Here is a 56,908-nt window from a genome sequence, read left to right on the forward strand (position 1 = left end):
GAGCACGGCGGGCTCGGCGGCGACGGCGGCGCGCACGGCGGCGGTGACGGCCGGGTCGGTGAGCGCGTCGGAGCTGCGGCGGCCCTCGGCGAGTGCGATCAGGGCGGGCCGGTTCAGCTCGTAGGGGACGGGTCCCGCGAGGTCGAGGACGACCGTGTCGGCCCGCTCGTGGGCGGCGGCCTGGAGCACCTGGTGCAGCGGTACGGCGACGGGGCGGGCCTCGGGGTCCCACAGGGCGAGGGCCGCGGTGGAGGTGAAGGCGGGCAGGGCCGTGCGGTCGCCCGCCTTGAGGGTGGGCACGGCCATGTCGCTGGTCTTCTCGCGGCGCAGCCCGTTCTCGTCCTCCTCGACCTCCCCAAGGATGGCGACGACGGGTACGAGGAGCCGCGCTCCGGCGAGGGCCTCCAGGACCGGGCCTCGGGCGGTCCGGTCCTCGGCCCAGGCGGCGAGTGCCGCGCTCAGGGCGGGGTCGGCCGACCCGTCGTCGTCGGAGAAACCGGGGTCGGGGATGTTCTTGTTCGCCACGGCTCCGACCCTAACGTCAGCGCGCGGACACGCGACGACGGGTCGGCCGCCCCCGCCACAGCACGATGCCCGCCGCGAGCAGGGCCACCCCGAGCCCTCCGGCCACGGGGCTGATCCAGCCCGCGGGCTCCTCGTCGGCGGACTGCTCGTCCGGGCCGGCGCCGAAGTACTTCTTGGCGTGGGCCGTCGTCCGCAGCGACTCCGGCTTGATCCTCCCGGCGCGGGCGAGTGCCGCGACCGGGTCGATCTGGCCGAAGCCGCGGGAGTCGTCGCGGCCGCCGGCCGGGCTGTCCCGCGCGGTGTCCCGCAGCAGTTCCTTGATCTCGGCGGGGCCGAGCCCGGGGTGGGCGGCGCGGATGAGGGCCACCGCCCCGGAGACGAACGCGGAGGCCGCGCTGGTGCCCCAGCCCTCGTAGTACTTGCGGTTGGGGTCGGCGATCACGATGTCGTCGCCGGGCGCGCTGACGGTGGCGTACCAGCGGCGGGTGGAGAAGGAGGCCCGCGTGCCGTTGTTGTCGACGGCCGTCGCGGCGATCACTCCGGGGTACGCGGCGGGGTACGAGATGTGGTCGCCGCGTTCGCCGCCGTTGCCCGCGGAGGCGACGACGACGGCGCCCTTCTTCAGGGCGTACTGGACGGCCGCGTCCTCCGTCGGCTCGGGGTGCGCGGACTTGGAGTCGTCGCCGAGGGAGAGGTTGATGACGTCCGCGCCGTGGTCGGCGGCCCAGCGGATGCCTTCGGCGAGGGCGTTGCCGCGGGTGGAGCGGGCCTTCTTGCGGGCCGGGTCGCCGTCTTCGAGGATCACCCGGACGGGCAGGATCCGTGCCTCGGGGGCGATGCCGAGGACGCCGTCGCGGCGGCCGTCGCCGTGCCCGTGTCCCGCGACGATCCCGGCCATGGCGGTGCCGTGCCGGGCCCAGGACTTCTCGCCCTTGCGGGCGCCGAAGCCGACCATGTCCTGGCCGGGCAGGACGTTGCCCGCCAGGTCGGGGTGCGAGGCGTCGACGCCGGTGTCGAGTACGGCGACGGTGACGCCCTCGCCCTTGGTGGTGCGCCATGCCTGGTCGGTGCCCATGACGTCGAGGGCCCACTGCTGGGCGCGGATGCCGTCGTCGGCGTACGCGGGGGCGGCGGCGGGCAGCAGCGCGAGCGCCGCGGCGAGCGTGCCGGCCGCGGCGGTACGGATCCTCATGAAGCCTTCTCCGTGGCCGCGCTGACGGTCTTGCGCAGGCCGCGCTCGACACGGTCGGCGATGCCCTTCGCGTCGTTGCCGAGGCCGGCCTGGGCGGGGGCGGAGGTGGCGCCCGCCTTCATGGCCTCGGCGGCGGGCTCCGGGTCGGTGACGGCGCGGCCGTCGGCGAACCCGGACACGGCGTACGCGACGACCGGCGCGTCGGGCAGTACTGACAAGGTCCAGGTGGCGCGCTGGAGGTTGCCGAAGTCCGCGGCCGGGGTGCCCTCGGCGGCGTACGGACGGGGCATCAGGTCCGGGCGGGTGTCGAGGCCCTCCTCCGTGAACCTGGTGCGCAGGGAGCGCATCGCCTCGGCGTCGGCCTTCGTGAACAGCAGGCCCACGGTGGTGACATGACTGCGGGTCGCGTCGGCGTACGTGGCGCGCAGCAGGCGCAGGCAGCCCGCGGGGGCGAGGGCCTTGCGCAGCAGCGGGTCGAAGGCGTCCTTACAGGTGCTGTCGGGGGCGACGGCGACGCGGTTCCAGGTGCGGTCGGCGCCGCCGGGGCCCGCGCCCTCGCCCTTGATGGAGGGCGGGAACAGCTCGTCGACGGGCACGCTGTGCCAGAGCTCGCCGGCCTCGACGTACGCGTTCCGGGAGCCGCCGGCCGCGTCGGACTCACCGGTCAGCCAACTCCCGGTCACCGCGCCGCCGATGAGCCCGAGGCCGAGGACGACACAGGCCACGGCGGCGGCCGCGCGGGGCCGCACCCAGGCGCCGACGGGGCGCAGCCGGGTGGTGGTGTCGTCGTACAGCGCGGGCCTCGCCAGAAAAACGAACGGACGCCCCGTGTCGGGCCCCGGTGTCAGATCCACCGCGCCAACTGCCCGCCGCGCGGCGGCAGTCCGCCGCTCGGCGAAGCCCCGCACGCCCCCCTTCGCCTCCGGCCCGGCACCGCCGCGCGGCACACCGACCGGCCGCGGCGGAACGCCGGGCCGGGGCGGCGGCGCGGCACTGTCAGCCCGCGCCCGCGGAGCGGACGGAGGCGCGGTGGGCGGCACTTCAGCTATGGCGCCCCGGGCCTGCGCTTGCGCCTTCGCCGCTCGCGTCCGCGAAGTCGCCGTAGCCGCAGGCGAGTTGGGGTCATTCGAGGCAGGTGTCGCGCCCTCCGCGGGTGCGCCCGTGGAAGGTGCGCGCTTCGGCCTGACGGGCACCGGGGCATCGGGTCCGCCCGACTCCGCGGGCCGGGGTGTTCCTGACGGTGCGACCGATGGCGGCGCGTCCGGCAGGCGTGCCGAGGCAGGTGGGGGCGGCGGTGTGTCCGGCACCCGCTCGGTGGCGGCGTCGTCCGTCGCGGGCCGGGGCAGCCGCACCCGGTCGAACGGCGCCAGCAAGTCCTCGACCATGGAGCCCACGTCGTCGCCCTGGTCGGCGCCCTCGGCCGCGTCGGCACCGTCGGCCGTCCCCCGCAGTGACGTATCGCCGCCTGCCGCGTCCGCCGCGCCGTCGGCCTGCCGCCGCGCCTCGGCCCGCGCCATCGGCGGACGGACGTCGGGGAAACGGGCGGTCGCGGGCGGAGGCGGCGGATCCGACGGGGCAGGGGGGAAGGGCACACCCGGCGCGTCCGCCGCTTCCCGCGAAGGCGGCGTGAGGGGTGTGTCAGTGCGGCCCTCGGAGGGCTTTCGGGGCGGCGTCTCGGTCGTGTTCCGCGAGGGGGGCGGCACCCGTGGCGGGGTGCCGGGCCGTGGGGGGACGGGGGGCCGTCGCGCCTCCGTGCTCATGCACCCCCCGTTCCGTCGCGTCGCGCGCTCCCTGCGTGCGCGTCACTCTACGGGCTGACATGAGGCCCACGGGAACCCAGTCCGCAGGCCGGGGTGATCTGCCCGGATCATCCCCCTACCCTCGGGTAGCCACGTCTGGCAGGCTGCCGCCATGAGAGGCCGAGCCGCAGACCGGGCCCGCTACGACCGGGCCACCGCGCACCTCGACGCCCCGCTCGCGATCGTGGACGTGGAGGCGTTCGACGCCAACGCCGACGACCTCGTGCGCCGGGCCGGCGGGAAGCCGATCCGGGTGGCGAGCAAGTCCGTGCGGTGCCGCGCGCTCCTGGAGCGGGTGCTCGCGCGGGACGGTTTCGCCGGGCTCATGTCGTTCACGCTCGCGGAGTCGCTGTGGCTCGCCCGCTCCGGCTTCGGCGACGTCCTCCTCGCGTACCCCTCGGCGGACCGCGCCGCCTTCGCCGAGCTCACCGCCGACCCCAAGCTCGCCGCCGCCGTCACCGTCATGGTCGACGACCCGGCGCAGCTCCGCCTCATCGACGACGCCCGGGACGGCGGCCGCGAAGAGGTGCGCGTCTGCCTGGAGTTGGACACCTCGCTGAAGCTGCTCGGCGGCCGGGTCCGGGTCGGCGCGCGCCGCTCACCGCTGCACGATCCCGCCCAGGTGGCGGCCCTCGCCCGCGCCATCGGCCGGCGGCCGGGGTTCCGGCTCGTGGGAGTGATGGCGTACGAGGGCCATGTGGCCGGGGTCGGGGACGCCGTGGCGGGGCATCCGGCCAAGTCGCGGGCCGTGCGCATGATGCAGGCCACCGCCCGCAAGGAACTCGCGGCCCGCCGCGCCGCCACCATCCGCGCGGTGCGCGCCGCCGCGCCGGACCTGGAGTTCGTGAACGGCGGCGGCACGGGCAGCGTCCAGCACACCGCCGCCGAGGCCGCGGTGACCGAGATCGCCGCCGGTTCGGGCCTCTACGTACCGCGCCTCTTCGACAACTACACGTCGTTCAGCGGCCGTCCGGCCGCCCTGTTCGCCCAGCCGGTCGTGCGCAGGCCGGGGCCCGGGGTGGTGACGGTGCTCGGCGGCGGCTATCCGGCGTCGGGCGTCGCGGGCGCCGACCGCTCCCCCGTCCCGTATCTGCCGGACGGGCTGCGCTACGACCCGCAGGAGGGGGCGGGCGAGGTGCAGACCCCGCTGATCGGGGCGCCCGCGGACGATCTGCGCATCGGCGACAAGGTGTGGTTCCGGCACGCCAAGGCCGGTGAGCTGTGCGAGCGGTTCGAGGAGCTGTACCTGGTCGAGGGCGACCGGGTGACGGGCAGCGCCCCGACGTACCGCGGCGAAGGCCACACGTTCCTCTAGTGGGCCCAGGGCCGGCGGGCCCACGACGGGCTACGACGGCCCGACGCTGCTCCCCACTCCCCCGCCCGTCTGGCTGTCCCCGACCGGCCTGATCCCCTCGATCACCTCGTCGATGTCGGACAGCGGCGGCGCCCCCTTCCCGGCGTCGACGGTGAAGCGCACGATGACCATCGCCTCGGAGCCCGTGCTGGAGGGGAAGGCGAGGGACTGGACGTACCCGCCGGAGCCCTTGTTGGTGTGGACGCGCCAGCGCACGAAGTAGCCGCTGCGGCCGCCCACCGCCACCGTGCCCGACTTGACCCGCTCGTGCCGGGTCATCCCGCCGAACGGCTTGCGGTTGATGCTGTCCTCGTCGTACGCGGCGTCGGCGGCGTCCTTGATGTCCGCCTCGGCGAGCTTCTTGGGCGAGCGCTCGTCGGTGCCCGTCGCCGTGCTCGACGTGATCTTGCCCTGGCGGCAGAGTCCGGGGTCGCCCGGGCAGTCGTAGGTGTCCGGGGTCTGGAGGGCGAGTTCGTTGCCGACGGTGTTGTCGGCCTTCTCCCAGCCGTCCGGTACCGGCAGGGTGATGCCGTTGAGCTGGTCGACGAGCGTGTCGGGGTCCTCGTCGGGCGTGGCGGTCCCCGGCGCGGACGTCGTCGGGGTGGGGCTCGGTTCGTCGACCGTGGAGGCCGTGGGCGCGGGGCCGCCCTGCGGATCGTCCCCGTCGTCGCCCTGGAGCACGACGACACCGGTGACGATCGAGGCGACCAGGACGGCACCGGCGACGGAGATCGCGACGATCTTCGCGCGGCCGCCGCCGCCCGCGGCAGCCGGGACCGGCCCCGGCTGCTGGATGACCGTGGTGCCGAACCCCGGCTGCTGGTACGGGGGTTGGTACGCCGCGGTCGCGGCGGCGGACGTGCGCCGGTGGTCGGTCCACGCGGCCCCGTCCCACCAGCGCTCGGTGCCGGGCGTCGACGGGTCCGGGTACCAGCCGGCGGGAGGCGTCATGCTCATTCCGGCACTCTAGGACGTGGCCCGAGCTTCCGCGCAATCAGCTCGGGCCCGCCCCGCCCTCGATACCTAGTGCACCGAGTCCCGCTGGTCGGGCACGACCGAGCCGTCCGCGCGCAGCACCGGCCCCCTGCTCCCGTCCGGCGCGTTGTACGCGGACGTCGAGCACGGGTACGTACCGGACTTCTGCGGCAGCGGCTCGATGAACATCGGGTTCACGACCCACCGCCCGTCGGCGTTGTCGTACGCCCGGCACATGAACTCGCTCTTGTTGCGGTTGAGCACGAGGTGCGCGCCCGTCGCGTCGCCGACGAAGGTCACGTCGGTGTCGGCGTCACCGCCGCCGAGCGCGATCCGCCGGTCCCAGCGCTGCTTGTGCCAGGCCGCCTTGCCCTTGACGCCGAAGATCTCCTGGTTGATCCAGCAGCGCTTGCCGTCGATGTACGGGATGGCCTCGCCCTTGCTGACGGGGACGCCGCCGCAGCCCTGGTTCCAGGGGGTGATGCGGCCCTTGCCGTCGAGCACCGAGCGGATGGCGATGGTGTGCTTCCGGTCGATGCCCACGCCGCTCTTCCCGCCCGCCCAGACCTCGGCGACCGGCTCGGAGCCCGCGGAGACGATGTAGACGTCGAACCCGGCCTTCTTCAGCGTGCGGATCAGGTCGCGCTGCTGCTCGTAGTAGCGCGCGTAGCCGGGGATCGTGTGCGTGCCGACGGTCTGCGTGGCGCCGACGGGGGCCGCGAGGGCCTCCTTGCGGGCCTTGCGGGCGTAGCTCTCGACCTCGTGCACGGTGTGCCCGGTGAAGATCTGCGGTACCCAGGCGTACTGGGGCACGGTGCGGCGGTGGTTCCAGGTGCCGGCGAAGGCGGCCTCGCCGCTCATCGTCTTCCCGTCCTCGCGGATCTCGAAGATCTCGTCCGCGCAGGCGGTGTCGGTGGACGTCGGCAGCGGACGGCCGACGGGCACGGAGGTGCCGCACGCCTTGGTGAGGGCCTGGTGGGCGGCGTCCGTCATCCACTTGCTGGTGGACTTCCAGCTCTTGGGCCGCAGGATCTTGTCGTGCCGCAGCGCCCAGGCGATGGTCAGGTCGGTGACGTCGTTCTTGACGACGGTGTTGTCCCAGTCGAAGGCGGCGACGGGCCGCTTGTCGCCATGCCGGAGACCGGGGTTCGAGCAGGTGCCCCGCTCGTCGATCATCCGCTGGAGGCGGGCGCGGTTGTCGCCGTACCAGGTCAGCTTGTGCGAGAGCTGCGGACAGCGCTCGGTCGCCTTCCTGGCGGTGGTGCCGGGGGGCGCGGCCGTGGCGGCGGCCGCGGGGAACGACGTGGCCACGGCCGCCAGAGTGGTGGCGGCCGTGGCCAGCGTCAGCGCCAGTACATGTCGGTTACGCATGTGAGTGGACCGTACAGCAATGTGCGGGGCACCAGGTCACGGGCCTGTGGGGGAAGTTGGGCGCGACCTACAGGGGCGTGACGTACGCGCCCGAGATGCCGCCGTCGACCAGGAAGTCCGTGGCGTTCACGAACGACGAGTCGTCGCTGGCGAGGAACGCGACCGCGGCGGCCAGTTCGTCGGCCTCGGCGAAGCGGCCCACCGGGATGTGCACGAGCCGGCGGGCGGCGCGCTCGGGGTCCTTGGCGAACAGTTCCTGGAGCAGCGGGGTGTTCACCGGGCCCGGGCACAGCGCGTTCACGCGGATGCCCTCGCGCGCGAACTGCACGCCCAGTTCCCGCGACATCGCGAGGACGCCGCCCTTGGACGCGGTGTACGAGATCTGCGAGGTCGCCGCGCCCATGCGGGCCACGAACGAGGCCGTGTTGATGATGGAGCCCTTGCCCTGGCGGCGCATGTAGGGGATGGCGGCCTTGCAGCACAGGTACACGGAGGTGAGGTTGACCTCCTGGACGCGCTTCCACGCCTCCAGGCCGGTGTCCAGGATGGAGTCGTCGTCGGGCGGCGAGATGCCCGCGTTGTTGAAGGCGACGTCGACGGAGCCGTAGGTGTCGTACGCGGTCTTGAAGAGCGCCTCGACCTGCTCGGCGTCGGTGACGTCGACCTTCACGAAGGTCCCGCCGACCTCCTCGGCGGCGGCCTTGCCCGCGGTCTCGTCGATGTCGCCGCAGACGACGTGCGCGCCCTCGGAGGCGAGGCGGCGGGCGGTGGCGAGGCCGATGCCGCTGCCGGCGCCGGTGATGACGGCCGTCCGGCCGACGAGGCGGCGGCAAATGTTCTGGTCGGTCATGGGCTCAGGCCTCCGTGCTCTCTGTGCTGATGAAGACGTTCTTGGTTTCGGTGAAGGCGGTGAGGGCGTCAGGACCCAGTTCACGGCCGAGGCCCGACTGCTTGTAACCCCCGAAGGGGGTCCAGTAGCGGACGCTGGAGTGCGAGTTGACCGACAGATTGCCTGCCTCGACGGCCCCGGACACGCGCAGGGCGCGGCCCAGGTCCCGGGTCCAGATGGAGCCGGACAGGCCGTACGGGGTGGCGTTGGCCAGGCGTACGGCGTCCTGTTCGTCGGTGAAGGGCAGCAGGACGGCGACGGGCCCGAAGATCTCCTCCACGGCCGCCCGCGAGTCCGGCCGCTCGCCGGTGAGGACGGTCGGCGGGAACCAGAAGCCGGGCCCGGCGGGCGCGCTCCCCCGGATCGCGTCGGCGCCGTCGGGAACGAAGTCCCGTACACGGTCGAGTTGTTGACGGGAGATCAGCGGACCCATCTGCGTCTTCTCGTCCAGCGGGTCGCCGACCACGACAGCCCGCACGGCCTCCGTGAGGCGGGCCGTGTACTCCTCGTACACCGACTCCTGTACGAGGATGCGGGTGCGGGCGCAGCAGTCCTGCCCCGAGTTGTCGAGGAACGCGAAGGGGTCGGCCGCCGCTTCGAGGTCGGCGTCGGCGAAGACGACGTTGGGGCTCTTGCCGCCGAGTTCGAGGGTGACACGCTTCATCTGCGCGGCGCAGCGCTCCATCACGTCGCGGCCCGTGCGACTCGAACCGGTGAAGACGATCTTCGCGACGCCCTCGTGCTCGACGAGGGCACGGCCCGCGACCTGGCCGTGGCCGGGCAGCACCTGGAAGATGCCTTCGGGCAGGCCTGCCTCCAGGGCGAGTTCGGCGAGGCGCAGCGCGGTGAGCGGCGTCGTCTCGGCGGGCTTGAGCACCACGGCGTTCCCGGCCGCGAGGGCGGGCGCGAAGCCCCAGGCAGCGATGGGCATCGGGAAGTTCCAGGGCGCGATCACGCCGACGACGCCGAGGGGTTCGTGAAAGGTGACGTTCCAGCCGCCCGGAGCGGGAATCTGCGCGCCGTTGAGGCGCTCGGCGCCCCCGGCCGCGTACAGCAGGAGATCCCGTACGTTGCCTGCCTCCCAGCGGGCGTTGCCGATCAGGTGGCCCGCCTCGCGCACCTCCAACCGGGCGAGTTCTTCGAGGTGTTGGTCGACCGTGTCGGCGAAGCGGCGCAGGAGGCGGGCGCGGTCGGCGGGCGTGGTGGTCGCCCAGGCATCCTGGGCGGTGCGGGCCCGCGTGACCGCCCGGTCGACGTCGGCCGCGTCGGCGGCGGGAACCGTCGCGACGACCTCCTCGGTCGCCGGGTTCAGTACCTTCAGTGGCTCAAGCAAGAAACTGCCTCACATGCGTTCGAAGGAGCGGCGGAGCTCCCAGTCGGTCACCGCGGAGTCGAAGGCGTCCAGCTCGACCCGCGCCATGTTGCGGTAGTGCGCGACGACCTCGTCACCGAAGGCGGCCTTGGCGACGGGGCTGTTCTCCCACAGCTCGGCGGCCTCGCGCAGCGTCGTCGGGACGTGCGCGTAGTCGCCGGTGTAGGCGTTGCCGGTGCAGGCGTCGGGGAGTTCGAGCTGCTGCTCTATGCCGTACAGACCCGCGGCGACCAGACCGGCCACGGCCAGGTACGGGTTCACGTCACCGCCGGGCAGCCGGTTCTCGAAGCGCATCGAGCGGCCGTGGCCGACCACGCGCAGCGCGCAGGTCCGGTTGTCGTGGCCCCAGGCGGCGGCCGTCGGCGCGAAGGAGCCGGGCTGGAAGCGCTTGTAGGAGTTGATGTTGGGCGCGTACAGGAGCGAGAAGTCGCGCAGCGCGGCGAGCTGGCCCGCGAGGAAGTGCCGCATGACGGGCGACATGCCACCCGGGTCGTCCGAGGAACCCGCCATGACGTTGTTGCCGTCGGCGTCCTGGAGCGAGAGGTGGATGTGACAGGAGTTGCCCTCGCGCTCGTTGTACTTCGCCATGAAGGTGAGCGAGACGCCTTCCTGCGCGGCGATCTCCTTGGCGCCCGTCTTGTAGATGGCGTGCTGGTCGCAGGTGACCAGGGCCTCGTCGTAGCGGAACACGATCTCGTGCTGGCCCGGGTTGCACTCGCCCTTGGCGGACTCCACGGTCAGGCCCGCGGCGGCCATGTCGTTGCGGATGCGGCGCAGGAGCGGCTCGATGCGTCCGGTGCCGAGGATCGAATAGTCGATGTTGTACTGGTTGGCGGGCGTCAGGGCCTTGTAGCCCGCGTCCCATGCCTGTTCGTACGTGTCCTTGAAGACGATGAATTCCAGCTCGGTGCCGACATGGGCGGTGTAGCCGAGTTCGGCGAGCCGGTCCAGCTGGCGGCGCAGGATCTGGCGCGGGGCGGCCACGACGGGGGCGCCGTCGGTCCGGGCGAGGTCGGCCATCAGCAGGGCCGTGCCCTCGTTCCAGGGGACGCGGCGCAGCGTGTCGAGGTCGGCGTGCATGGCGAAGTCGCCGTAGCCGCGGTCCCAGGAGGACATCGCGTAGCCGTCGACGGTGTTCATCTCCGTGTCGACGGCGAGGAGGTAGTTGCAGCCCTCCGTGCCGTGCTCCAGGACCTCGTCGAGGAAGAACCGGGCGGCGAACCGCTTGCCCTGGAGCCGCCCTTGCATGTCGGGGAAGGCCAGGACGACAGTGTCGATCTCGCCGCTCGCCACCAGAGCACGCAGCTCCTCGATGCCGAGCGGGGGTGTGCGGTCTGCCACGGGAAAAGCCTCCTTGGGTCAGCCGAGTGGCCATAAGGTATTGCGGAGAACCATTGCTTGGGAAGGGGGTACGGGCAGATGTCGCACACCGAGGCGGACGGCTCGCACACGCCGGGTGCCGCGCACGGGCCGGATGCCGCACACCTGCGAGGTGACGACCGGCTGACGCACGTCCTGCGTCCGGTCCGGGCGGGCAACGGCTTCGAGGAGGCCCTGGAGCAGATCCTCCAGGTGGTCCGCCTCGGCCTGGTGCCGGGCGGCGAGCGGCTGCCCGCCGAGCGGGAGCTCGCCGACCTGCTCGGCATCAGCCGGGTCACGCTGCGCGAGGTGCTGAAGGTGCTCCAGGACCAGGGGCTCGTGGAGTCACGGCGGGGGCGCTACGGCGGTACGTTCGTGCGCCCGCGCCCCGCGGCGGCGGGCGAGGACGAGCTGCGCCGCCGCGTCGCGGACGTGGACGTGGAGGACGCGCTGCGCTTCCGCGAGGTCCTGGAGGTGGGGGCCGCGGGGCTGTGCGCGGCGCACGGGCTCGACGACGCGCAGGCCGAGCGGCTGCGCGCCGCGCTCGCCCGCACCCACGACGCGCCGCTCGCCGAGTACCGCCGCCTGGACACCCTGCTGCACCTCACGCTGGCCGAGCTGTCCGGCTCGGCCTCGCTCACCACCCAGTACGCGGCGGTCCGCGCCACGGTCAACGAACTCCTGGACTGCATCCCGCTCCTGGTGCGCAACCTGGAGCACTCGCAGCGCCAGCACACCGCGCTCGTGGAGGCCGTGCTCGACGGCGACGCGGACGGCGCGCGCGAGATGATGCGCGAACACTGCGCGGGGACGGCGGCGCTGCTGCGGGGCTTCCTCACGTGAGGGTCCGGTGGCGTACGTGAGGTGATTAACCACGGCGTAACGCACGGGTCTTGCTTTCTCGCCCCCACCCCCGCAAAGGTATGGCTCCATTCCATTGAACGCCCGAACGCCTGACTGCCGCCGCAGGGGAGCCATGTCATGACCCAGGAGTCCACAGAGCCACCGAAGGCCGGCGCCGCCGGGGAGCCGGACGACTATCTGGAGCGGCGCGCGCTGCGCCGCGGCAACGCGGGCTGGGTGCTGCTCACCGGCCTCGGCGTCGCCTATGTCGTCTCCGGCGACTTCTCCGGCTGGAACTCCGGCCTCAAGGAGGGCGGCTTCGGCGGCCTCGGCATCGCGATGGCGCTCATGGGCGTCATGTACGCGTGCATGGTGTTCTCGCTCGCCGAGCTGTCGTCCGTGCTGCCGACGGCGGGCGGCGGCTACGGCTTCGCGCGCCGCGCGCTCGGCCCCTGGGGCGGCTTCCTCACCGGCACGGCGATCCTCATCGAGTACATCCTGGCGCCCGCCGCGATCGTCATCTTCATCGGCGACTACGTCGAGTCGCTCGAACTCTTCGGCCTGGAGTCCGGCTGGCCGGTGTACCTGGCCTGCTTCGTGATCTTCCTCGGCATCCACCTGTGGGGCGTGGGCGAGGCGCTGCGCTTCAGCTTCGTGGTCACGGGCATAGCGGTCGCCGCGCTCCTCGTGTTCGCGGTGGGCGCCTTCATGGACTTCGACGCCTCGCACCTGAACGACATCACGGTCGACCACGACGCGTTCGGCTCCAACTCCTGGCTGCCGCTCGGCCTGCTCGGGATCTGGGCGGCCTTCCCCTTCGGCATGTGGTTCTTCCTGGGCGTGGAGGGCGTGCCGCTCGCCGCCGAGGAGACGAAGGACCCCGCCAGGACGCTGCCGCGCGCCATCCGCTGGTCCCTGTGCATCCTGGTCGTCCTCGCGCTGCTCACCTTCTTCGCCTCGGCCGGGGCGCGCGGCTCGGCGGCCATCCAGGACACCGGCAACCCGCTGGTGGACGCGCTGCAGCCGGACGGCAAGCAGACCGGCCTGAGCCGCGTCATCAACTACGCGGGCCTCGCGGGCCTGGTGGCGTCGTTCTTCTCCCTGATCTACGCGGGCTCGCGCCAGCTCTTCGCGCTCTCCCGCGCGGGCTACCTGCCGCGCTTCCTCTCCCTCACCAGCAGCCGCAAGGCCCCCTACCTCGGCCTGCTCGTCCCGGGCGCGATCGGCTTCGCGCTCGCGGCGGCGACGGGCGACGGGGCGCGGATGCTGAACGTGGCGGTGTTCGGCGCCACCATCTCGTACGCCCTGATGTCCCTGTCCCACATCGTCCTGCGCCGCCGCGAGCCGAACCTGCCCCGCCCCTACCGCACCCCCGGCGGCGTCCTGACCTCGTCCGTCGCCCTCGTCCTGTCCTGCGCCGCCCTGGTCGCGACGTTCCTCGTGGACGTCACGGCGGCGTTCATCGCGCTCGGCGTGTACGTCGTGGCGCTCGCGTACTTCGGCCTCTACAGCCGCAAGCATCTGGTGGCACGGGCCCCGGAGGAGGAGTTCGCCGCGCTGGCGGAGGCGGAGGCGGAGTTGGAACGGGACTGACAGTCACATGGAGAACACGGTGAACAAACCCCTGATCGGCATCAGCACCTACCTGGTGGAGAAGGCGAGCTGGGGCGTGTGGGAGCTCCCTGCCGCCCTGCTCCCCGCGGGTTACCCGCGCCTGGTCCAGGCGGCGGGCGGCCTGGCGTCGATGCTGCCCCCTGACGAGCCTTCGTACGCCGCCGAAGTCGTCGCCCGCCTCGACGGGGTCGTCGTCGCGGGCGGCCCCGACGTGGACCCGTCCCACTACGGCGCCCCGCGCGACGACCGCACGGGCCCGCCCGCGCCGGAGCGGGACGCGTGGGAACTCGCCCTGATCCGGGCGGCGTTGGACTCCGGTACGCCGCTGCTCGGCATCTGCCGGGGCATGCAGCTCCTGAACGTCGCCCTCGGCGGCACGCTGATCCAGCACCTGGACGGCCACGTGGCGGCGCCCGGCGTCTTCAGCACGCACCCGGTGCGACCGGTCCCCGGCACGCTGTACGCCGCCATCGCCCCCGCCCCCGCCGACGTCCCCACCTACCACCACCAGGCCGTGGACCGCCTGGCCCCCGCACTGGTCCCCTCCGCCCACGCGGAGGACGGCACGATCGAGGCGATCGAACTCCCGTCACCCGCCTGGGCGTTGGGCGTGCAGTGGCATCCCGAGATGGGGGAGGACGTGCGGGTGATGGGGGCGTTGGTGAGGGAGGCGAGGGGGCGGGGGTGAATCCCGCGTACGACGGGGGGTGGGTTCCGGAGGGCGCGGGGCCCACCCTGCGTCCGAGAGCAACGGGTGGGCGGGTGGGAGAAAGCCCAGGCCGCAGGCTGAGGGCGCGTCGCGGACTACAGGGGACCGCAGGCCCGGCCAGGGCGCCCAGGCCCACGGCACCCAGAACGACTAGGGCACCCCACGCGTAAGGCTCAAAAGCTCCCGCACAGGCCCCACGGGAACGTGCCCCACCGGCCAAACGGCCCGCAGCGCCCGCTGCAACCGCACCCCGGCCACGGGAACCCCGACAAGCCGCCGCGCGGCCACCTCCTCGCCCACGGCGAGCTCACTGAGAACGGCGGGCCCAGCCCCACTCACCGCGGCGGACTTCACCGCGGTGGTCGACGACAGTTCAAGGAGCGGCCGAGCGAGCGCCCCGAGCGCGGCCTCGAGGACGGCCCGCGTCCCGGACCCCTCCTCCCGAAGGATCAGCGGCGTGGCCGCGAGCTCCGCGGCCCCGAGCGGCACCCGCCGCCGCGCCCACGCGTGCCCCGGTGCCACCACCACGACCAGCCGGTCCTGCGCGACGACCACCCCGTCGAGCCCGGCGGGCACCCCGACCCCCTCCACGAAGCCGACGTCGGCCCGACCGTCGAGCAACTGCCCCGCGACCACCGCCGAGTTGCCCGCGCTCAGCGACACCGCCGTGTCCGGCAGCCGCGCGCGCAGCGCGATGAGCCACCCGGGCAGCAGATACTCGGCGATGGTCATGCTCGCCGCGACCCGCAGCCGCGAGTCCCGCCGGTCCCGCAGCGCCTGCGCCCCCGCGTCGAACGCCTCGGCCGCCTCCACGATCCGCCGCGCCCAGTCGGTGACGAGGGCACCCGCCTCCGTGAGCCGCGACCCGCGCGGGGACCGGTCCACCAGGGCGACGCCGAGCTGCCGCTCCATGGACCTGATCCGCCCGCTGGCCGCGGGCTGGGTGATGCCCAGCTCACGCGCGGCCCGGCCGAGACTCCCGAGCCGCGCCACGGCCAGCAACAGCTCAAGGGCACCCAGATCCGGCACCCGATGCGCGAGCGGCGCCCCCGTCGACGTACCCGAAGACGGCGAAGACAGCGACGTACCCGAAGACAGCGACGCACCAGAAGACGGCGACGTACCGGAATCACCGCCACCGAAGCCCCCGCCCTCCCCACCACCCGACGCACCACCAGAAGCACTCATAAGCCCAGGTTATGCCCTCATAGGCAAGAGGGCTCTGGCGGCCGGGGCCGCGCGGCCGCACCGTTGAGTCATGGTCACAGTCGCCCACTCCCCCGCCCCGGCCCGCCCGGCCACACGGCCCCGTTCGGACGCCGTCCGCCACCTCGGCCCGAACTGGTACGCCTCCGTCATGGGCACCGCCATCATCGCCAACGCCGGGGCCGCGCTGCCCGCGGACGTACCGGGCCTGCGCACGGGCGCGACCGTGATGTGGGCACTGTCCCTGCTGATGCTGGTCACCCTGCTCGGCGCCCGCGCCGTCCACCACGCGCACCACCGCGACCAGGCGCGCGCCCACCTCGCCGACCCGGCCATGGCGCCGTTCTACGGCTGCCTGGCCATGGCGCTGCTCGCCGTCGGCGGCGGCACGATGCTCGTCGGCGCCGACTGGATAGGCACCACGGCGGCGGTCGCCGTCGACACGGTCCTCTTCACCGCCGGTACGGCCATCGGCCTCGCCGCGGCCGTCGCCATCCCCTACCTGATGGTGGTCCGGCACCGCGTGCGGCCGGGCACCGCGTCGCCGGTGTGGCTGCTGCCCGTCGTGGCGCCCATGGTCTCGGCCGCCCTCGGCCCGCTGCTCGTCCCGCACCTGCCCGCGGGGCAGGCCCAGCAGACCCTGCTCTACGGCTGTTTCGCGATGTTCGGCCTGAGCCTGCTCGCCACCCTGGTGATGCTGCCGCTGATCTTCGCGCGGCTGGTCCACGAGGGCCCGCTGCCGCTCGCGCTCACCCCCACCCTGTTCCTGGTCCTCGGCCCGCTCGGCCAGTCGACGACGGCCGCCAACAAGTTCGCCGACGTCGCCCCCGGCGTGCTCCCCGCCCCCTTCGACCAGGGTTTCACCGTCTTCGCCGTCCTGTTCGGCGTGCCCGTGATGGGCTTCGCGCTGATGTGGCTGGCGCTCGCGGGCGCGATGGTGCTGCGGGCGCGGCGGCGCGGCATGGGCTTCGCGATGACCTGGTGGGCGTTCACCTTCCCCGTCGGTACGTGCGTGACGGGCGCCGAGGGCCTCGGCAAGCACACCGGCCTGGCGGCGTACGACTGGCTGGCCGTGGCGCTGTACGCACTGCTGGTGTCGGCCTGGCTGGTGGCGATCGTCCGGACCGCGCACGGCGTGGCCAACGGCAAGCTGCTCGCGGCCCCGCGCTGAGCACCGCCCCGCGCGAACGTCAGCGGCGAGCCGCCCGCAGTGCCGCACCGAGCACCGCGGGCGCCTCGCCCAACGACGGCCCGTACCAGGTCAGATGGCGTCCGCTGACGAGCGCGACCGGGACGTTCGTGGGAAACGCCTCCGGACCGTCCTCCCGCGTGAAGCGGTACGGCTCGTCCGGCAGGATCACCAAGTCCAGGTCCGCGGCGCGCAGTTCGTCGATGGGGATCCGCGGATAGCGCTCGGCGTGCGCCGCGTACGCGTTGTCGACGCCCAGGTGCGCGAGCAGGTCCCCCGCGAAGGTGTCCCGGCCGAGGACCATCCAGGGCCTGCGCCAGATCGGGACGGCGGCCCGCAGCCGACCCGACGGAAACGACGGGCACGGCGGGTCCAGCCAGGCCGCCTCGGCCGCGTCCAGCCACTCCGGCCGCCCCGCGGCCCCGCACGCGGCAAGGACCCGCGCCAGCTCCCGGAACGCCTGGTCGAGGCCCCGCACCTCGGTGACGAGCACCTCGATCCCGGCCGCGCGCAGCGCCGCGATGTCCGGCGCGCGGTTCTCCTCCTCGTTGGCGATCACCAGGTCGGGGGCGAGTGCCACGATCGCCGGCACGTCGGGGTTCTTGGTGCCGCCGACGCGTACGACATCGAGGTCCGCCGGATGCGTGCACCAGTCGGTCGCGCCGATCAGCGCGCCCGGCACAGTCGTGGCGACCGCCTCCGTCAGCGAGGGCACCAGCGAGACCACCCGGATGTCGGCCACGCTCCGTCACCACCCTCCATCATTTCTGAAGCGCTCCTCAAGCACCCCGCGGCGACTTCTCGACTGTGCCTCAGGGACTTCTCGGCCACTTCTCAAGGAGTTCCGGGTCAGCCCTCGGCCGCCCCTCGGCGGCTTCTTCAGTGCCGCCCGCCGTCGACCGCCTCGATGTGCTCCCCGACCGCGACGACGAGCACGCGCGCGTCGACGGCCGTGGCCCGCCAGCGGTGCCGCACCCCACCGGTCAGATAGAGGCTGTCGCCGCGCCCGAGGCGGTAGGCGCGGCCCTCGGCCTCCACCTCGACGGAGCCGCCGATGACGTACATCAGCTCGTCGTTGCGGTGCTGGAACTCGCGGCCCTCGTCGTGGTCGCCGACGTACTCGAAGACGTGCAGTTGGTGGTGGCCGCGCACCAGGTCGCGTACGTGCGTCTCGGGGGTGCCGCCGGCCAGGCTGACCTGGTCGTCCGCCCGCACCACGTCGACCGTGCAGGCCGGGTCGGCGGCCGCGAGGAGCTCCACGGCGGTGGTGCCGAGCGCGTCGGCCACCCGCTCCAGGGAGCGCATGCTGGGCCTGGCCCGCTCGTTCTCGACCTGGCTGAGGAAGGGCACGGACAGGCCGCTGCGCCCGGCGACGACGGCGAGGGTGAGTTCGAGCTGGCGGCGGCGGCGCCGCACGGCCGAGCCCACCCGGAGGGTCTCCTTGTGCTCGTCCATGGCCCCGGCTCCCTTCTTCCGCTCCGAGTCATCACCCTGAAGGGTTTTCTGCACCCTACGCATGTTCGCCAAACGGTTTTACCCAGTTGGGCGCTCCGGGCGCCGGTTCCGGCCGCCGCAAGCCCCCGCGCACCCCGTACGGACCGTACGCGGACGACTACAGCTCACGCCAGTAGATCAGTTGTCCGGATTCCCCGGGGGCCGCCCCCTCGCGCGGCAGGAAGAGGCTGACGAGCAGAGCGGGTCTGCCGCGCGGGTCGGTCAGGAGGGTGGCCGAGGGGTTGGCGAAGGCGCGGCTGCCGCCGTGGGTGCGCGGGGCGAGGCGGTCGGCGCGGCCGCCGGCCGGGTCGTAGGCGTAGACGCGCCAGCTCCCGAAGTCCTCGCGCCGCCCCTGTCCCTCGACGAGCAGCACCCGCCGCCCCGCGAGTTCCACCGGCGCCCGGTCGCCGAGGTTGCCGCCGTTGCCCCACGCCGTCAGCGCCCAGTCGAGGCGGCGGTCGGGCTCGGCATGCCAGGTGCGGAAGCCGGTGAGGGTCGCGCGCAGTTGCCGGTCGGTGTCGCAGCCCGCCCGGTAGTGCCCGGTCAGCTCGATCGTGTCGCCCCGCACCGCGGTGACGGCGGGCGTGCCCTCCGCACAGCGGGAGAGGGTGCGCGGCGCGTCGTACGCCCGGTGCGCGCGCCCGTGGAGCAGCGCGCGCAGACCCGCGTACGCCCGTACGGCGATGTGGTTGCGGGGGTCCTTCTCGTACGCGAGGACATAGCCGCCGCGGCCGTCGTGCGCGAGGGACGCCTGGTGGGTGCCGGGGCCGAAGTCGTGGCGGCGCTGCCAGTGCAGCAGGTCCGTGGAGGTGGCGACGGCCGCGTGGAAGCGGCCGTCGTCCAGAAGCGTGTGGTACACGGCCAGGTACGTGCCGTCACCGGCCTGCGCGAGCTGGGCCGCGTCCATGGTGCGGCCGGTGTGGTCGCGGGCGTCGTAGCGGTGGCCGTCGGCGGCCGTGACGTCCTCGGCGAGCGCGGCGAGCCGGGCGGTTCCGGCGGACGCGGGCACGGCGTCCGCCCGCGTCCGCCCGGAGACGAGCAGGGCGGCGGCCAGAACCAGCACGGCGGCGACGAGCAGCGCCGTCCTCGGCTGCCTTGCGGTCACGGGTGAGGTCTCACGTTCAGCTGTTCGAGAGGGCGGGGGACCCGGTCGAGGTTAGGGACCGGGGAGGCCCGCCGGAACACCCCGAGGGGTGGGCTTCGCCACAAGGCGAGGCCCACCCCTCGGGAGTGCTGACCGCGTGGACTACTGCACGGCCGTCATCTTCTGCTCGAAGCCCGGGTTCTTCTTCAGCCAGGCGTCGACGGCCTTGGGCTCGTTGTTCTTGCCCGCCTTGTTGATCTCGTTCTCCAGTCCCGCCAGCTGCTCCTCGCTCATCTTGAAGTTCTTGAGCCACTTCGTGAGCTGCGGGTACTGGTCCGGGAAGTCCTTGCTGGAGAGCGTGCGGATCGTGTTGCCCTTGCCGAAGCCGCCCTTGGGGTCCTTCAGCTTGGTGAGGTCGTACTCGCTGTACGCCCAGTGCGGCGTCCAGAGCAGGACCGCGACGGGCTCCTTCTTGGCGTACGCGGCCTTCAGCTCGGAGAGCATCGCGGGCGTCGAGCCCGCGGCGATCTCGTACTCGTCCTCAAGGCCGTACCCGGGCAGGACCTTGTCCTTGAGCGCCTGCATCACACCGGTGCCCGGCTCGATGCCGATGATCTTGCCCTTGAACCTGTCGCCCTTGCCCTTGAGGTCCTCGAGCGACTTCACGTCCTTGACGTAGGACGGGACGGCGACCTCGAGGGACGTCGGGCTGTACCAGGAGCCGAGGTCCTTGAGGTTGGCCTTGTTCTTCTCCCAGTACGTCTTCTGGGCGGTGGGCAGCCAGGCGTCGAGGTTGAGGTCGATGTCGCCCTGCGCGAGACCGGTGTAGGCCGGGCCGACGTCGGCCGGGGACAGCTCCATCTTGTAGCCGCGCTTCTCCAGGACGCGCTTCCACAGGTTGGTGACGGCGATGTTCTCGTCCCACGCGAAGTACGCGGCCTTCAGCGGGCGCTTGTTCTCGTCGCCGCCGGAGTTCTTCGGCAGGGGCGCCATCTTGTCGAGCACGCCCGGGTTCTTCTTCAGCCAGCCACGCACGGCCTCCTGCTGCTTGCCCTTGCCCGCCTTGTTGATCTCCGACTCGAGATCGGTGAGCTGCTTCTCGGTCATCTTGAAGTTCTTGAGCCACTTGCCGACCTCGGGGTTCTCCCCGGAGAAGCCCTTGCGTGCCAGGGTGTGCACGCCGTCGCCCTTGCCCCAGGCGCCCTTCGGGTCCTTGAGCTTCTTCAGCTTGAAGTCGCTGTACGCCCAGTGCGGCGACCACAGGGTGGTGACGATCGGCTCCTTCTTGGAGTACGCCGCCTTCAGCTCGGAGAGCATCGCGGGCGTCGAGCCGTCGACGACCTTGTACTCCTTGTCGAGGCCGTACTCGCCGAGGACCTTGTCCTTGAGCAGGCCCATCATTCCGGCGCTCGTCTCGATGCCGGTGATCTTGCCCTTGAACGTGTCGCTCTTGCCCTTGAGGTCCTCGAGGGAGTTGATGTCCTTCATGTACGCGGGGACGGTCAGCTCCAGCGACGTGGGGCCGAACCAGGAGCCGAGGTCCTCGAGGTCCTTGCCGTACTTCTTCCAGTACGAGGCGTGGGTCGTCGGCAGCCAGGCGTCGGTCTGGAAGTCGATGTCGCCCTGCGCCAGGGAGGTGTACAGCGGACCGGCCTCCAGCTGGCTGGTGGTCACCTTGAAGCCGCGCTGCTCCAGGACCTCTTTCCAGAGGAAGGTGGAGGCGACGCCCTCGTCCCAGGGGATGTAGCCGATCTTGATTTCCTTGCCCTGGCCGACGTTCTTCGTGTCGGCCACGGACTCGGAGTCGCTGCTGCCGAAGATGCCCATGCCGCCCGCGACGAGCGCGAGGACGACGACGCCGACCATCGCGACGACGGGCCGGGGGCGGTAGTTCCAGACGTTCAGACCTTGCGCGGCCCGCAGCTTGGCGAGCGCGCGGCGGCCGAGCGGGGAGACCTGGCCGCCCAGGCCGCTGGTGACGCGGTCCAGGTAGATGGCGAGGATCACGATGGAGATGCCCGCCTCCGCGCCGAGACCGACGTCGAGCTGGCCGATGGCGGCGTTGACGTCCGCGCCGAGACCCGGGGTGCCGACCATGCCGGTCAGGGCCGCCATGGAGAGGCCGAGCATGATGACCTGGTTGACACCGGCCATGATCGTCGGCAGCGCGAGCGGCAGCTGGACCCGGAAGAGGATGTTGCGCGGCGTGGTGCCGAACGCGTCGGCCGCCTCGACCAGTTCCTTGTCGACCTGGCGGATGCCGAGCTCCGTCATGCGCACACCGGGGGCGAGCGCGAAGACGATCGTGGCGACGATGCCCGCGGGGGCGCCCATCCGGAAGAACAGCAGCGCCGGGATGAGGTAGATCATCGCGGGCAGCGTCTGCATCAGGTCCAGGACGGGCCTGACGATGCCGCTGACCGTCTTGGAGCGGGCCGCCCAGATGCCCACGGGCACGGCTATGACCAGCGCCACGAAGGTCGAGACGAGCACCAGGGACAGCGTCATCATCGCGTTGTCCCACAGCTCCAGGGACACGATGAAGGCGAAGCCCGCGAAGGCGAGGGCACCGCCGAGCAGGCCGCGCAGCCAGAACGCGACGACGGCGAAGATGCCCGCCATCAGCAGCGGCTCGGGCGCGGAGAGGAGGTCGTAGACGCCGTCCCACATGTTCTGGAACAGCGTCTTGATGAAGTCGAACAGCCAGTCCATATGGGTTCTGAGCCATTCGACCGAGTCATTGACCCAGTCGCCGAAGGGAATCCTAGGCACCGCTGCTCACCTTGCCCACGCTCTTGCCGCCGTTGTCCTCGGCCTGCTCGTCCTTGGCCTGCTGTACGGGAACGACCGCGTCCTGTGGCTCCGAGGGCGCCGGCTCACCGAGCACGGCGAGCAGCCGCGCCCGCGGTACGACGCCCACGAGCTCGCCCTTGCCGTCGGTCACGGCGACCGCCACACCGCTGGTGGAGCAGGGCGTGAACAGCTCGATGATGGGGGTGTCCTCGGTGACCGTCGCGGGGGCGTCGGCCCGCACGAACCCCTCGTCCGGGTCGGCCATGATCGCGCCCGCGGTGAGTACCCGGGAGCGGTCGACGTCCTGCGTGAACGCGGCGACGTAGTCGTTGGCCGGGGTGACGAGGATGTCCTCGGAGGTGCCGATCTGGACGATGCGGCCGTCGCGCATGACGGCGATCCGGTCGCCCAGGCGCATGGCCTCGTTCAGGTCGTGGGTGATGAAGACGATGGTCTTCTTCAGCCGCTTCTGCAGCTCCAGGAGCTGGTCCTGCATGTCGCGGCGGATCAGCGGGTCGAGCGCGCTGAACGACTCGTCCATGAGCAGCAGGTCGGCGTCCGTGGCGAGCGCGCGGGCCAGGCCCACGCGCTGCTGCATGCCGCCGGACAGCTCATCGGGCCAGGACTTCTCCCAGCCCTTGAGCCCGGCCAGCTCCAGTGCCTCCAGGGCCCGCTTCTCGCGCTCGGCGCGCGGCAGCCCCTGCACCTCAAGGCCGTACGCGGCGTTCTCGAGGACGCTGCGGTGCGGGAACAGCGCGAAGTGCTGGAAGACCATGCTGATCTTCTTGGAGCGCACCTCGCGCAGTTCGCGCGCGCTCAGCTTCGTCAGGTCCTGCCCGTCGAAGAGCACCTGCCCGGCCGTCGGGTCCGAAAGCCCGTTGAGCATGCGCAGCAACGTGGACTTGCCGGAACCGGAGAGACCCATGACAACGAAGATCTGGCCCGGCTCGACGGTGAAGGACGCGTCGATCACCGCGGCGGTGGTTCCCTCGGCACGCAGTTCTTCACGGTCGGCTCCCTGGCGGAGTTTCTCCACCGCGCCGTCGGGTCGTCTGCCGAACACCTTGTACAGGTGTTCAGCTTGCAGCCTGGACACATACACCTCTCGGGTTGAACCAAGACGGCCCGCCTCCCCCGCCGGCGGGCCGTGGAGCGGCGCGGCGTCTATCCGCTTTCCGTCAAGAAGTTGAAAACTCGACCGAGTGCGCTCCGCGTGCGCGCCTGCCCTCGCTTGCACAAGCCAAACCAAAGAGTGATCCAGGTCACCGCCGGACCCTCGGGCGGCGGTCCCCTGTCAGTGCCGTGCGGCATGATGCGAACGTGACTCAAGCAACGCGGCGGCTGATGCTGCTCGACACGGCGTCCCTGTACTTCCGGGCCTATTTCGGGGTCCCCGAATCCGTGCGGGCCCCGGACGGCACCCCGGTGAACGCGGTGCGCGGCCTGCTCGAATTCATCACACGCCTGGTCCAGGACCACCGCCCCGACGACCTGGTCGCCTGCATGGACGCGGACTGGCGCCCGCACTGGCGCGTGGAGCTCATCCCGTCGTACAAGGCGCACCGCGTCGCCGAAGAGGCCCCCGAAGGCGCCGTCACCCCGGACACCGAAGAGGTCCCCGACACCCTCTCCCCCCAGGTCCCGGTGATCGAGGAGGTCCTGGACGCCCTGGGCATCGCCCGCGTGGGCGTCGCTCCGTACGAGGCGGACGACGTGATCGGCACCTTCGCCGCGCGGGCCGCGGGCCCGGTCGACGTCATCACGGGCGACCGCGATCTGTACCAGTTGGTGGACGACGCCCGCGGCATCCGCATCCTCTACCCCTTGAAGGGAGTCGGCAGCCTCCAGGTGACCGACGAGGCGTGGCTGCGCGAGAAGTACGGCGTGGACGGCCCCGGCTATGTGGACCTCGCCCTGCTGCGCGGCGACCCGAGCGACGGGCTGCCCGGCGTGCCCGGCATCGGCGAGAAGACCGCGGCCAAGCTGCTCGACGCCTTCGGTGACCTGGCCGGGATCATGGCGGCCGTCGACGACCCGCGCTCGAAACTCACCCCGTCGCAGCGCAAGCGCCTCGACGAGTCCCGCGCCTATGTGGCCGTGGCCCCGAAGGTGGTCCGGGTCGCGGACGACGTGCCCCTGCCGGACGTCGACGTCGCACTCCCGCGTGCGCCGCGCGATCCGGCCGCCCTGGAGGAGCTCGCCGCGCGCTGGGGACTCGGCGGCTCATTGCACCGGCTGTTGACCGTACTTCAGGACTGAGGTGTTAGGTTAGGTAAACCTAACCAATTGTGGATGAGTGGACTCAGGGGAAGGCCGACCGCCATGGCAGAGCGACCCGCACGCAAGACTCCCAAGCCCCACATCGCGCAGGTCGTGCGCACCGAACGGCTGACGCCCCATATGCAGCGCGTGGTCGTCGGCGGCGAGGGCCTGGCGGAGTTCACGGCCGGGGACTGCACGGACCACTATGTGAAGCTGCTCTTCGCGCCGGAGGGCGTGAGCTATCCGGAGCCCTTCGACATCCAGCGCATCCGCGAGGAGCTGCCGCGCGAGCAGTGGCCCGTGACGCGTACGTACACGGTGCGCTGGTGGGACCCCAAGACCCGGGAGCTCGCCCTCGACTTCGTGATCCACGGCGACGAGGGCCTCGCCGGACCGTGGGCGCAGCGGGTGCGGCCGGGTGAGACGGTCCGCATGCTCGGCCCCGGCGGCGCGTACACCCCGGACCCGGCCGCCGACTGGCACCTGATCGCCGGCGACGAGAGCGCCCTGCCCGCGATCGCCGCCGCCCTGGAGGCCCTGCCCGAAGGCGCCGACGTGCGCGCCTTCGTGGAGGTCGAGGGTCCCGAGGAGGAGCAGCCGATCGACACGCACGCCGAGGTCGTCTGGCTGCACCGCGCCGGCCGCCCCGTCGGCCAGGCCCTGGTCGAGGCCGTGCGCGCGCTGGACTTCCCCGCGGGCGACATGCAGGCGTTCGTGCACGGCGAGGCGGGCTTCGTGAAGGAGCTGCGCCGCCTGCTGCGCGTGGAGCACCAGGTCCCGCGCGAGCGCCTCTCCGTGTCCGGCTACTGGCGCCTCGGCCACAACGAGGACGGCTGGCAGGCGTCGAAGCGGGAGTGGAACGCGCAGGTGGAGGCCGAGCAGGAAGTGGCGGCATAGCGCTTCGGCGGTGAGGGTGGGCGCCGCCTGCGTGGGCCGGCGGCGGCGCCGGGCGGTCGCGCGGGAAAACCGCTGTCCCCGCGCGGCGGCCGCGCTGCACGATGACGGCATGCCTTACAAGATCCCCAACGTGGTGGAGCCCGGCACCCTCGCCGGCCAGGAGCAACCGACCCTCGCCGCCTCCGGTGGCCTGATCCTGCGTGCCTGGTCGCCCAAGGACGCGCCCGCCGTGTACGAGGCGTTCCAGGACCCGGCGTTGCAGCGGTGGCACGCGCGGGTGGCCGACTCCGAGGACGAGGCCCGGGAGTGGATCGAGGACTGGCGCGCGGCGTGGGCGAAGGAGCGGGCCGCGACCTGGGCGGTCGCGGACGCGGACACCGGCGAGGTGGCGGGCCGGGTCGCGCTGCGCGAGATCAACCTCGGTGACGGCCAGGCGGAGATGGCGTACTGGACGATGCCGCGCGCCCGCGGCCGGGGCGTCGCGCCGCGCGCGGTCACCGCGCTCGCGGGCTGGGCGCTCGACGTGGTGGGCCTGCACCGGCTGGAGCTCTACCACGCCACGGCCAACGAGGCGTCGTGCCGGGTGGCCCTGAAGACCGGCTTCGTGGCGGAGGGCGTCAAACGGAGCGCGGTGCTGCACGAGGACGGCTGGCACGACATGCACCTGCACGCCCGGATCAGGGGGGACGCGACCTGAGGGAGGACGGGGCCAGGGGAGCCGCGCCCCGAAGGGGCGCGGGGAACTGCGCGCCAAGCCACATCGAACCCCGCGGCCTGCAAGGAACCACAAGAGGCACCCCCTGCCCAGCCACAGGCGAAGGGCCCCGCGCAGAGGGAGGCGCCTCGCGCAGAGGAACGGCACCCCACGCAGAGCGAGGGCACCCCACGCGGAGGGGCCCCGCCCCGGCAGACCCCACGCCCCGTACTCTTGCCCGCTGTGACCCGAAGACGCCGCGTTCCGCCCGCTCCCCTGCCGCAGCGCGACGGCGTCGACCCGGTGCGGGTCCGGCTGCCGGACGGCGGGGCGTGGGCCTGCGTACGGGACCATCTCGTCGAGCGGCTCGCGGCACCGCCCGGCCTCGTCGACGCGATGCTGCGCGAAGGGCGGATCGTCGGCGCGGACGGGACGCCGGTGGCACCCGACGCCCCGTACACGCCGGGCGCGTACCTGTGGTTCCACCGGGACCTGCCGGACGAGCCCCCGGTCCCCGGCGCCATCGACGTCGTCCACCGCGACGAGCACATCGTCGTCGCCGACAAACCGCATTTCCTCGCCACCATGCCGCGCGGCAGCCACGTGGCCCAGACGGCTCTCGCCCGGCTGCGCTCCCGCCTCGGCATCCCGGCGCTCGGCGCCGCGCACCGCCTGGACCGGCTCACCGCGGGGCTGCTCCTGTTCACGGTGCGGCCCGAGGAACGCGGCGCGTACCAGTCGCTGTTCCGCGACCGCCGGGTGCACAAGGAGTACGAGGCCGTGGCCGCTTACGACCCTGGGCTCGACCTGCCGCGCACCGTACGCAGCCACATCGTCAAAGAACGCGGCGTCCTCGCCGCCTACGAGGTGCCCGGCGCCGAGCCGAACAGCGAGAGCCGCGTCGAACTGATCGAGCACGACGGCCGGCTCGGCCGCTACCGGCTCCTCCCGCACACCGGCCGCACGCACCAGCTCCGCGTCCATATGAACGCCCTCGGCCTGCCCATCCTGGGCGACCCGCTCTACCCGGAGGTACGCGCGGCGGCGGCGCCGGACGACTTCCGGCGCCCCCTCCAACTCCTGGCCCGTGTCCTGGAGTTCACCGACCCCGTCACCGGGACCGCACACCGCTTCGTGAGCGGACGCACCCTGGAATCATGGTCCGCGTACGAGGACTGGGCCCACTAGCCCGGCCCGGGAGCCGGCGAAGCGCTCAGTAGCCCCGCCACCACTCCAGGAAGCGCCGCCACGCACCCTTGCGCCGGACCGGCGCGGCCGCCGGGTCCTGCGGTGCCGGGGCCGCGGGGGCCGCCGGCTGCGCGGCCGGGGCGGCCGGCTGCGGGAACGGCTGCGGCATCGGGGACGACACCTCCCAGTTCTTGCGCGGCGTCGGCACATGCGACATCGGCCGGGCCGTGACGTCCTGCGGCGGCCGCTTGCCGAACTGCACCGGCAGCTCCACCAGATGCCGCGACAGGATCGACGACCGCCAGCGCAACTCCCGCTCGTCCACGGCGAGTTCCACGTCGGGCAGCCGCATGAGCAGCGCGTCCACACCGGTGTCGGCGATGGCGCGGCCGATGTCCTGGCCGGGGCACTCGTGCGGCCCGCCGCTGAACGCGAGGTGGGACCGGTTGCCCTGCATGTTCGCGGACAGGTCGGGGCGGACAATGGGGTCGACGTTGCCCGGCTGGATGCCGAGGAGCAGGCCGTCGCCCGCCTTGATCTGCTGGCCGCCGAGCTGGGTGTCCTGCTTCGCGAAGTAGCCGACCATCGCGCTGAACGGCGGCTCGTCCCACAGCGACTGCTCGACCGCCTCGGGGACGGTCATCTGGCCGCCGCTGAGCTGGGCGCGGAAGCGCGGGTCGGTCAGCACCATGCGCAGCACGTTCGCGATGAGGTTCGCCGTGGCCTCGTACGCCGCGATCAGCACAAGCCGCAGATGGGCGGCGACCTCGTCGTCGGTGAGCTGCGCGGGCTGGGCGATGAGGGCGCTGGTGAAGTCCTCCTCGGGCTGGGCCCGGCGGCGCACGACGTGCCGGGTGAGCGCCTCCATCACGTACGCGTTGCTGGCGATGGCCGTTTCGGTGCCCTTGATCATGTCCCGGGCCGCCTGCACCATGCGCTCGCTGTACTCCTCGGGCATGCCGAGGACGTGCAGCATCACCATCATCGGCAGATGCTCGGCGAACTGGCCCACCAGGTCGGCCCGGCCGATCTCGCAGATGTCGTTGAGCAGCCTGTTGCTGTAGCGGTTGATGTGGCGGCGGATGCCGCGGTGGTCGAGGCCCGCCATGGCGCCGGTGACGGCCCCGCGCAGACGCTGGTGCTCGGCGCCCTCGGCGAAGGAGCACATCGGCTGCCAGGTGAACACCGGCGCAGAGCGGGTGGTCCAGGCCCGCGGTGCCGTCCTTGACGGCGCTCCACTGCCGGGAGTCGCGGCAGTACTGCGACGGCGTGCGGACCATGTGCAGGTTCTCGCTGTGGCCGAGCACCGCCCAGACGCGTACGTCGTTGTGGATCAGCGCCGGGGCCACCGGGCCGTGTTCGGCGCGCAGTTTCTCGTACACGCCCGCGAGGTCGTGGTCGGCCTCGGGGCCGAACAGGCGGCGCAGGCCGCCGGCGCCGAAGCCGGAGGGCTCGTGGGCGGGGCAGCCGGGGGGCGGCGCGGTGGCCGCGTCGGTGCCGGGCCGGGAGGGTGAGGGAGTCGTCACGGTGGTTCGCTCCGGGGTCGCGAAAGGTCCGGGTGTGGGGTCGTGGGGCGGGCTGCGGGTGGAACGGGGGTGGGGCGTGCCGGACAGGTCCGGCTGCGCGAGCCGGTGCGGTCAGGCCCTGGCCGCGGCCAGGGCGTGCAGATAGCGCATGAGTGTCATCAGCGTGTCCTTGCTGGAGATCCGCCGGCGGGCGTCGCAGTGCACTATCGGTACGTGGCTGTCCAGGTCGAGAGCCGTACGCAGAGCGTCGACCGGGTGGCGGGGCGCGTCCGGGAAGTCGTTGACGGCGATGATGAACGGGACGCCGCGCTCCTCCAGGCGTCCGATCACGTCGAAGCTGACCTCCAGGCGGCGGGTGTCGATGAGGACGACGGCGCCGAGGGCACCCTCGAAGAGGCCGTTCCACAGGAACCAGAACCTCTCCTGGCCCGGGGTGCCGAACAGATACAGCACCAGTTCCTCGGAGATGCTGATCCGGCCGAAGTCCATCGCGACGGTCGTGGCCGTCTTCGTCTCGGAGCCGTAGTTGTCGTCGACGCCGATGCCGGCCTGCGTCATGGTCTCTTCGGTGGTCAGCGGACGGATCTCACTGACCGAGCCCACCATCGTCGTCTTGCCGACTCCGAACCCGCCCACGATGACGACCTTCACGGCGGCCGCGGCCGTGTCGGGCAGGACGTCCCGCTCGCTGGGCCCGGTGATCGCGCCGTTGGTGAGCGTGTCAGAGCTTTTGAAGTCCATGCATCACCGCTTCGAGAAGGGAACGGTCGGGGAGCGCGGAGCGCACGACGGGTGCGCGCGCCTGCACTAAGTCGGCCGCGAGCAGGTCCGTGAGGACCACGGTCACCACGCTGACCGGCAACGCCATGTAGGCCGAGAGCTCCGCGACGGACAGCGGTGTCCGGCACAGCCGCAGCACGGCGGTCTGCTCGGGCTGCGCCGTCGGGGCCGGGTCGTCCTTGGCGACGATCAGCGTGACCAGGTCGAGCGGTGCCCGCTCCGAGTCGTCGCCGGTGAGGATGTAGAGCCTCTCCGGGTTCTCGGGAGTGCGGCGTTCACGCCGGACGGGCACCTCCGCCTGGAAGCGGTCATCGGGGCCGTCGAGGCCGGGGAAACCGTCCGGTCCTTCGGGGATGGCGTCTTGCGGGGGGTCTTGCGGATGAGTCATACGGCCTGCCCGTCTCGCCGGGGCGGGCTCGTGAGGTGGGCGCCGATCCGGACGACCAGGTCCCGCATGCGGTTGCCGATCAGTCCCGCGTCGACGGTCTCCTCGGCAAGCACGGCGAGATACGCGCCGGCGCCCGCGGCCATCATGTAGAAGTAGCCGCCGTTGACCTCGATGATGACCATGCGCATCTTGCCGTTGCCGTCGCTCTCCGGGATCTCGGTGGCGACGGCGGCGGCGAGGCTCTGCAGCCCGGCGCAGGCGGCGGCGAGGCGGTCGGCTCCGTCGGGGTCGCCGCCGTGGCGCGCGATGCGCAGTCCGTCGGCGGAGAGCACCACGATCTGCCGGACCCCGTGCACGCCGTCGGCGAGCTCCTTGAGCATCCAGTCGAAGTTGGCCCGCTGCTGGATCACTTCCAGCCCCCCTCGTCGGCGTTGTCGGTGCTGCCGTGGTCGTTCTGGTTGCGGACCTGCTGCGGGGCCGCCGGGTCGTGCGGGCGGTCGCCCCCGGCGGGGTCCTCGCCGTTCACGCCCTTCATGAATGCCTCGATCCAGAGACCGGGCTCCTTCTCCTCCTGCTGCGCCGGCTGCGGCGGTGGAGGGGGCCCGGCGGCCATGGCCGCCTCGGCGCGGCGCTGGGCCTCGGCCTCCTGCGCGTAGCGCTCGCTGAGCGACATCTTGACCCGACTCCTGCGCTGCGGAAGGCCGTTGGCCGTCCACTCGGTGACTTCGGGGATGTCGTCCTCCATGGACGCCCTGAGCGGCATGGAGGGGCGCGGCACCGTGGTGACCTTGCGCGGCTTCTTGCGGCGGATGTCGCGGGCCTCTTCGATGATGGTGCCGTCGGCGTTCACGCGCGGCACGGCGGCGGCACCGATGCCGTGCGCGAGGCCGGGCGCCGGCTCGGAGGTGAGCATGTCGCGCGGCACGATGAGGACGGCGCGGACGCCGCCGTACGCCGACTGCCTGAGCGACACCTGGAGGTTGTACATCTGCGAGAGCCGGCCCACGACGGCCATGCCGAGGCGCGGTGTCTCACCGAGGTCGTTCAGGTCCATGCCCTGCTGGGCCCGTTCCAGCATCCGCTCGGCCCGGGCGCGGGCCTCCTCGCTGAGGCTGACGCCGCCGTCCTCGATCTCGACGGCGATGCCCGTCTGCACCTCGACCGCGGTGACGTGCACCCGGGTCTGCGGCGGCGAGTAGCGCGTGGCGTTGTCGAGCAGTTCGGCGCAGGCGTGGATGAGCGGCTCCACCTTGGTGCCGTGAATGTTGACCTTGGCGATGGAGTGCAGGTCGACGCGCTGGTACTCCAGGATCCGGGACATGGCGCCGCGCAACACGCTGAACAGCGGTACGGGCTTGGGCCACTGGCGTCCCGGCCTGGCGCCGCCGAGCACCGTGATCGAGTCGGCGAGGCGGCCGATGAGGGCCGTGCCGTGGTCGATGCGGAGCAGGTCGTCGAAGACCTCGGGGTTGCGGCCGTGGAACTCCTCCATGTCGCGCAGTTCCGCGGCCTGTTGGTGGACGATGGACTGCACGCGCCGCGCGATGTTGACGAAGGCGCGCTGCGAGTTCTCGCGCATCGCCTCCTCGCGGTCCAGGGTGTCCAGGATGGCGCGCAGCAGGATGCGCTGGGACTGCGGCAGCCGGCGGTTGGTCTCGTCGCCGTCGATGACGTGGCGGATGACCTCCGAGGGGGCCTCGCCCTGCCGGACCCGGTGCAGGGTCTCGGGCAGCAGCTCACTGCCCAGGCGGACGGTGTCCTCGTCGAGGGCCGCGATGCGGTGCTCCAGGTGGGCGGTCTGCGCCGCGTGGCTCCTGCGCAGGTTCCGGAGGACGCGGCCGCGGCGCGCCGCCTCGGAGCCGACGGCGATGACCACGAGCGTGGCGATGGCGCCGCACCAGCCGACCGCGATCCGGGCCGGCTCCGTCACCGCGGCGACGGCGGCTCCCGTCGCCGCGGCCATCAGCATGGCGGGCAGCAACAGCACGCGTGCGTAAGGGACTTCTCGGCCACCGGGAGGCGATTGAACACTCACCATGTATGCCCTCTGAACACTCGTCTTGGGGAGGAAGTTGGGGACGTCGGAAACGTGGGGGATGTGAGGGTTCGCCGGGGATTCGCCCCGCGCGAAGAAAACGAACTATCGAATATCTGGGAACAAGCGCGCGAATCTGTCGCAACTCGTTCAACTCGCCGCGCTCCGGGCGAGCTTAGTCCGCTCGCATCACGCTGGAGTCATATTCGGCAACCCTCTGCGAGCGCCTCCCGAGGGGCCTACACTCTGCCCCATTTGCACGCGCGGCAACCACATAATCGCATGGAGTCACGGAGGGGGACGTTTCAGCCACGGCGCGCCCCCGGTGGGCGCACCGGACGCGGGGACGGCAGCGGCCCCCGCCGGTTCACCCGACGGGGGCCACTTGAACGCCGTTGTACGTCAGCCGACGGAGCTGTACGCCACGACTCCGTGCAGGAGTTGGTCCACGGCCTTGCGCGCGTTCTTCCCGACCGTGCTGCCCTCGCGCGGCGCCGCCGCCGAGATCTGCCCGAGCACATCGATGACCTGCTTGCACCAGCGCACGAAGTCCCCGGCCGGCATCTCCGCCTCGCGCAGGACCTCGTCGAGGCCGCTGCCGCCCGCCCACATGTACGCCGCCCAGGCGAAGTTCAGGTCGGGCTCACGCTGCCCGACGCCCTCCGTCTGGCTGATCCGGAACTCCTCCTCCAAGGCGTCCAGGCGCCCCCAGATGCGCACCATCTCACCGAGCGCCGCCTTGGCCTTGCCGGAGGGCAGCTTGGGTGCGAGCGCGTCGTCGGCGACCCGGGCCTCGTACACCAACGCCGAGACGCACGCGGCCAGTTCGGCGGGCGACAGGCCCTCCCACACGCCCGCGCGCAGGCATTCGCTCGCCAGCAGGTCCAATTCGCCGTAGAGCCGGGCGAGGCGCCTGCCGTGCTCGGTGACCTCGTCGCCGCGCAGATAGTCGAGCTCGGTGAGCAGCGCGACGATGCGGTCGAAGGTGCGGGCGATGGTGTTCGTGCGGCCCTCGATGCGGCGCTCCAGCTGCGCGGTGTCGCGCAGCAGGCGATGATAGCGCTCGGCCCAGCGGGCGTGGTCCTCGCGCTCGTCGCAGCCGTGGCACGGGTGGGCCCGCAACTCGGCGCGCAGACGGGCGATCTCGCGGTCGTCGGCGGCCGCCGAACGGCCCTTGCGGTGCCGCTCGGGCACGATGTGCCCGGCCTTGGTGCGCAGCGCCGAGGCGAGGTCGCGGCGGGACTGCGGGGAGCGCGCGTTGAACGACTTGGGGATGCGCATCCGCTCCACGGCCTCGACGGGCACCGGGAAGTCCATCGACGCGAGCCGCTTGACCTGCCGCTCGGCGGTGAGCACCAGCGGGCGCGGGCCGTCCTGGTGCTCGAAGCCGCGGTGGCCGTTGGCCCGGCCCGCGGGCAGCCCGGGGTCGAGCACCAGGGCGAGGCCCGCGTACTTGCCCGTGGGCACATGGATCACGTCGCCCGGCTTGAGCTTCTCCAGGGCGGCCGCGGCGGCGGCCCTGCGCTGGACGGCGCCCTGCTTGGCGATCTCGTTCTCGCGGTCCTTGAGCTCGCGGCGCAGCCGCGCGTACTCCTCGAAGTCCCCCAGGTGGCAGGTCATCGACTCCTTGTAGCCGTCGAGGCCCTCCTCGTTCTTCTGCACCTGGCGGGAGATCCCGACGACCGACTTGTCGGCCTGGAACTGCGCGAAGGACGTCTCAAGGAGCTCGCGCGAGCGGTGCCGGCCGAACTGCTCGACCAGGTTCACCGCCATGTTGTACGACGGCTTGAAGCTGGAGCGGAGGGGGTAGGTGCGGGTGCCCGCGAGGCCCGCCAGGTGCTCGGGGTTCATGGCGCGCTGCCACAGCACGACCGCGTGGCCCTCCACGTCGATGCCGCGGCGGCCGGCGCGGCCGGTGAGCTGCGTGTACTCACCCGGGGTGATGTCGGCGTGCTGTTCGCCGTTCCACTTCACGAGCTTTTCGAGGACCACGCTGCGCGCGGGCATGTTGATGCCGAGTGCCAGCGTCTCGGTGGCGAACACGGCCTTCACCAGGCCGCGCACGAACAGCTCCTCCACGACCTCCTTGAAGGTCGGCAGCATGCCGGCGTGGTGGGCGGCGATGCCGCGCTCCAGGCCCTCCAGCCATTCGTAGTAGCCGAGGACGTGGAGGTCCTCGTTCGGGATGGAGGCGGTGCGCTCCTCGACGAGTTCGCGCACCCGCAGGCGCGCCTCGTCGTCGTTCAGGCGCAGGCCCGCGTACAGACACTGCTGGACGGCGGCCTCGCAGCCGGCGCGGCTGAAGATGAACGTGATGGCGGGCAGGAGCCCTTCGGCGTCCAGGCGCTCGATGACTTCGGGCCGGCCCGGCGTCCAGATCCGCGACCGCGACCTGCGCTCCCGCTCGCGGTCGGCCTCGCGGACCATCTTGCCCTTGCGGCGGTCCCGCGGGTTGTAGGACCGGCTGGCCTCCAGGCGGGCCATCCGCGTCAGGTCGGGGTTGACCGTCTTGCGCCGGCCCTCCCCCTCCTCGAAGAGGTCGTACATCCGGCGGCCCGCCAGCACGTGCTGGAACAGCGGCACCGGGCGGTGCTCGGACACGATCACTTCGGTGTCGCCGCGGACCGTGTCGAGCCAGTCCCCGAACTCCTCCGCGTTCGACACCGTGGCCGAGAGCGACACGAGAGTGACCGACTCCGGGAGGTGAATGATCACTTCCTCCCAGACGGCGCCGCGGAAGCGGTCCGAGAGGTAGTGCACCTCGTCCATCACCACATAGCCGAGGCCGAGCAGGGACTGGGAGCCCGCGTACAGCATGTTCCGCAGGACCTCGGTGGTCATCACGACCACCGGTGCCTCGGAGTTGACGCTGTTGTCGCCGGTGAGCAGGCCGACCTGGTCCGCGCCGTACCGTTTGGCGAGGTCGGCGTACTTCTGGTTGGAGAGCGCCTTGATCGGGGTGGTGTAGAAACACTTCTTGCCCCGCTGGAGGGCGAGGTGCACGGCGAACTCGCCGACGATCGTCTTGCCGGAGCCCGTGGGGGCGGCCACGAGCACGCCCTTGCCGCCTTCGAGCGCCTGGCACGCCTCGATCTGGAAGGGGTCGAGGCCGAATTCGTACATCTCGCGGAAGTCCGCGAGCGCGGTGGCCTGCTCGGCAGCACGCTGACGCGCTGCCGCATACCGCTCGGCCGGTGAGAGGTCCTCTGTCATCGTGCTTTCGAGCCTACCGGCCACCACTGACAACGGACGATCTTTATCGGGACCGGAGAGAAACCGCAGGTCACGGACGTACGGGCCGGTGACACGCGCGACCCGGCGCAGCGGCGGAAGCCACCTCCGGGTCCGCTTCAGGGTCCGACTCAGGCCCGGCTCAGGGCCGCCTCAGGCCCGTCTCAGGGCCCGAGGACCCGCACCGCCCCCGGCACGCACAGCGCCGTCAGCGGCAGCTCCCCCAGCCGCTCGCCGTCCGCGTACCCGGTGGTCCCCGGCGCCGCGACCTCCACTTTCGCGGCCCGGTGCACGGTGACCTTCGGGTGGTCCAGGTGCGTGCCCCGGTAGACCCGCGGAAAGACCTTGAGCAGCATGGTCCGGCTGCAGTCGCCGACCACGGTGACGTCGAAGAGCCCGTCGCTCATGTCGGCCCCGGCACAGATCCTCATGCCGCCGCCGTACGACGATCCGTTGCCGATGGCGACCAGCGTCGCCTCGACCTCGCGCACGTCGCCGTCGTCCAGGGTGATGCGGTACGGGACCGGCTTGAACGCGGCCAGTTCCGCGATCATCGCGAGGTCGTACTTGAACCGCCCGCTGGGCCACCGCATGCGGTTGCCGCGGTCGTTGACCCGCGAGTCGAAGCCGGAGGCGAGCACCGTCCCGAACCAGGTGGCACCGACCCGCCCCAGATCGACATCCCGTATCCGCGTCTCCTTCAGCGCGGCGGCGACGACGGTACCCGCGGCGGCGGGCTCCCGCACGGGCAGGCCGAGGGCCCGCGCGAAGTCGTTGCCGGTGCCCACGGCGATCACCCCGAGCGGGGTGCGCGTCCCCGCGACGGCCTGCAGGGCGAGGCTCGCCATGCCGTCGCCGCCGACGGCTATCAGCGCCCCGGTGCCGCCGTCGACCGCGGCGCGGGCCCGGTGCAGCGCGTCCCCGGCGTCCTCGCCGATGACGGTACGTACGGAGAATCCGGCCGCGCGCAGGGCGGCCGCGGCCGGCTGCGCGGCATGCGCGCCGCGGCCACGGCCCGCCGTGGGATTGACGAAGAGGGTGATCTCGCTGGTCACGGGCGGACCCTACAAGGCGGTACGCCGCGGCAACCAGTCGCGGGCCCCTCAGGTGACGTCGTCGTACCCGTTGTACCGGGAGGTGCGGGGCTCGGAGCCGCTGCCGTTGGTCTGTTCCGGCAGGGCGCTGGACGCGGGGACCGGCTCGATCTCGTCGACCGGGGCCGGGGTGAGGTCCAGGTCGGCGGCCTCGTCGTCGTCGAGTTCCGCGTCCGGGTCCGCGCGGCGGCGGCGCTTGTCGTTCAGGATCGAGAAGCCGACGGCGAGGAAGTAGAGGACGACGATGGGACCGGCGAGCGCCAGCATGCCGACGGGGTCCGTCGTGGGCGTGGCGACCGCGCCGAAGACGAAGACGCCCATCACGACGCCGCGCCACCAGCCGAGCATGCGGCGCCCGGTGACCATGCCCGTCATGTTGAGCATCACGAGCAGCAGGGGCAGTTCGAAGGAGGCGCCGAAGACGAGGACCATCCGGACGCTGAAGTCGAGGATGTCGTCCATCTCGAGGATATTGGACGCGCCGTCTGGCGTGATGCCGAGGAGCACGCGCATGCTGATCGGCATGATCACGTACGCGAGCCAGGCACCGGCGAAGAAGAGCGGCACGGCCGCGGCGACGAACGCGTAGGTGTACTTGCGCTCGCTCTTGTGCAGCCCCGGCGCGACGAAGGCCCAGAGCTGGTACAGCCAGACCGGGCTGGAGAGGACGATGCCCGCCATGAGGCTGACCTTCACCGTCGTGGTGAACGGCGACAGTAGCTTGGTGTAGGAGACGACGGCACAGGAGCCGCCGGTGGACTCGCCCAGCCCCCCCTTGCAGCGCGGCACGGGGTCGGAGAGGAAGTCCATCAGCTGCTGGCTGTAGAAAGCCGCCACGATCGACACGATCGTGATGGCGAGGAGCCCCTTGGCAAGCCGGTTGCGGAGCTCGCGCAGGTGGTCCGCAAGCGGCATACGCCCTTCGGGATCCCGCTCCTTCTTGCGGGCAGACTTAAGCAACCCACGTCCTCATCTCGTGCGGCAGGCCAGCTTGTCGGCGCCGGCCTTGGATCAGCGCTTAGTCGTCTGGTCGGTCGGCTCGGTGACGGGACGCGAGCTGGTCACGTCGCCGGGCGCGGCCTGGATGGTGCGCTGCTGCGGAGCGGGCTGGTCGGCGGGCGCGGGCGGGTCGGCGGGGGCCGCCTCGTCCTGCTTGCCGTCCGACTTCATCGCCTTGGCCTCGCTCTTGAGGATCCGCGCCGACTTGCCGAGGGATCGGGCCATGTCCGGCAGCTTCTTCGCACCGAAGAGCAGGACCAGGACGACGAGGATCAGGATGATCTCGGTGGGGCCGAGCCTACCCATAGCTGTCTACCTTCTTCACCGAGGCGTCAGATTTCGGGACCGGCTGTCGGACAGTCGTCCGACCACCGGGCTTGCCAGCGATCGTAACCCCCTGGAGTAAACGCAGGGCAATCCCCGTGCATACTCCCAGTTGCGGCCCGCGCCTCACATTTCGGGCCGCTTCAGCAGCGTACCCGCCTGGTAAGGGGAGTTGACAGGCCGCACCGCGCCGCGCGCCGCGAGCGGTCGGACCTCGCCACCCGACATCGGGCGGAAGGCGCCGTTCAGCCGAGGTCCCGGCCTGCCCGGGCGACCCCGGCCGCGGCCTTCTCCAGGTCCTCGGCGGCGCGGTTGATCTGCTGTGTGGTCTCGCTCACTTGACGGCCGAGCCGCTGGGCCTCGACGAAGACCTTGATCGCGAACACACTCAGGACGGCGAGGCCGAAGAACCCCGCGCCCACCGCCAGCATCGCCCAGAACATGTGCCGAGCCTAGACGGTCGAGTGCAGCCGCAGTGTCCGCACCCCGCCCCCGGTGAGGAGTTCGACGATGCGCTCACCGGCGGGCTTGCGCACGGCGTTGCCGCACTCCGGGCAGGTGAAGGAGTAGAAGGTGGTGCGCCGACTGGCGCCGATGGCCAGCCGCAGCGCCCCCGCGGACAGTTCGAACCGCGCGCGGCAGTCGGGGCAGGCGGCCTTGAAGAGGACCGCGGCCACTGAATGGGGCGTAAGGGGCATCAGTGACATACTGGGCAACTCTCCTCAGCTCTGTTCGCCTTCTTCGTACGCCGCCAGCGCCTCCCGCGCCGCGCGGCGGGCGTTGTCCGCCAGGTCCTGGGGCGAGACGATGTGGCCGTCGCGGCCCAGGCGCAGCGCGAGGCGGCGCAGCGATGCCGGGTCGGGGGTGCGCAGCGTGATGCGCAGGCCGCCCTCGGGGAGCTCTTCCGCGCTGTCGTGGGGGTAGTACTCGGCGACCCAGCGGCCGCCGGGGCCGACCTCCACCACGACCTCGGGGTCCTCGGCGGCAGGCTGCACCAGGCCCGCGGAGAGGTCCCGCAGCTCGACCTCGGGCGGCGCGGACGGCTCGTCCAGGATCTTGATCTCGGCGACCCGGTCGAGCCGGAAGGTGCGGCGCGCCTCGGAGCGGCGGCACCACGCCTCCACATAGGTGTGGCCGACGCTGACGAGCCGGATCGGGTCGATCTCGCGCTCGGTGAGCTGGTCGCGGGCCGGGGAGTAGTAGCGGATCCAGAGTCTGCGCCGCTCGGAGATGGCGCGGTCCACATCGGCGAAGACCCCGCCCTCGGACTCGAAGGTGACCGAGAGCCGTGAGCTGGCCCCGGCCGCCTCGCCCGCCGCCTCCTCCAGCTTCGCCGTCGCGCGCAGCAGCGCGAGCCGGTCGCTCTCGCGCAGGCCCGGCAGCGTGGACACCGCGCGGGCGGCCACGAGCAGCGCCGTGGCCTCGTCGGCGGCGAGCCGCAGCGGCTCGGCGACGTCATCGGGGTTGTGCCACCAGATGCGCTCGCCGTCGGTGTCGATGTCCAGGAGGTCACCGCCGCGGAAGCTGGTCCCGCACAGCGGCAGCACGTCCAGGTCGGAGATCAGCTCGTCCTGGGTGATGCCGAAGGCCCGGGCGACGTCGCCGACGCGCGCCCCGGGGCGCTCGCGCAGATAGGTCACCAGGGACAGCATCCGCCTGGTCTGATCGATGGCGTTCGCGGCCATTGCTAGTTCCGTTCCCCCTCAGCCCTTGGCCACGGCACGCAGCCGGTCCACGACATCGGCCCGCAGCTCCGCGGGCTCCAGGACCACCACGTCGGGCCCGAACTCCACCAGCCACGCGTCGAGCCCGTGCCCGTACGGAATCTCCAACTCGTCCCAGCCCTCGCCGAGTTCCCGGGAGCCCACGGCCTTCGCTCGCAGCGGATATCCGGCGCCCTTGCGCAGCTGGATCAGGGCGGTGCGGTCCGCGCTCTCCCCCGCCCAGCTCGCCACGGTCTCCCGCACGGTGACCACGTCGGGCACCTCGGCCCGGAACTTCCCGGCGCGCGAGCGGACCTTCCCGGTGATGCGGGAGAGCCGGAAGACCCGCTCGGCCTCACGGTCGCGGTCCCAGCCCGCCAGATACCAGTGCCCGCGCCAGCACTCCAGGGCCCACGGCTCCACATGGCGCTGCTCGGGGCGCGCGGCGGTGGCCTTGCGGTAGTCGAAGACGACGGGGCGCCGGTCGCGGCAGGCCAGCATCAGCGGCTCGAAGGCGGCCTCGTGCACGGGGATGCGCGGCTCCAGGGCGCCGTGCGCCTCGTAGGGGTCGACGTCCTCGGGCAGTCCGGCGGCGCGCAGCTTCTGCAGTGCGCCGCTCGCGGCGCCCGCGAGCCGGGCCTGCTGCCACACCTTCGCGGCCAGGCCGAGCGCGGCGGCCTCCTCGGCGTCCAGCGTGATGGGCGGCAGGCGGTTGCTGTCGCGGCGGGCCAGATAGCCGACCTCGCCGTCCAGGTTCTCCACCGTCTCGATGACCAGGCCGAGTTCGCGCAGGTCGTCCTTGTCGCGCTCGAACATGCGGTTGAAGGAGTCCTCGGACCCGCCCCCCGGCCCGGAGAGCGCGCTCCGGCCCGGCCCGAAGGGCGCACCGGGCCCCGGCCCGAACGCCTCGACATATGCCTCGATGGACTCGCGCAGCTCACGCTTGCTGAGCGGCCGCCTCGTCCCGAGCAGACACAGCGCCAGATTCATCAGCCGCTCGGCCTTGGCAATGGCCATCGACGCCCTTTCTCTCTCCCGGTCGACGACCGTACCGCTACGGGGTGTCGCGGCAAAAGCCGAGGGCAGGAGGTGCGTCCCCGAAGGGCTCGCGTTGGGGGTGGTGAAGAGACACCGGAGGGCCCACGCCAGAGCAGGCATGGGCCCTCACCGGACACTTCCGGTCGGACGCGGACGCGCCCAGAAGTGGCTCAGACGGAGACCAGGTCGCAGACGAAGATCAGCGTCTCGCCCGGGGCGATACGGCCGCCGCCGGCGCCGCGGTCGCCGTACGCCAGGTGCGCCGGGATGGTCAGCTCGCGACGGCCGCCGACCTTCATGCCCTGCACGCCCTGGTCCCAGCCGGAGATGACCTGGCCGGCGCCGAGCTCGAACTGCAGCGGGTTGCCGCGGTTCCAGGACGCGTCGAACTCCTCACCCGTGGAGAAGGCCACGCCCACGTAGTGGACCTTGACGAGGTCGCCCGCCTTGGCGACGGCGCCGTCACCCTCCCAGATGTCCTTGATCTGCAGCTCGGTGGGCGGCTCACCGACGGGGAAGTCGACCTCGGGCTTGTCGATGCTCACGAATAACTCCTGCTCATGTGCGTGATGGGCAACCGGGACAGTCTCGCATCCGTGCCGCGGGGGGTCACATCTTGGCGAGGATGTCCACGGAGAAGACCAGCGTGGAGTCCTTCTTGATGGAGCTGCCCTGCGGCGGCTTGTCCCCATACCCCTCCTTGGGGGGCACGACGACCAGGACGCGGCTGCCGACCTTCTTGCCCTTCAGACCCGCACGCCAGCCGGGGATGACCTGCGCCAGCGAGAACTGCGCGAGCTGCTTCCTCTTGTACGAGGAGTCGAACTCCTTGCCGTCCGCCCACAGCACGCCCTCGTACTGGCAGAGCAGCGTGTCGCTCTCCTTGACCTCGTCGCCGTCGCCCTCGATGACGTAGCTCGACACGACCTTGGTCGGGGCGTCCGTCTTCGGGACGTCGATCTTGGGGGCCTTGCCGTCGGTGTCCGTGCCGATCTTCGGCAGGTCCTTGTTGTCCTGGGCGACTTCCTTGCCCTTGGCGGAGCTGTTCGGGCCGTACGTGTTCACGATGTCGACGACGAACACCAGGGTGTCCGTGCCCTTGATGCCCGCCTGCTTGTTGCCCTGCTTGCCATAGCCGAGGACCGGGGGGATGGCGAGCTCGACGCGGCTGTCGACCTTCTGGCCGACGAGGCCCTGGTCCCAGCCCGGGATGACCTGGCCGACGCCGATCGGGAAGATCGTCGGCGCCTTGCGGTCGTACGAATTGTCGAAGACCTTGGCCGTGTCCCAGATCTGCCCGAGGTAGTGAGCCTGCAGATAGTCACCCTTGGCGACCTCGACGCCCTTGCCCGCGACGAGGGTCTTCACGGCGAGGTCGGACGACGGCTTGCCGGAGCCCTTGGCGACCGTGGGCTTCTCGCCGAACTTGGTGCCCTTCGTCACGGCGGGCACCGGCCCGTCGACGATCTTCGCCTTCGGCGGCGTCGAGTTCGAAGGAGACGGGCTGTCCTTGGTCTTGGCCTTGTCGGACTTGTCGTCGTCGCCGCATCCGGCGAGGGTCAGCAGGCCGGCCGGAACGGCCAGGAGAAGTGAGCGTCGGCGCACGGTGGGGGCCTCGTATCGATCGATCTTGTGGTTGGCGTGCGCGCAACTCTACGCAGTGAGAAGGGCGCCGTACGAGGAACGTACGGCGCCCCGCGTTGCGTTCCCACAACGCCCCGGCGTCTCACCGACCACAAACCGCCCGCTCACCGACCACAAGTCGGTCATCCGGCGGCCGACCACGGCTCACATTCCGGCGATCAGCTTCTCCACCCGGTCATCGACGGAACGGAACGGGTCCTTGCACAACACGGTGCGCTGCGCCTGGTCGTTCAGCTTGAGGTGCACCCAGTCCACCGTGAAGTCCCGGCGCTGCTCCTGGGCACGGCGGATGAAGTCGCCGCGCAGCCGCGCCCGGGTGGTCTGCGGCGGCACCGACTTGCCCTCGAAGATCTTCAAGTCGTTGCAGATCCGCGCGGCTTGGCCCTTCTTCTCCAGGAGGTAGTACAGCCCCCGGCGGCGGTGGATGTCGTGGTACGCCAGGTCTATCTGCGCGACCCTCGGGTGCGACATCGTCATATTGTTCTTGGCGCGATACCGCTCGATGAGCTTGTACTTCATCACCCAGTCGATCTCGGTGGCGATGCGGTCCAGGTCCTCGGTCTCGATCGCGTCGAGCGTCCGGCCCCAGAGTTCGAGGACCTGCTCGACCGTGCCGGTGCGGATGCCACGGCGCTCGACGAAGTCGACCGCCTTCTCGTAGTACTCCCGCTGCACCTCGAGGGCGGATGCCTCCCGGCCGCTGGCCAGGCGGACCTTGCGGCGGCCCGTGATGTCGTGGCTGACCTCGCGGATGGCCCGGATCGGGTTCTCCAGCGTCAGGTCCCGCATCACCGTGCCCGCTTCGATCATCCGCAGCACGAGATCGGTCGCGCCGACCTTCAGGAGCATGGTCGTCTCGGACATGTTCGAGTCCCCGACGATCACATGCAGCCTGCGATAGCGCTCGGCGTCCGCGTGGGGTTCGTCACGCGTATTGATGATCGGCCGTGAGCGTGTCGTCGCCGACGAGACGCCCTCCCAGATGTGCTCCGCGCGCTGACTCACGCAGTACACCGCGCCGCGCGGGGTCTGCAGCACCTTGCCGGCGCCGCACAGCAACTGCCGGGTGACGAGGAACGGAATGAGGATGTCCGCGAGACGCGAGAACTCCCCGTGCCGGGCCACGAGATAGTTCTCGTGGCAACCATAGGAGTTTCCCGCCGAGTCGGTGTTGTTCTTGAAGAGATAGACGTCGCCCGCGATTCCCTCCTCGTGCAGGCGGCGTTCGGCGTCGACGAGGAGGCCCTCCAGAATGCGCTCGCCTGCCTTGTCGTGGGTCACCAGCTCGGTCACGTTGTCACACTCGGGTGTGGCGTATTCCGGGTGTGAGCCCACGTCGAGATACAGACGGGCGCCGTTCCGCAGAAAGACGTTGCTGCTGCGGCCCCATGACACAACACGGCGGAAGAGGTAGCGCGCCACTTCGTCAGGCGACAGACGGCGCTGTCCCCTGAACGTGCACGTGACGCCGTACTCGTTCTCCAGCCCGAAAATGCGGCGGTCCATGACTGAACATTACGCCCGATGCCCCGCACTGAAACCGGGTTCGGCGGCACCGTTTCGATCAGTTTCCGATGAACCGTCAACAGTCCCGCCCATGTCGGCACCCGGGTCGGCGCCCGCGGCGAGCACGCGCCCCGTGGCGAGCAGCACGACCAGCGCCGCCGCACCCGCGAGCCCGGGCACCGCGAACCCCCACACCGTGCCGCCCCGTTCAACGACCGGACCCGCCCCGGCGGTTCCGAGCGAGGAACCGACCATGAACGTGGTCACCAGCCAGGAGAACGCCTCCGTCACCGTGCCCCGCGGGGCGTGCCGGTCCACGACGATGAACGCGCACGCCAGCGACGGCGCGAGGAACAGCCCCGCGAGCGCCGCGAGCGCCGTCATCGCGACCGCGCCCGGCGTGAGCATCAGCGGCAGATAGCAGAGCGCGAGCAGCGCCACGAGCACGGTCAGCCGCTTCTCGGGTACGCCGCCCCACTGCCGCGCCCCGTACAGCACGCCGCCGACCAGGCCGCCGAGCCCCAGCGCCGCGATGAGCCACCCGTACACCGCGTCCCCGCCGTGCCCGTCCGCGTACGAGACACCGGCGACGTTGATGGAGCCGAGCGCCATGCCGACGAACAGATACGCCCCGAGCAGCGCGAGCAGGCCCGGGGAGCGCAGCGCCCCCAGCCAGTGCGCCTCCCGCGCCTGCGAACGCCACCGGCGCGAGGGCTTGGACACCACGACCGACAGGGCGCCGAGCACCCCCACCACGTTCACGACGAGCAGGGCCGCGCGCTCCGACCACAGCGCCACGCACCCGGTGACGAGCAACGGTCCGACGGTGAACATGACTTCCTGGGCCACCGCGTCCATGGCGTACGCCGTGTGCACCTGCTTCTCGCCGCGCAGGACATCCGGCCACAGCGCGCGCAGGCCGCCCTCCAGGGGCGGCGTGGACAGCCCCGCCACGGCCACCGCGCCGTACGCGAGGGCGATCGAGTCCGGGCCCGTGCAGGCCAGCGCCGCCATGGCGAGGGCGGAGACGACGGCGCCGGGCAGCTGGACGCGCGGCTGGCCGTAGAGGTCCACGAGCCGGCCGAGCAGCGGCTGGCCGAGGGCGTTGGCCACGCCGTACACGGCGGCGAGCGCGCCCGCCAGGCTGTACGAGCCGCCCTCGGCCCGGACGAACAGCACGATGGCGATCGGTGCCGTCGCGTTCGGCAGCCGGCCCACCAACGTGCCCACCAGCAGCCGCGTCGCATACCGCGCACGCAGGATCTCGCCGTATCCGGACGCCATCAGCCAGCCTCTCCTCGCCCCGCCCGCGCGCCGTGGCGCCTCACGTTGTACGTATAACTTCGCGGGTCATACGTACCATGTGCGCTGTCCACCAGTCCATCGGTCCACGGGCCCCGACCGGCCCGCCCGGGCTCACCGCACACCACCCCCGGCCACCCGCCGGGGCCCACAGCCAGCAGGAGGCGTCCGTGGCCGGACCCCAGCACGAGACCGCGGCCCCCCGCCCCACCAGCCGCGACGTCGCCCGTGCCGCCGGCGTCTCGCAGGCCACCGTCTCCCTCGTCCTCGGCGACAAATGGCAGGGCCGCGTCGCCGAACGCACCGCCGAACGCGTCCGCGCCGCCGCCCGGGAGCTCGGCTACCGCCCGAACCTCGCCGCCCGCAACCTCCGCCTCGGCCGCACCCGCACCGCCCTCCTCGTCGTGCCCGCGCTCACCAACGAGTTCTTCGCCCGCGTGCACACCGGCGCCGCCCGCGTCGCCGCCCGGCACGGCTTCGGCGTCGTCCTCTACCCCACCCCGGACGTCACCGCCCCCGCCCGCGACCCCTTCGACTCCGCCCGCGCCTCCCTCGACGGCGTCCTGGCCTCCTCCATGGCCTCCGAAGCCCTCGCGACGATCCGCGGCGACGAACTCCCCCTCGTCATGCTCGACAGCGACCCCGCGCACAGCCTCGGCGCCGCCACCGTCAACCTCGACATCGCCGACGGCATGCGCCAGGCCGCGGAACACCTCCTCGCCCTCGGCCACCGCGATCTCCTGCACCTGGCCGCCGACGTCAGCTCCTGGACCTTCGACGTGCGCCGCGACGCCCTCACCACCGCCCTGCGGGGCAGCGGCGCGACCCTGCGCACCGCCAGGGCCGCTCTCGCCGTCGACGAGGCCCGCACCGCCACGGAGGCCGCCCTCACCACGCCCGGCCCCCGCCCCACCGCCGTGATCTGCGACGACGACGTGCTCGCCGCGGGCGCCTGCAAGGCCGCACGCCGACTGGGCCTGCACGTGCCCGACGACCTCAGCGTGACCGGATTCGACGACCTCACCCTCGCCACCGCCGTCGAACCGGAACTGACCACCGTCGCCCTGCCCGCCGAACGCTTCGGCGAACAGGGCATGGCCACCCTCATCGCCGTCCTCGGCGGCCGCACCCCCGAGCCCGAACCACTGCCCGTGGACCTCGTCGTCCGCGGCTCCACAGCACAGAGCCCCGCGTCCCGACGCTGAACGCCGGGACGCGGGGACGCGGGGCTGAGACTGCTCCTGGGGCTACTTCTCGGACGAACCGGACCCCGAGTCCGAACCGGAATCCGAGCCAGAGCCGGAATCCGTGTCCGCGCCGGAACCGCCGTCCGACTCCGCTTCGTCGTCCGCGGCCGCCGCGCCGTCCTCACCGAGGAGCCGCTCCAGCTGACGGCCGACGATCCGCTTGAACTTCCGCTGCTGCGGCCGCGTCCGGTCCAGGACCGCCACCTCGAGGCGCTCCGCGGGGATCTCCCGCTCGCTGCCGTTGGTGTCCCGCGACAGCGACTGCACCGCGAGCTTCAGCGCCTCGGCGAGCGTCATGCCGTCGCGGTGGCGCTGATCGAGATACGTGCTGATCTGTTCGGCATTGCCGCCCACCGCGACCGAGCCGTGCTCGTCCACGATGGAACCGTCGTGCGGCAGCCGGTAGATCTGGTCGCCGTCCGGCGTCGTGCCGACCTCGGCCACGACCAGCTCGACCTCGTAGGGCTTCTCCGCGTTGCTGGAGAAAATCGTGCCCAGCGTCTGCGCGTACACATTCGCCAGGCCGCGGGCCGTCACATCGTCACGGTCGTACGTGTACCCGCGCAGATCCGCGTACCGGACGCCGCCAATGCGGAGGTTCTCGTACTCGTTGTACTTACCGGCCGCGGCGAAACCGATCCGGTCATAGATCTCGCTGAACTTGTGCAGCGCACGGGACGGGTTCTCACCGACGAACACAATGCCATCGGCGTACTGCAGCACGACCAGACTGCGACCGCGGGCGATGCCCTTGCGGGCGTATTCCGCCCGGTCGGCCATGGCCTGCTGGGGTGAGACATAGAACGGCGTCGACACCGGCTATCCGTCCCTTTCTGTCAAAAATTCACAACAACAACGGGGGCACTCAGAGCAGCGCGGCCCGGGGGCCGTCCGGCTGCTCAAGACGCCGCGCCAGAATCGAGCGCGCGACCTCGGAGGTCTCCTCCTCCGTCAGCCTCCGGAAACCCTCCTCGGAGATCACCGTGACAATCGGATAGATCCGCCGGGCGACATCGGGGCCGCCCGTCGCCGAGTCGTCGTCCGCGGCGTCGTACAGCGCCTGCACGACGAGCGTCGTCGCCTGCTCCTCCGTCAGGTCGTCGCGGTACAGCTTCTTCATCGCTCCGCGGGCGAACACCGAGCCGGAACCCGTCGCCGCGAAGCCCTTCTCCTCGCTGCGGCCGCCCGTCACGTCGTACGAGAAGATGCGGCCCTTGGCGCGGTCCACGTCGTACCCCGCGAAGAGGGGGACGACCGCGAGGCCCTGCATCGCCATGCCCAGATTGGACCGGATCATCGTCGACAGGCGGTTGGCCTTGCCCTCCAGGGAGAGCGTCGCCCCCTCGACCTTCTCGAAGTGCTCCAGCTCCAGCTGGAAGAGCTTCACCATCTCGACGGCGAGACCCGCCGTGCCGGCGATGCCGACCGCCGAATACTCGTCGGCGGGAAAGACCTTCTCGATGTCACGCTGCGCGATGACATTGCCCATCGTCGCCCGCCGGTCCCCGGCGAGCACCACGCCACCGGGATACGTCGTCGCGACGATGGTCGTGCCGTGCGGCGCCTCGATCACGCCCTGGGTCGGGGGCAACTGCCGGTTGCCGGGCAGCATGTCCGGCTGGTGCCCCGTGAGGAAGTCCATGAAGGACGACGAACCTGGGGTCAGGAAGGCGGCCGGCAGACGCCCGGTGCTACGAGTGTTGGCTTCCACGGGTTTCCTTCCAGGTAGCTGACGGCCCGGCGCAAGGTGCCGGGATCATCTCCCAACTTGCCGATCGCCGCATCGCAGTTGAAGCACAGTACGACAGGGACCCTACCCGTCCCGTCACAGTGATCCACCTGCGCCGCCGAGGCGTGGAAGCACCCCTCGGGCACCTCGCTCCCTGGTCCGGCGCGCCGGTCGCGATCCGGTGATCATGATGCCGACGCCGAGCGGCGCCGCGCGATACTGCCTTCGAAGTGAAGGCTGGGTCACTCGCCGCCCTTTTGAACGAAGGACCGCACAAAGTCCTCCGCGTTCTCCTCCAGGACGTCGTCGATCTCGTCCAGCACGGAGTCCACGTCGTCGCTCAGCTTCTCCTGGCGCTCCTTGAGGTCTTCCGAAGCCTGCGCGTCCTGCGCCTGCTCCTCGACCTCCTCGGTGGAGCGCGTCGCCTTCTGCTGTCCGCCGCCGGTGTCCTTGGTCGCCATCTAGCTCACCCCGCTCGGTTCGACGTTTCTTGATCAGACCTTACAAGCCGGGTCTGACATCGGCCCCGCACTTCGTTCAACGTGCGGGGCCCACCTCTGTGATTCCCCGGCGCTCGGGCTTTCAGCCGCCTTTCAGCCCCCGGACAGCACCCGGACCAGATCCTCCGCCGTGCGGCACCGGTCGAGCAGCTCCTTGACGTGATTACGCGTTCCGCGTAGCGGCTCCAGGGTCGGGACGCGCTGGAGTGAGTCCCGGCCCGGCAGGTCGAAAATGACCGAATCCCACGAGGCCGCGGCGACGTCGTCGGCGTACTGCTCCAGGCAGCGGCCGCGGAAGTAGGCGCGGGTGTCCTCGGGCGGCTTGGTGCGGGCCCGTTCGACGTCGCCCTCGTCGAGGAGCCGCTTCATCTTGCCGCGGGCCGCGAGGCGGTTGTAGAGGCCCTTCTCCGGGCGTACGTCCGCGTACTGGAGGTCCACGAGGTGCAGGCGCGCGGCGTCCCAGTCCAGGCCGTCGCGGCGGCGGTAGCCCTCCATCAGCTCTCGCTTGGCGACCCAGTCGAGCTCTCCGGAGAGGCTCATCGGGTTGTTCTCCAGGCGGTTGAGGACGTCTTCCCAGCGGGTGAGGACGTCCTTGGTCTGGTCGTCGGCGTCCGCGCCGAACCGCTCCTCGACGTATTTGCGGGCCAGCTCGAAGTACTCCATCTGGAGCTGTACCGCAGTGAGTGTGCGACCGCTACGCAGCGTGACCAGGCGCTGGAGGGTCGGGTCGTGGGAGACCTGGTGGAGGGTGCGGACGGGCTGGTCGACGGCCAGGTCGACCGCGATGAAGCCGTCCTCGATCATGGCGAGGACCAGCGAGGTGGTGCCGAGCTTCAGATAGGTGGAGATCTCCGAGAGGTTCGCGTCGCCGATGATCACGTGCAGGCGGCGGTACTTCTCGGCGTCGGCGTGCGGCTCGTCGCGGGTGTTGATGATGGGCCGCTTGAGGGTGGTCTCCAGGCCGACCTCGACCTCGAAGTAGTCCGCGCGCTGACTGAGCTGGAAGCCGTGCTCGTGGCCGTCCTGGCCGATGCCGACGCGCCCTGCCCCGGCGAAGACCTGCCGGGAGATGAAGAAGGGCGTGAGGTGGCGCACGATGTCCGAGAAGGGGGTCTCCCGCTTCATCAGGTAGTTCTCGTGCGTGCCGTAGGAGGCGCCCTTGTTGTCGGTGTTGTTCTTGTAGAGGTGGATCGGCTGGGCGCCGGGGAGTGCGGCGGCCCGCTCGGCGGCCTCGGCCATGATCCGCTCGCCGGCCTTGTCCCAGAGGACGGCGTCGCGGGGGTTGGTGACCTCAGGCGCGCTGTATTCGGGGTGCGCGTGGTCCACGTAGAGGCGTGCCCCGTTGGTGAGGATCACGTTGGCGAGGCCGATGTCCTCGTCCGTGAGCTGGCTGGCGTCGGCGGCTTCGCGGGCGAGGTCGAAGCCCCGCGCGTCCCGCAGCGGGTTCTCCTCCTCGAAGTCCCAGCGGGCGCGTCGCGCCCGGTGCATCGCCGCGGCGTAGGCGTTGACGATCTGGGACGAGGTGAGCATGGCATTGGCGTTGGGGTGGCCGGGGACGGAGATGCCGTACTCCGTCTCGATGCCCATTACTCGCCGTACGGTCATGCGGCCCTCCTTGCCCGGCGGCGCCCTCGGTCGGGGGCGCCGCTCAAGTACCGCTGGTTCTCCGGTGCGTGTGCGGTGCCCGTCCCCGCACTGCGCGACTCGGCGGTACGGAAGAGCCTAGAACGCCTTTGCGCTGGTGGGGAGATCATTTCCTGCTTTGCTCTCGCTCGGTTGGTGACGCGGCTGCGAGGCGCCCGCGACCGGCGGAAAACAGTCGGCTGCGGGTACCCGTGGAGGGCACCCGCAGCCGCCCTTTCGCCTACAGGTACTGACCGGTGTTGGCCACCGTGTCGATGGAGCGTCCGGTGTCGGCGCCCTGCTTTCCGGTGACGAGCGTGCGGATGTATACGATCCGTTCGCCCTTCTTGCCGGAGATACGGGCCCAGTCGTCCGGGTTGGTGGTGTTGGGCAGGTCCTCGTTCTCCTTGAACTCGTCGATGCAAGCCTGGAGGAGGTGAGAGACCCTGAGGCCCTTCTGGTTCTGCTCGAGGAAAGCCTTGATGGCCATCTTCTTGGCGCGGCCGACGATGTTCTCGATCATGGCGCCGGAGTTGAAGTCCTTGAAGTAGAGGACTTCCTTGTCGCCGTTGGCGTACGTGACTTCGAGGAAGCGGTTCTCCTCGGATTCGGCGTACATCTGCTCGACGACCGACTGGATCATGGCGTGCACGGTGGCGCCCTTGTCGCTGCTGTGCTCGGCGAGGTCGTCGGAGTGCAGCGGCAGGCGTTCGGTCAGATATTTGGCGAAGATGTCCTTGGCCGCCTCGGCGTCCGGGCGCTCGATCTTGATCTTCACGTCGAGGCGTCCGGGCCGCAGAATGGCCGGATCGATCATGTCCTCGCGGTTGGAGGCGCCGATGACGATGACGTTCTCCAGGCCCTCCACACCGTCGATCTCGGCGAGCAGCTGGGGGACGATGGTGTTCTCCACGTCCGAGCTGACGCCGCTGCCGCGGGTGCGGAAGAGGGATTCCATCTCGTCGAAGAAGACGATGACGGGGGTGCCCTCACTCGCCTTCTCGCGTGCGCGCTGGAAGACCAGGCGGATGTGGCGCTCGGTCTCGCCGACGTATTTGTTGAGGAGCTCGGGGCCCTTGATGTTGAGGAAGAAGCTCTTCCCCGCGGGCTGTCCGGTGACCTCGGCGACCTTCTTGGCAAGGGAGTTGGCGACGGCCTTCGCGATCAGCGTCTTGCCGCAGCCGGGCGGTCCGTAGAGCAGGACGCCCTTGGGCGGCCGCAGTTCGTGCTCCTTGAAGAGGTCGGGGTAGAGATAGGGGAGCTCGACCGCGTCGCGGATCATCTCGATCTGGCCGCCGAGGCCGCCGATCTTGTCGTAACTGATGTCCGGGACCTCTTCGAGGACCAGTTCTTCCACTTCGCTCTTCGGTACGACCTCGTAGACGTAGCCGGAGCGGGGCTCGAGCAGGAGGGCGTCTCCGGGACGGATGGTGACGTCCAGGAGCGGCTCGGCGAGCCTCACCACCCGTTCCTCGTCGGTGTGACCGAGCACCAGGGCTCGTTCGCCGTCCTCGAGGATCTCCTTGAGGGTGACGATGTCTCCGACGCTCTCGTACTCCATGGCCTCGACCACGTTGAGCGCTTCGTTGAGCATGACTTCCTGGCCGCGCCTGAGGTCGTCGAGTTCGACGCTCGGGCTGACGTTCACGCGGAGCTTGCGGCCGCCGGTGAAGATGTCGGCGGTGCCGTCCTCGTTCGCCGTGAGGAAGACTCCGAAGCCGGCCGGCGGCTGTGCGAGCCGGTCGACCTCTTCCTTGAGGGCCACGATCTGGTCGCGGGCCTCGCGGAGCGTGTTCGCGAGCCGTTCGTTCTGTGCGGACACGCCTGCCAGGTTGGTCTGCAGCTCGACGATCCGCTCTTCGAGAATCCTCGTATGACGCGGAGAGTCGGCGAGCTTGCGTCGCAGGACGGCGATTTCCTGCTCGAGATAGGCAACCTGACCGGCTGGGTCCTCAGACCCTCGCCCCGGCCGGATGCCGCGGTTGATGTCGTCGTCGTGGGCTGCCACGGTCCTCACCTCCTCCAAGGGGAGCTGGACGCTTCCTGACCCTACCTGGGTGGGTGCTGATTGAAACCCCTAGATCACAAAGACGGTGGGGGTGTGTCCGATCTTCACCCTTGCGCTCTCCCTCACGCCAGGGGAATACCCACCCAACAACATCGGAAAGCCGCCGGTTGTAGGGTCGAACTGTTCAACACCCGTCAGGGCTGGCCGGACTTGCAGCAAAGTCGGCCCTGCTCGACGCAGTTTCGGCAGGAGAGATGACCGTGCAGCACGAGGCGGAGAGCGCCGGCGAAAGCCATGATCTGCTCGAGGTCTGGATCGATCAGGACCTGTGTACCGGCGACGGCATCTGTGCCCAGTACGCGCCCGAGGTCTTCGAGCTGGACATTGACGGCCTGGCCTATGTGAAGAGCGCGGACGACGAGCTGCTGCAGGCGCCCGGGGCGACAACGCCCGTGCCGCTGCCGCTTCTCCGCGATGTCACCGACTCCGCGAAGGAGTGCCCGGGTGACTGTATTCACGTACGGCGAGTTTCGGACAGGGTGGAGGTCTACGGGCCGGACGCAGAGTGACCGAATAGTTTCGCTGAGTGAGCGAAAGGGGGGTCCGTGGTTACCGTACGAAGGTAACCACGGGCCCCACTTGATGTCCGCGCCGTCCTCGCGCCGTCGCGGGGGCGGCCGGTGGGGCGCGCGAGGCGTCAGGCGCTGCCGGCCGCGGCGGGTGTCGAGCGGGTGAACGCGCCGTTCTGCCAGCGCCACTTGGCTTCCTCGCGGAGGTCGGGGCGGTAGCGGGGCACGTCGGGCGAGGAGTAGCCGAGCAGGGTCGCGGTCACGGCGCCGGCGCGTACCGCGAGGGCGGCGACCGTGCGGCGGTCCTTGGCGTCGACGAGGGTGGCGACGACGCGCGGCTTGCCTTCCCGGGGGCGGGTGATGACGTACACGGCGTCCGGCGGGGTGCCGGAGCCGGCCTGGCAGTGCACGGCCGCCACGGTCTCGGGGCGGCCGTCGCCGTCGAGGTCGCCGGTGGTCTTCTTGGCGACGACGGGCTTCACGGGGCCGCATTCGAGGGGGTACGTCACGGCGGCCGGGTCGGGTGCGGGCGCCGGGGCGCTCCTGGGCTGTGGCTTCGGGTCGGTCTGGGCGGCGGTGGCGCGGTCGGGCTGCAGGAAGCCGGAGGCCGCGACGACGGCGGCCAGGGCGGCGGCGGTGGCCACCCAGTGGATGGGACGGGTGGCCCACGGCCGGTCCACCGTGTGGGCCAGTTCCGGGACGGCGGGGTGCTGCACGAGGAGTGTCTCCTGTGAGGGCTGTGCCGGTGCGGTGGCCAGCATGGTGCCACACCTCACACCGCCGGGGAACACCGGGGTCCGGTGCGGTGACACGCGTCCAACAGGACGGCGCCGCCGCCGAGTTCCGCGCGGGCTTGCGGGAACTCGGCGGCGGCGCCGGTGCGTTGTGTGTACGCCGGGCGTACGAGTCGTGCGGCCCGGGCGTGCGGGGTCAGCGGGGGCTGCCGCCGTCGGCGTTCGGGCCGGTGTAGTCCTCGCCGTAGGCGCCCTTGGCGGGGCGGCGGCGCCGCATGGGCGGCTCGACGCCGTCCGCGAGGCGGCGGGCGGTGAGGAGGAAGCCGGTGTGGCCGATCATGCGGTGGTCCGGGCGGACGGCCAGGCCCTCGATGTGCCAGTTGCGGATCATCGATTCCCAGGCGGTCGGCTCGTTGAAGCCGCCGATCTCGCGGATCGACTCGACGGTCCGGGCGAGCTGCGTGGTCGTGGCGACGTACGCGCACAGGATGCCGCCGGGCACGAGGGCCTTGGAGACGGCCTCCAGGCACTCCCAGGGGGCCAGCATGTCGAGGATGACGCGGTCGACCTCGGTGTCGGACAGGTTGTCCTGGAGGTCGCCGACGGTGAGCTGCCAGGCGGGGTGGGGGCCGCCGAAGTAGCGCTCCACGTTCTGCTGGGCGATCTCGGCGAAGTCCTCGCGGCGCTCGTAGGAGTGCAGCATGCCGTGGTCGCCGATGGCGCGCAGCAGGAAGGCGCTGAGCGAGCCGGAGCCGACGCCCGCTTCCACGACGCGCGCGCCGGGGAAGATGTCGGCGAAGGCCAGGATCTGCCCCGCGTCCTTGGGGTAGACCACGGCGGCGCCGCGGGGCATGGACAGGACGTAGTCGGGGAGCAGGGGGCGCAGCGCGAGGTAGGCGACGTTCCCCGTGGTGCGGACAACACTGCCCTCGGGAGCGCCGATCAGCTCGTCGTGCGGGAAGGAACCCTTGTGGGTGTGGAAGTTCTTCCCGGCCTCGAGCGTGAACGTGTAGTGGCGTCCCTTGGGGTCGGTGAGCTGGACCTGGTCCCCGACCTTGAAGGGCCCGCGTCGGCGGGCGGCACCGGTCGGTTCGGACATGTGACCAGCCTACCGGCCACGGCGGGGGCCGCCGACCACCGCGTCCGTACGGGGCCGGCGGCGTCCCCTCAGTTCGGCCTCGCCATGGCCTTGACGAAGGCGCGCTCGACGTCCGCGGCGGACAGGACGCCGTAGATCTCCCCGGAGGTCTCGACGACGAGGTATTCGGTCGCGGGGGTCGAGCGCAGCCGGTCCAGGAGTTCCTCGCCGGCCAGCTCCGCCGGGATGCGCATGCCTTCGGTGATGTCCTGGGCGAGACCGCTGACGGCGACCCAGGGGCGGCGGTGCTCGGGGACGCCGACGATCGCCGCCTCGCGGACCACGGACAGCGGGTCGCCGTCGGGGTCGACGACGACCAGGGCGCGGGCGCCCGCCGCGTTGGCGCGGCGCAGCGCCTCGGAGAGCGGGGTGTCGGTCTCCACGGGGACGGCGCGCCGGGTCAGCGCGCGGGCGCGCAGCTCGGGCAGGTGCTCGCGCAGGCGGGCCATGCGCAGGCTGTTGCCGGCGCCGGTCCAGATGATGGCGGCCAGGATCGCGGCGAGCAGGGCGTCGGTGACGGTGTCCATGCCGCCGATGTCCTGGGTCTCGCCGCCGAGGGCGCCGGACTGGTTGAGGATGGGCAGGCCGACGAGTACGGAGATGGCGAGGGCGCGGCCGACCCAGGCGGCGGCGATGGTGCCGCTCATGGGCTTGCCGGTGATCTTCCAGACGACGGCGCGGAGCATGCGGCCGCCGTCGAGCGGGAGGCCGGGCAGCAGGTTGAAGGCGGCGACGATGAGGTTGGAGATCATCAGTCCTGCGAGCAGGACGCCCGGTACGGTGCCGGGTTCCACGGCGCGCATGCCGGCGTAGAAGACACCGGCGAGGACGAGGGAGAGCAGCGGGCCGACGAACGCGAGCACGAACTCGCGTCCCGGGGTCTCGCTCTCCTTCTCGATCTCGCTGACGCCGCCGAAGAACTGGAGCTGGATGCGGCGCACGGGCAGTTTGAAGCGGAGGGCCGCGACGGTGTGGGCCAGCTCGTGCACGAGCACGGAGGCGTAGAAGGCGACCGCGAAGAACAGTGACACGAGATAGCGGGCGCTGCCGAGCTCGGGCAGCACGCGGTCGAGCTGCCCGCCGAACACCCAGGTGATCAGCGCGGCGACCAGGAACCAGCTCGGCGCCACATACACGGGCACTCCGAAGGGCCGCCCCATGAGCAGCCCGCCGCCGGGGTTCTTGGGCTGTTCCTTGGGCGGCTCTCCGGAGTGGTGGGCGTGGGCCCGCGCGGGCGGGGCGCTGTCGCGCCGGTCCGCGTCGCCGTCTCCGTCGGCGGGGTGCTCCTTGCGTACGGAGACGGGGGTGGTCGGGCGCGCGGGGGCGGGGTGATCGGCGGCCGGGGGCTCCGCCGAGTCGGGGGCGGCGTCGCCGCGGTGGTCGGGCGTCCCGGGGCGGGGCGTGCTCGCCGGCGCGCCGGGGTCCTCGCCGGTGCCGTGGGGGGCCTCGGGGTCCGTCGGGCTCTCCGCCGGGCGGGGGTCGTCGGCGCTGTGGTGGTCGGGCGCGGGCCGGGACGTGCTGGACGGCGCGTCTTCCGCCTGGGCGGGCGCGTCCTCCGCCCGGGCGGGCGCCTGCTCGGACTGCGGCCTGCCGCTGCCGCCGCTTTCGTCCACGATGTCCCCTCGTTCGAAGCGTCCCCCGCTCCTGCTGTGGCGCGGTACACGCACGATCATGCAGGGCGGGAGGGTCTGTCGTCGATGGTATGCGGCCGTTGTCAGTGGCGGGTCGTAGGGTCTGACGTCATGGAAACCAGGACCGACGTCGTCGGGGTCGCCGCGCGCCCGGCGTCCCTGTCGCCCTCGCGCGCGAGCGACTTCATGCGGTGCCCGCTGCTGTATCGCTTCCGGGTGATCGACAAGCTGCCGGAGAAGCCGAGCGAGGCCGCGACGCGCGGCACGCTGGTGCACGCGGTCCTGGAAAGACTCTTCGACGCGCCCGCGACGGAGCGCACCGCGCCGCGGGCCAAGGCGCTCGTCCCGGGCCAGTGGGACCGCCTGCGCGAGGCCAAGCCGGAGCTGGCCGAGCTGTTCGCCGACGACGGCGGGGGCGAGCGCGTGGCCCAGTGGCTGGCCGACGCGGAGAAGCTGGTCGAGCGGTGGTTCACGCTGGAGGACCCCACGCGCCTGGAGCCCGCGGAGCGGGAGCTGTTCGTGGAGGCCGAGCTGGCCTCGGGCCTGAAGCTGCGCGGCATCATCGACCGTGTCGACGTCGCCCCCACCGGCGAGGTCCGCATCGTCGACTACAAGACCGGCAAGGCCCCCCGCCCCGAGTACGCGGAGGGCGCGCTGTTCCAGATGAAGTTCTACGCCCTCGTGGTGTGGCGCCTGAAGGGCGTGATCCCGCGCCGTCTGCAGCTCGTCTATCTCGGCAGCGGCGACGTCGTCACGTACGACCCGGTCGAGGCCGATCTGGAGCGGGTCGAGCGCAAGCTGCTCGCGCTGTGGGAGGCGATCGTCCTGGCCACGGAGACGGGCGAGTGGCGGCCGCGCCCGACGAAGCTGTGCGGCTGGTGCGACCACCAGGCGGTCTGTCCGGAATTCGGTGGCACTCCCCCGCCGTATCCGCTTCCGGTGAGGGCGCCGGAGTCGCGCGCGGAGGAGCAGGGCAGAATGGGCCCGGGCTAGGCGAAGGAGAGTTACGTGGCCATCCGCGTCCTACTGGTCGATGACCAGCCGCTGTTGCGCACGGGTTTCCGGATGATCCTGGAGGCCGAGCAGGACATCGCGGTCGTCGGCGAGGCCGGAGACGGCCTGCAGGCTCTGGATCAGGTGCGGGCGCTGCAGCCCGATGTGGTCCTGATGGATATCCGTATGCCCCGGATGGACGGGGTCGAGGCCACCCGGCAGATCACCGGGCCCGGCCGGGACGGCCCGGCGAAGGTCCTGGTCCTGACCACCTTCGACCTCGACGAGTACGTGGTGGAGGCGCTGCGCGCGGGAGCCAGCGGGTTCCTGCTGAAGGACGCGCCGGCAAACGAACTG

The 56,908-nt window shown here is 71.5% G+C and carries 51 protein-coding genes and 2 pseudogenes (1 of these 53 cut by a window edge); 13 read left to right on the top strand and 40 right to left on the bottom strand.

Annotated features, from left to right (window positions below; genetic code table 11):
* The 3 genes from STRAU_RS06280 to STRAU_RS43455 form a co-directional block, all read right to left on the bottom strand.
* Positions 1-525: SseB family protein (locus tag STRAU_RS06280; RefSeq protein ID WP_037657842.1), on the bottom strand; the 525-nt coding region annotated here is incomplete at its 3' end.
* 16 nt (positions 526-541) lie between these two features.
* Positions 542-1,717, bottom strand: coding sequence for a type VII secretion-associated serine protease mycosin (gene mycP / locus STRAU_RS06285; RefSeq protein ID WP_016639412.1), 1,176 nt, complete (start codon positions 1,715-1,717; stop codon positions 542-544).
* Entirely contained in the window at positions 1,714-3,234 is a 1,521-nt protein-coding gene (locus tag STRAU_RS43455; RefSeq protein WP_016639413.1) for a hypothetical protein, read from the bottom strand. Before STRAU_RS43455 ends, mycP begins: the two co-directional genes overlap by 4 nt.
* Positions 3,235-3,628: 394 nt before the next feature.
* Between STRAU_RS43455 and STRAU_RS06295 the strand changes: the two genes are divergently transcribed.
* Positions 3,629-4,831 (top strand): amino acid deaminase/aldolase, encoded by a 1,203-nt coding sequence (locus STRAU_RS06295; RefSeq protein ID WP_016639414.1) that lies wholly within the window; start codon positions 3,629-3,631, stop codon positions 4,829-4,831.
* A 30-nt stretch (positions 4,832-4,861) separates the two neighbouring features.
* Here the strand turns inward: STRAU_RS06295 and STRAU_RS06300 are convergent, their stop codons facing one another.
* The 5 genes from STRAU_RS06300 to STRAU_RS06320 form a co-directional block, all read right to left on the bottom strand.
* On the bottom strand, positions 4,862-5,827 hold the full coding sequence (locus STRAU_RS06300) for a DUF2510 domain-containing protein (RefSeq protein WP_016639415.1): 966 nt from the start codon (positions 5,825-5,827) through the stop codon (positions 4,862-4,864).
* A gap of 66 nt (positions 5,828-5,893) precedes the next feature.
* Positions 5,894-7,216 (bottom strand): HAD family hydrolase, encoded by a 1,323-nt coding sequence (locus STRAU_RS06305; RefSeq protein ID WP_016639416.1) that lies wholly within the window; start codon positions 7,214-7,216, stop codon positions 5,894-5,896.
* A gap of 67 nt (positions 7,217-7,283) precedes the next feature.
* A complete protein-coding gene (locus tag STRAU_RS06310) occupies positions 7,284-8,066 on the bottom strand; it encodes a 3-oxoacyl-ACP reductase (RefSeq protein ID WP_016639418.1) in 783 nt (260 codons plus the stop codon).
* A gap of 4 nt (positions 8,067-8,070) precedes the next feature.
* Positions 8,071-9,438, bottom strand: a complete 1,368-nt coding sequence (locus STRAU_RS06315; RefSeq protein ID WP_016639419.1) for an aldehyde dehydrogenase family protein — start codon at positions 9,436-9,438, stop codon at positions 8,071-8,073.
* 9 nt (positions 9,439-9,447) lie between these two features.
* Positions 9,448-10,818 (bottom strand): glutamine synthetase family protein, encoded by a 1,371-nt coding sequence (locus STRAU_RS06320; protein ID WP_016639420.1) that lies wholly within the window; start codon positions 10,816-10,818, stop codon positions 9,448-9,450.
* Positions 10,819-10,896: 78 nt separating this feature from the next.
* On the opposite strand from STRAU_RS06320, the gene STRAU_RS06325 reads away from it, so the two are divergent.
* The 3 genes from STRAU_RS06325 (at position 10,897) to STRAU_RS06335 (ending at position 13,981) form a co-directional block, all read left to right on the top strand.
* Positions 10,897-11,679 (top strand): FadR/GntR family transcriptional regulator, encoded by a 783-nt coding sequence (locus STRAU_RS06325; RefSeq protein WP_016639421.1) that lies wholly within the window; start codon positions 10,897-10,899, stop codon positions 11,677-11,679.
* 138 nt (positions 11,680-11,817) lie between these two features.
* Positions 11,818-13,272: an ethanolamine permease gene (gene eat / locus STRAU_RS06330; RefSeq protein ID WP_016639422.1), complete on the top strand. Its 1,455-nt coding sequence runs from the start codon at positions 11,818-11,820 to the stop codon at positions 13,270-13,272.
* A 19-nt stretch (positions 13,273-13,291) separates the two neighbouring features.
* Positions 13,292-13,981 carry a gamma-glutamyl-gamma-aminobutyrate hydrolase family protein gene (locus tag STRAU_RS06335; protein WP_037657869.1) on the top strand — a complete coding sequence of 230 codons (690 nt, stop codon included), beginning with the start codon at positions 13,292-13,294 and terminating at the stop codon, positions 13,979-13,981.
* A gap of 171 nt (positions 13,982-14,152) precedes the next feature.
* On the opposite strand, the gene STRAU_RS06340 is transcribed toward STRAU_RS06335, so the two are convergent.
* Complete coding sequence (locus STRAU_RS06340) at positions 14,153-15,190, bottom strand: LysR family transcriptional regulator (RefSeq protein WP_016639424.1); 1,038 nt, start codon at positions 15,188-15,190, stop codon at positions 14,153-14,155.
* Between the two features lie 70 nt (positions 15,191-15,260).
* Between STRAU_RS06340 and STRAU_RS06345 the strand changes: the two are divergent.
* Positions 15,261-16,487 (top strand): annotated as a pseudogene (locus STRAU_RS06345) (TDT family transporter).
* On the opposite strand, the gene STRAU_RS06350 reads toward STRAU_RS06345, so the two are convergent.
* The 5 genes from STRAU_RS06350 to STRAU_RS06370 all read right to left on the bottom strand — a co-directional run bounded on the left by STRAU_RS06350 (position 16,399) and on the right by STRAU_RS06370 (position 22,864).
* Entirely contained in the window at positions 16,399-17,139 is a 741-nt protein-coding gene (locus STRAU_RS06350; RefSeq protein WP_016639426.1) for a helical backbone metal receptor, read from the bottom strand. The pseudogene STRAU_RS06345 and the gene STRAU_RS06350 overlap by 89 nt on opposite strands.
* Positions 17,140-17,276: 137 nt before the next feature.
* On the bottom strand, positions 17,277-17,852 hold the full coding sequence (locus tag STRAU_RS06355) for a helix-turn-helix domain-containing protein (RefSeq protein WP_037657844.1): 576 nt from the start codon (positions 17,850-17,852) through the stop codon (positions 17,277-17,279).
* 157 nt (positions 17,853-18,009) lie between these two features.
* Positions 18,010-18,996 (bottom strand): hypothetical protein, encoded by a 987-nt coding sequence (locus STRAU_RS06360; protein WP_016639428.1) that lies wholly within the window; start codon positions 18,994-18,996, stop codon positions 18,010-18,012.
* Between the two features lie 141 nt (positions 18,997-19,137).
* Positions 19,138-21,747: an ABC transporter permease/substrate binding protein gene (locus STRAU_RS06365; protein ID WP_016639429.1), complete on the bottom strand. Its 2,610-nt coding sequence runs from the start codon at positions 21,745-21,747 to the stop codon at positions 19,138-19,140.
* The gene (locus STRAU_RS06370) at positions 21,740-22,864 is read right to left on the bottom strand and encodes a quaternary amine ABC transporter ATP-binding protein (protein WP_037657846.1); all 1,125 of its coding nucleotides are present in this window, start codon (positions 22,862-22,864) and stop codon (positions 21,740-21,742) included. The genes STRAU_RS06365 and STRAU_RS06370 overlap by 8 nt, the downstream gene beginning before the upstream one ends.
* Before the next feature lie 248 nt (positions 22,865-23,112).
* Here STRAU_RS06370 and STRAU_RS06375 point away from each other — a divergent pair, with 248 nt between their 5' ends.
* The 4 genes from STRAU_RS06375 (at position 23,113) to STRAU_RS06390 (ending at position 26,809) form a co-directional block, all read left to right on the top strand.
* Positions 23,113-24,027: a 5'-3' exonuclease gene (locus tag STRAU_RS06375; protein ID WP_016639431.1), complete on the top strand. Its 915-nt coding sequence runs from the start codon at positions 23,113-23,115 to the stop codon at positions 24,025-24,027.
* 63 nt (positions 24,028-24,090) lie between these two features.
* Entirely contained in the window at positions 24,091-24,927 is an 837-nt protein-coding gene (locus STRAU_RS06380) for a siderophore-interacting protein (protein WP_016639432.1), read from the top strand.
* Positions 24,928-25,036: 109 nt separating this feature from the next.
* Complete coding sequence (locus STRAU_RS06385) at positions 25,037-25,624, top strand: GNAT family N-acetyltransferase (RefSeq protein ID WP_037657873.1); 588 nt, start codon at positions 25,037-25,039, stop codon at positions 25,622-25,624.
* Positions 25,625-25,864: 240 nt separating this feature from the next.
* Positions 25,865-26,809, top strand: coding sequence for an RluA family pseudouridine synthase (locus STRAU_RS06390; protein WP_016639434.1), 945 nt, complete (start codon positions 25,865-25,867; stop codon positions 26,807-26,809).
* A 25-nt stretch (positions 26,810-26,834) separates the two neighbouring features.
* Here STRAU_RS06390 and STRAU_RS06395 read toward each other — a convergent pair.
* From STRAU_RS06395 to STRAU_RS06475, 17 genes and pseudogenes are all read right to left on the bottom strand, one after another.
* Positions 26,835-28,335, bottom strand: a pseudogene (locus STRAU_RS06395) (cytochrome P450).
* A gap of 111 nt (positions 28,336-28,446) precedes the next feature.
* A complete protein-coding gene (locus STRAU_RS06400) occupies positions 28,447-29,076 on the bottom strand; it encodes a GTP-binding protein (protein ID WP_016639436.1) in 630 nt (209 codons plus the stop codon).
* On the bottom strand, positions 29,057-29,503 hold the full coding sequence (locus tag STRAU_RS06405; RefSeq protein WP_016639437.1) for a DUF742 domain-containing protein: 447 nt from the start codon (positions 29,501-29,503) through the stop codon (positions 29,057-29,059). Before STRAU_RS06405 ends, STRAU_RS06400 begins: the two co-directional genes overlap by 20 nt.
* Positions 29,500-29,913, bottom strand: coding sequence for a roadblock/LC7 domain-containing protein (locus tag STRAU_RS06410; protein ID WP_016639438.1), 414 nt, complete (start codon positions 29,911-29,913; stop codon positions 29,500-29,502). The genes STRAU_RS06405 and STRAU_RS06410 overlap by 4 nt, the downstream gene beginning before the upstream one ends.
* A complete protein-coding gene (locus tag STRAU_RS06415) occupies positions 29,910-31,541 on the bottom strand; it encodes an ATP-binding protein (protein WP_037657848.1) in 1,632 nt (543 codons plus the stop codon). The genes STRAU_RS06410 and STRAU_RS06415 overlap by 4 nt, the downstream gene beginning before the upstream one ends.
* Positions 31,542-31,940: 399 nt before the next feature.
* The gene (locus tag STRAU_RS06420) at positions 31,941-34,751 is read right to left on the bottom strand and encodes a DEAD/DEAH box helicase (RefSeq protein ID WP_016639440.1); all 2,811 of its coding nucleotides are present in this window, start codon (positions 34,749-34,751) and stop codon (positions 31,941-31,943) included.
* A 182-nt stretch (positions 34,752-34,933) separates the two neighbouring features.
* Entirely contained in the window at positions 34,934-35,824 is an 891-nt protein-coding gene (locus STRAU_RS06425) for a diacylglycerol kinase (protein ID WP_016639441.1), read from the bottom strand.
* A 48-nt stretch (positions 35,825-35,872) separates the two neighbouring features.
* Positions 35,873-36,778, bottom strand: coding sequence for a twin-arginine translocase subunit TatC (gene tatC / locus STRAU_RS06430; RefSeq protein WP_016639442.1), 906 nt, complete (start codon positions 36,776-36,778; stop codon positions 35,873-35,875).
* A 96-nt stretch (positions 36,779-36,874) separates the two neighbouring features.
* Positions 36,875-37,168, bottom strand: coding sequence for a Sec-independent protein translocase subunit TatA (gene tatA, locus STRAU_RS06435; protein ID WP_016639443.1), 294 nt, complete (start codon positions 37,166-37,168; stop codon positions 36,875-36,877).
* Positions 37,169-37,431: 263 nt separating this feature from the next.
* Positions 37,432-37,629: a hypothetical protein gene (locus STRAU_RS06440; RefSeq protein ID WP_016639444.1), complete on the bottom strand. Its 198-nt coding sequence runs from the start codon at positions 37,627-37,629 to the stop codon at positions 37,432-37,434.
* A 9-nt stretch (positions 37,630-37,638) separates the two neighbouring features.
* The gene (locus STRAU_RS06445) at positions 37,639-37,893 is read right to left on the bottom strand and encodes a hypothetical protein (protein ID WP_037657852.1); all 255 of its coding nucleotides are present in this window, start codon (positions 37,891-37,893) and stop codon (positions 37,639-37,641) included.
* A gap of 15 nt (positions 37,894-37,908) precedes the next feature.
* The gene (locus STRAU_RS06450; RefSeq protein WP_016639446.1) at positions 37,909-38,871 is read right to left on the bottom strand and encodes a helix-turn-helix transcriptional regulator; all 963 of its coding nucleotides are present in this window, start codon (positions 38,869-38,871) and stop codon (positions 37,909-37,911) included.
* Between the two features lie 18 nt (positions 38,872-38,889).
* Entirely contained in the window at positions 38,890-39,906 is a 1,017-nt protein-coding gene (locus tag STRAU_RS06455; RefSeq protein WP_016639447.1) for a helix-turn-helix transcriptional regulator, read from the bottom strand.
* A 191-nt stretch (positions 39,907-40,097) separates the two neighbouring features.
* Positions 40,098-40,472 carry an FKBP-type peptidyl-prolyl cis-trans isomerase gene (locus STRAU_RS06460; RefSeq protein WP_016639448.1) on the bottom strand — a complete coding sequence of 125 codons (375 nt, stop codon included), beginning with the start codon at positions 40,470-40,472 and terminating at the stop codon, positions 40,098-40,100.
* Between the two features lie 64 nt (positions 40,473-40,536).
* Positions 40,537-41,532 (bottom strand): FKBP-type peptidyl-prolyl cis-trans isomerase, encoded by a 996-nt coding sequence (locus tag STRAU_RS06465; RefSeq protein ID WP_016639449.1) that lies wholly within the window; start codon positions 41,530-41,532, stop codon positions 40,537-40,539.
* Between the two features lie 183 nt (positions 41,533-41,715).
* Entirely contained in the window at positions 41,716-43,077 is a 1,362-nt protein-coding gene (gene pafA / locus STRAU_RS06470; RefSeq protein ID WP_016639450.1) for a Pup--protein ligase, read from the bottom strand.
* A 9-nt stretch (positions 43,078-43,086) separates the two neighbouring features.
* Positions 43,087-44,361 carry an MFS transporter gene (locus STRAU_RS06475; protein WP_016639451.1) on the bottom strand — a complete coding sequence of 425 codons (1,275 nt, stop codon included), beginning with the start codon at positions 44,359-44,361 and terminating at the stop codon, positions 43,087-43,089.
* Between the two features lie 188 nt (positions 44,362-44,549).
* Between STRAU_RS06475 and STRAU_RS06480 the strand changes: the two genes are divergently transcribed.
* Complete coding sequence (locus STRAU_RS06480; protein WP_016639452.1) at positions 44,550-45,584, top strand: LacI family DNA-binding transcriptional regulator; 1,035 nt, start codon at positions 44,550-44,552, stop codon at positions 45,582-45,584.
* A 42-nt stretch (positions 45,585-45,626) separates the two neighbouring features.
* Here the strand turns inward: STRAU_RS06480 and prcA are convergent, their stop codons facing one another.
* The 6 genes from prcA to arc form a co-directional block, all read right to left on the bottom strand.
* Positions 45,627-46,442 (bottom strand): proteasome subunit alpha, encoded by an 816-nt coding sequence (gene prcA / locus STRAU_RS06485; RefSeq protein ID WP_016639453.1) that lies wholly within the window; start codon positions 46,440-46,442, stop codon positions 45,627-45,629.
* 49 nt (positions 46,443-46,491) lie between these two features.
* Complete coding sequence (gene prcB, locus STRAU_RS06490; RefSeq protein WP_016639454.1) at positions 46,492-47,337, bottom strand: proteasome subunit beta; 846 nt, start codon at positions 47,335-47,337, stop codon at positions 46,492-46,494.
* Positions 47,289-47,501: an endonuclease domain-containing protein gene (locus STRAU_RS39975; protein ID WP_078620994.1), complete on the bottom strand. Its 213-nt coding sequence runs from the start codon at positions 47,499-47,501 to the stop codon at positions 47,289-47,291. Before STRAU_RS39975 ends, prcB begins: the two co-directional genes overlap by 49 nt.
* Before the next feature lie 96 nt (positions 47,502-47,597).
* Entirely contained in the window at positions 47,598-47,816 is a 219-nt protein-coding gene (locus STRAU_RS06500; RefSeq protein ID WP_011027899.1) for a ubiquitin-like protein Pup, read from the bottom strand.
* A gap of 132 nt (positions 47,817-47,948) precedes the next feature.
* Complete coding sequence (dop, locus tag STRAU_RS06505; protein WP_350892719.1) at positions 47,949-49,460, bottom strand: depupylase/deamidase Dop; 1,512 nt, start codon at positions 49,458-49,460, stop codon at positions 47,949-47,951.
* Between the two features lie 259 nt (positions 49,461-49,719).
* Positions 49,720-51,486 (bottom strand): proteasome ATPase, encoded by a 1,767-nt coding sequence (gene arc / locus STRAU_RS06510; RefSeq protein WP_037657879.1) that lies wholly within the window; start codon positions 51,484-51,486, stop codon positions 49,720-49,722.
* Between the two features lie 254 nt (positions 51,487-51,740).
* On the opposite strand from arc, the gene STRAU_RS06515 reads away from it, so the two are divergent.
* A complete protein-coding gene (locus STRAU_RS06515) occupies positions 51,741-52,055 on the top strand; it encodes a ferredoxin (protein WP_016639457.1) in 315 nt (104 codons plus the stop codon).
* A gap of 128 nt (positions 52,056-52,183) precedes the next feature.
* Here the strand turns inward: STRAU_RS06515 and STRAU_RS06520 are convergent, their stop codons facing one another.
* The 3 genes from STRAU_RS06520 to STRAU_RS06530 all read right to left on the bottom strand — a co-directional run bounded on the left by STRAU_RS06520 (position 52,184) and on the right by STRAU_RS06530 (position 55,540).
* Complete coding sequence (locus tag STRAU_RS06520) at positions 52,184-52,771, bottom strand: hypothetical protein (protein ID WP_037657881.1); 588 nt, start codon at positions 52,769-52,771, stop codon at positions 52,184-52,186.
* Between the two features lie 214 nt (positions 52,772-52,985).
* Positions 52,986-53,888, bottom strand: a complete 903-nt coding sequence (locus tag STRAU_RS06525; protein WP_016639459.1) for a tRNA (adenine-N1)-methyltransferase — start codon at positions 53,886-53,888, stop codon at positions 52,986-52,988.
* Between the two features lie 68 nt (positions 53,889-53,956).
* Positions 53,957-55,540, bottom strand: coding sequence for a site-2 protease family protein (locus STRAU_RS06530; protein WP_016639461.1), 1,584 nt, complete (start codon positions 55,538-55,540; stop codon positions 53,957-53,959).
* A 129-nt stretch (positions 55,541-55,669) separates the two neighbouring features.
* On the opposite strand from STRAU_RS06530, the gene STRAU_RS06535 reads away from it, so the two are divergent.
* Together STRAU_RS06535 and STRAU_RS06540 are read left to right on the top strand one after the other, a co-directional pair.
* Positions 55,670-56,551 carry a RecB family exonuclease gene (locus tag STRAU_RS06535; protein ID WP_016639460.1) on the top strand — a complete coding sequence of 294 codons (882 nt, stop codon included), beginning with the start codon at positions 55,670-55,672 and terminating at the stop codon, positions 56,549-56,551.
* A 15-nt stretch (positions 56,552-56,566) separates the two neighbouring features.
* On the top strand, positions 56,567-56,908 hold the 5' portion of the coding sequence (locus STRAU_RS06540) for a response regulator (RefSeq protein WP_016639462.1). 330 nt of this gene lie beyond the right edge of the window; the window shows 342 of its 672 coding nt (coding positions 1-342); the start codon lies at positions 56,567-56,569; the stop codon falls past the right edge of the window.

The organism is Streptomyces aurantiacus JA 4570, from assembly GCF_000414115.1.
In the GTDB taxonomy this organism is placed as follows: domain Bacteria; phylum Actinomycetota; class Actinomycetes; order Streptomycetales; family Streptomycetaceae; genus Streptomyces; species Streptomyces aurantiacus_A.

Coding starts and splice junctions, on each gene's coding strand:
- STRAU_RS06405 (WP_016639437.1), bottom strand. CDS start 29,503: ATGACTCATCCGCAAGACCCCCCGCAAGACGCCATCCCCGAAGGACCG.
- tatA (WP_016639443.1), bottom strand. CDS start 37,168: ATGGGTAGGCTCGGCCCCACCGAGATCATCCTGATCCTCGTCGTCCTG.
- STRAU_RS06500 (WP_011027899.1), bottom strand. CDS start 47,816: ATGGCGACCAAGGACACCGGCGGCGGACAGCAGAAGGCGACGCGCTCC.
- STRAU_RS06310 (WP_016639418.1), bottom strand. CDS start 8,066: ATGACCGACCAGAACATTTGCCGCCGCCTCGTCGGCCGGACGGCCGTC.
- STRAU_RS06450 (WP_016639446.1), bottom strand. CDS start 38,871: ATGGCCGCGAACGCCATCGATCAGACCAGGCGGATGCTGTCCCTGGTG.
- STRAU_RS06340 (WP_016639424.1), bottom strand. CDS start 15,190: ATGAGTGCTTCTGGTGGTGCGTCGGGTGGTGGGGAGGGCGGGGGCTTC.
- STRAU_RS06475 (WP_016639451.1), bottom strand. CDS start 44,361: ATGGCGTCCGGATACGGCGAGATCCTGCGTGCGCGGTATGCGACGCGG.
- mycP (WP_016639412.1), bottom strand. CDS start 1,717: ATGAGGATCCGTACCGCCGCGGCCGGCACGCTCGCCGCGGCGCTCGCG.
- STRAU_RS06325 (WP_016639421.1), top strand. CDS start 10,897: ATGTCGCACACCGAGGCGGACGGCTCGCACACGCCGGGTGCCGCGCAC.
- STRAU_RS06385 (WP_037657873.1), top strand. CDS start 25,037: ATGCCTTACAAGATCCCCAACGTGGTGGAGCCCGGCACCCTCGCCGGC.
- STRAU_RS06445 (WP_037657852.1), bottom strand. CDS start 37,893: ATGTCACTGATGCCCCTTACGCCCCATTCAGTGGCCGCGGTCCTCTTC.
- STRAU_RS06355 (WP_037657844.1), bottom strand. CDS start 17,852: ATGGACGAGCACAAGGAGACCCTCCGGGTGGGCTCGGCCGTGCGGCGC.
- STRAU_RS06375 (WP_016639431.1), top strand. CDS start 23,113: ATGCTGCTCGACACGGCGTCCCTGTACTTCCGGGCCTATTTCGGGGTC.
- STRAU_RS06295 (WP_016639414.1), top strand. CDS start 3,629: ATGAGAGGCCGAGCCGCAGACCGGGCCCGCTACGACCGGGCCACCGCG.
- STRAU_RS06305 (WP_016639416.1), bottom strand. CDS start 7,216: ATGCGTAACCGACATGTACTGGCGCTGACGCTGGCCACGGCCGCCACC.
- eat (WP_016639422.1), top strand. CDS start 11,818: ATGACCCAGGAGTCCACAGAGCCACCGAAGGCCGGCGCCGCCGGGGAG.
- STRAU_RS06420 (WP_016639440.1), bottom strand. CDS start 34,751: ATGACAGAGGACCTCTCACCGGCCGAGCGGTATGCGGCAGCGCGTCAG.
- STRAU_RS43455 (WP_016639413.1), bottom strand. CDS start 3,234: ATGGCGCGGGCCGAGGCGCGGCGGCAGGCCGACGGCGCGGCGGACGCG.
- STRAU_RS06300 (WP_016639415.1), bottom strand. CDS start 5,827: ATGAGCATGACGCCTCCCGCCGGCTGGTACCCGGACCCGTCGACGCCC.
- STRAU_RS06380 (WP_016639432.1), top strand. CDS start 24,091: ATGGCAGAGCGACCCGCACGCAAGACTCCCAAGCCCCACATCGCGCAG.
- STRAU_RS06415 (WP_037657848.1), bottom strand. CDS start 31,541: ATGGTGAGTGTTCAATCGCCTCCCGGTGGCCGAGAAGTCCCTTACGCA.
- STRAU_RS06525 (WP_016639459.1), bottom strand. CDS start 53,888: ATGTCCGAACCGACCGGTGCCGCCCGCCGACGCGGGCCCTTCAAGGTC.
- pafA (WP_016639450.1), bottom strand. CDS start 43,077: ATGGACCGCCGCATTTTCGGGCTGGAGAACGAGTACGGCGTCACGTGC.
- STRAU_RS06535 (WP_016639460.1), top strand. CDS start 55,670: ATGGAAACCAGGACCGACGTCGTCGGGGTCGCCGCGCGCCCGGCGTCC.
- tatC (WP_016639442.1), bottom strand. CDS start 36,778: ATGCCGCTTGCGGACCACCTGCGCGAGCTCCGCAACCGGCTTGCCAAG.
- STRAU_RS06400 (WP_016639436.1), bottom strand. CDS start 29,076: ATGGACTTCAAAAGCTCTGACACGCTCACCAACGGCGCGATCACCGGG.
- STRAU_RS06455 (WP_016639447.1), bottom strand. CDS start 39,906: ATGGCCATTGCCAAGGCCGAGCGGCTGATGAATCTGGCGCTGTGTCTG.
- dop (WP_350892719.1), bottom strand. CDS start 49,460: ATGACCGTACGGCGAGTAATGGGCATCGAGACGGAGTACGGCATCTCC.
- STRAU_RS06515 (WP_016639457.1), top strand. CDS start 51,741: ATGACCGTGCAGCACGAGGCGGAGAGCGCCGGCGAAAGCCATGATCTG.
- STRAU_RS06440 (WP_016639444.1), bottom strand. CDS start 37,629: ATGTTCTGGGCGATGCTGGCGGTGGGCGCGGGGTTCTTCGGCCTCGCC.